General features: G+C 73.4%; 57 protein-coding genes and 1 pseudogene (2 of these 58 running past the window's edge). 42 read left to right on the top strand and 16 right to left on the bottom strand.

The window, feature by feature from the left end:
- The 4 genes and pseudogenes from ACVUH9_RS01785 to rlmN form a co-directional block, all read right to left on the bottom strand.
- Positions 1-325, bottom strand: a pseudogene (locus ACVUH9_RS01785) (SDR family NAD(P)-dependent oxidoreductase); it reaches 439 nt to the left of the window's first position.
- 73 nt (positions 326-398) lie between these two features.
- Entirely contained in the window at positions 399-779 is a 381-nt protein-coding gene (locus ACVUH9_RS01780) for a twitching motility protein PilT (RefSeq protein WP_475753348.1), read from the bottom strand.
- Entirely contained in the window at positions 776-1021 is a 246-nt protein-coding gene (locus tag ACVUH9_RS01775) for a hypothetical protein (RefSeq protein WP_475753346.1), read from the bottom strand. The genes ACVUH9_RS01780 and ACVUH9_RS01775 overlap by 4 nt, the downstream gene beginning before the upstream one ends.
- Before the next feature lie 226 nt (positions 1022-1247).
- Positions 1248-2234, bottom strand: coding sequence for a dual-specificity RNA methyltransferase RlmN (rlmN, locus tag ACVUH9_RS01770; protein ID WP_475753344.1), 987 nt, complete (start codon positions 2232-2234; stop codon positions 1248-1250).
- Positions 2235-2368: 134 nt separating this feature from the next.
- On the opposite strand from rlmN, the gene ACVUH9_RS01765 reads away from it, so the two are divergent.
- The gene (locus tag ACVUH9_RS01765) at positions 2369-3262 is read left to right on the top strand and encodes a LysR family transcriptional regulator (protein WP_475753342.1); all 894 of its coding nucleotides are present in this window, start codon (positions 2369-2371) and stop codon (positions 3260-3262) included.
- A 321-nt stretch (positions 3263-3583) separates the two neighbouring features.
- On the opposite strand, the gene ACVUH9_RS01760 is transcribed toward ACVUH9_RS01765, so the two are convergent.
- Positions 3584-3958: a thioredoxin family protein gene (locus tag ACVUH9_RS01760; RefSeq protein ID WP_475753340.1), complete on the bottom strand. Its 375-nt coding sequence runs from the start codon at positions 3956-3958 to the stop codon at positions 3584-3586.
- Positions 3959-4092: 134 nt separating this feature from the next.
- Here ACVUH9_RS01760 and ACVUH9_RS01755 point away from each other — a divergent pair, with 134 nt between their 5' ends.
- The 5 genes from ACVUH9_RS01755 (at position 4093) to ACVUH9_RS01735 (ending at position 7731) form a co-directional block, all read left to right on the top strand.
- Positions 4093-4881: a class I SAM-dependent methyltransferase gene (locus ACVUH9_RS01755; RefSeq protein WP_475753338.1), complete on the top strand. Its 789-nt coding sequence runs from the start codon at positions 4093-4095 to the stop codon at positions 4879-4881.
- Between the two features lies 1 nt (position 4882).
- The gene (locus ACVUH9_RS01750; RefSeq protein WP_475753336.1) at positions 4883-5599 is read left to right on the top strand and encodes a pseudouridine synthase; all 717 of its coding nucleotides are present in this window, start codon (positions 4883-4885) and stop codon (positions 5597-5599) included.
- Between the two features lie 136 nt (positions 5600-5735).
- Positions 5736-6104 (top strand): chorismate mutase, encoded by a 369-nt coding sequence (gene aroH / locus ACVUH9_RS01745; RefSeq protein ID WP_475753334.1) that lies wholly within the window; start codon positions 5736-5738, stop codon positions 6102-6104.
- 22 nt (positions 6105-6126) lie between these two features.
- Positions 6127-7239 (top strand): histidinol-phosphate transaminase, encoded by a 1113-nt coding sequence (hisC, locus tag ACVUH9_RS01740; RefSeq protein ID WP_475753332.1) that lies wholly within the window; start codon positions 6127-6129, stop codon positions 7237-7239.
- Between the two features lie 87 nt (positions 7240-7326).
- Positions 7327-7731, top strand: coding sequence for a hypothetical protein (locus ACVUH9_RS01735; RefSeq protein WP_475753330.1), 405 nt, complete (start codon positions 7327-7329; stop codon positions 7729-7731).
- A gap of 18 nt (positions 7732-7749) precedes the next feature.
- Here the strand turns inward: ACVUH9_RS01735 and ACVUH9_RS01730 are convergent, their stop codons facing one another.
- Genes ACVUH9_RS01730 through ACVUH9_RS01720 form a run of 3 tightly spaced genes read right to left on the bottom strand, consistent with a single transcriptional unit; the run spans position 7750 to position 10404 of the window.
- Positions 7750-8265: a PepSY domain-containing protein gene (locus tag ACVUH9_RS01730; protein ID WP_475753329.1), complete on the bottom strand. Its 516-nt coding sequence runs from the start codon at positions 8263-8265 to the stop codon at positions 7750-7752.
- A 13-nt stretch (positions 8266-8278) separates the two neighbouring features.
- On the bottom strand, positions 8279-9727 hold the full coding sequence (locus tag ACVUH9_RS01725; RefSeq protein ID WP_475753327.1) for an ATP-binding protein: 1449 nt from the start codon (positions 9725-9727) through the stop codon (positions 8279-8281).
- Positions 9724-10404: a response regulator transcription factor gene (locus tag ACVUH9_RS01720; RefSeq protein WP_475753325.1), complete on the bottom strand. Its 681-nt coding sequence runs from the start codon at positions 10402-10404 to the stop codon at positions 9724-9726. The genes ACVUH9_RS01725 and ACVUH9_RS01720 overlap by 4 nt, the downstream gene beginning before the upstream one ends.
- A gap of 481 nt (positions 10405-10885) precedes the next feature.
- Between ACVUH9_RS01720 and aroF the strand changes: the two genes are divergently transcribed.
- Complete coding sequence (gene aroF, locus ACVUH9_RS01715) at positions 10886-11929, top strand: 3-deoxy-7-phosphoheptulonate synthase (protein ID WP_475753323.1); 1044 nt, start codon at positions 10886-10888, stop codon at positions 11927-11929.
- Positions 11930-11936: 7 nt separating this feature from the next.
- Positions 11937-13238 (top strand): 3-phosphoshikimate 1-carboxyvinyltransferase, encoded by a 1302-nt coding sequence (aroA, locus tag ACVUH9_RS01710; protein ID WP_475753321.1) that lies wholly within the window; start codon positions 11937-11939, stop codon positions 13236-13238.
- A 27-nt stretch (positions 13239-13265) separates the two neighbouring features.
- On the opposite strand, the gene ACVUH9_RS01705 is transcribed toward aroA, so the two are convergent.
- Positions 13266-13856 (bottom strand): P-loop NTPase family protein, encoded by a 591-nt coding sequence (locus ACVUH9_RS01705; RefSeq protein ID WP_475753319.1) that lies wholly within the window; start codon positions 13854-13856, stop codon positions 13266-13268.
- Between the two features lie 64 nt (positions 13857-13920).
- Between ACVUH9_RS01705 and cmk the strand changes: the two genes are divergently transcribed.
- Genes cmk through metK form a run of 4 tightly spaced genes read left to right on the top strand, consistent with a single transcriptional unit; the run spans position 13921 to position 18775 of the window.
- Positions 13921-14574, top strand: coding sequence for a (d)CMP kinase (cmk, locus tag ACVUH9_RS01700; protein ID WP_475753317.1), 654 nt, complete (start codon positions 13921-13923; stop codon positions 14572-14574).
- Positions 14571-15995 carry a ribosome biogenesis GTPase Der gene (gene der / locus ACVUH9_RS01695; protein WP_475753315.1) on the top strand — a complete coding sequence of 475 codons (1425 nt, stop codon included), beginning with the start codon at positions 14571-14573 and terminating at the stop codon, positions 15993-15995. Before cmk ends, der begins: the two co-directional genes overlap by 4 nt.
- Positions 15996-16031: 36 nt before the next feature.
- Positions 16032-17558: a hypothetical protein gene (locus tag ACVUH9_RS01690; protein ID WP_475753313.1), complete on the top strand. Its 1527-nt coding sequence runs from the start codon at positions 16032-16034 to the stop codon at positions 17556-17558.
- The gene (gene metK, locus ACVUH9_RS01685) at positions 17555-18775 is read left to right on the top strand and encodes a methionine adenosyltransferase (protein WP_475753311.1); all 1221 of its coding nucleotides are present in this window, start codon (positions 17555-17557) and stop codon (positions 18773-18775) included. The genes ACVUH9_RS01690 and metK overlap by 4 nt, the downstream gene beginning before the upstream one ends.
- Positions 18776-19014: 239 nt before the next feature.
- Here metK and ACVUH9_RS01680 read toward each other — a convergent pair whose 3' ends face one another.
- A complete protein-coding gene (locus ACVUH9_RS01680; protein ID WP_475753309.1) occupies positions 19015-19668 on the bottom strand; it encodes a PH domain-containing protein in 654 nt (217 codons plus the stop codon).
- Positions 19669-19809: 141 nt separating this feature from the next.
- Here ACVUH9_RS01680 and priA point away from each other — a divergent pair, with 141 nt between their 5' ends.
- The 5 genes from priA (at position 19810) to ACVUH9_RS01655 (ending at position 25136) form a co-directional block, all read left to right on the top strand.
- Complete coding sequence (gene priA / locus ACVUH9_RS01675) at positions 19810-22026, top strand: replication restart helicase PriA (protein ID WP_475753307.1); 2217 nt, start codon at positions 19810-19812, stop codon at positions 22024-22026.
- 141 nt (positions 22027-22167) lie between these two features.
- A complete protein-coding gene (locus ACVUH9_RS01670) occupies positions 22168-22302 on the top strand; it encodes a hypothetical protein (protein ID WP_475753305.1) in 135 nt (44 codons plus the stop codon).
- 7 nt (positions 22303-22309) lie between these two features.
- Positions 22310-22882 carry a peptide deformylase gene (def, locus tag ACVUH9_RS01665; RefSeq protein ID WP_475753303.1) on the top strand — a complete coding sequence of 191 codons (573 nt, stop codon included), beginning with the start codon at positions 22310-22312 and terminating at the stop codon, positions 22880-22882.
- Positions 22879-23733, top strand: a complete 855-nt coding sequence (fmt, locus tag ACVUH9_RS01660; protein WP_475753301.1) for a methionyl-tRNA formyltransferase — start codon at positions 22879-22881, stop codon at positions 23731-23733. Before def ends, fmt begins: the two co-directional genes overlap by 4 nt.
- On the top strand, positions 23730-25136 hold the full coding sequence (locus tag ACVUH9_RS01655; RefSeq protein ID WP_475753299.1) for a transcription antitermination factor NusB: 1407 nt from the start codon (positions 23730-23732) through the stop codon (positions 25134-25136). Before fmt ends, ACVUH9_RS01655 begins: the two co-directional genes overlap by 4 nt.
- On the opposite strand, the gene ACVUH9_RS01650 is transcribed toward ACVUH9_RS01655, so the two are convergent.
- Complete coding sequence (locus ACVUH9_RS01650) at positions 25112-25627, bottom strand: GbsR/MarR family transcriptional regulator (RefSeq protein ID WP_475753297.1); 516 nt, start codon at positions 25625-25627, stop codon at positions 25112-25114. The genes ACVUH9_RS01655 and ACVUH9_RS01650 overlap by 25 nt on opposite strands.
- A 63-nt stretch (positions 25628-25690) precedes the next feature.
- Between ACVUH9_RS01650 and ACVUH9_RS01645 the strand changes: the two genes are divergently transcribed.
- The 6 genes from ACVUH9_RS01645 (at position 25691) to ACVUH9_RS01620 (ending at position 33110) form a co-directional block, all read left to right on the top strand.
- Positions 25691-26704, top strand: coding sequence for an ABC transporter ATP-binding protein (locus ACVUH9_RS01645; RefSeq protein ID WP_475753295.1), 1014 nt, complete (start codon positions 25691-25693; stop codon positions 26702-26704).
- Positions 26704-28299: an ABC transporter permease gene (locus tag ACVUH9_RS01640; RefSeq protein ID WP_475753293.1), complete on the top strand. Its 1596-nt coding sequence runs from the start codon at positions 26704-26706 to the stop codon at positions 28297-28299. Before ACVUH9_RS01645 ends, ACVUH9_RS01640 begins: the two co-directional genes overlap by 1 nt.
- A 58-nt stretch (positions 28300-28357) precedes the next feature.
- Entirely contained in the window at positions 28358-28576 is a 219-nt protein-coding gene (locus ACVUH9_RS01635; protein ID WP_475753291.1) for a YfgJ family double zinc ribbon protein, read from the top strand.
- 276 nt (positions 28577-28852) lie between these two features.
- The gene (gene rpe / locus ACVUH9_RS01630) at positions 28853-29545 is read left to right on the top strand and encodes a ribulose-phosphate 3-epimerase (RefSeq protein ID WP_475753289.1); all 693 of its coding nucleotides are present in this window, start codon (positions 28853-28855) and stop codon (positions 29543-29545) included.
- A gap of 263 nt (positions 29546-29808) precedes the next feature.
- Positions 29809-30552 (top strand): ABC transporter ATP-binding protein, encoded by a 744-nt coding sequence (locus tag ACVUH9_RS01625; protein ID WP_475753287.1) that lies wholly within the window; start codon positions 29809-29811, stop codon positions 30550-30552.
- A 50-nt stretch (positions 30553-30602) separates the two neighbouring features.
- Positions 30603-33110 (top strand): ABC transporter permease, encoded by a 2508-nt coding sequence (locus tag ACVUH9_RS01620; RefSeq protein WP_475753285.1) that lies wholly within the window; start codon positions 30603-30605, stop codon positions 33108-33110.
- Positions 33111-33220: 110 nt separating this feature from the next.
- On the opposite strand, the gene ACVUH9_RS01615 is transcribed toward ACVUH9_RS01620, so the two are convergent.
- Genes ACVUH9_RS01615 through ACVUH9_RS01605 form a run of 3 tightly spaced genes read right to left on the bottom strand, consistent with a single transcriptional unit; the run spans position 33221 to position 36453 of the window.
- Complete coding sequence (locus tag ACVUH9_RS01615) at positions 33221-34702, bottom strand: lipopolysaccharide biosynthesis protein (RefSeq protein ID WP_475753283.1); 1482 nt, start codon at positions 34700-34702, stop codon at positions 33221-33223.
- Positions 34703-34737: 35 nt separating this feature from the next.
- The gene (locus ACVUH9_RS01610; RefSeq protein WP_475753281.1) at positions 34738-35394 is read right to left on the bottom strand and encodes a class I SAM-dependent methyltransferase; all 657 of its coding nucleotides are present in this window, start codon (positions 35392-35394) and stop codon (positions 34738-34740) included.
- Complete coding sequence (locus ACVUH9_RS01605; protein WP_475753279.1) at positions 35395-36453, bottom strand: glycosyltransferase family 2 protein; 1059 nt, start codon at positions 36451-36453, stop codon at positions 35395-35397.
- A gap of 388 nt (positions 36454-36841) precedes the next feature.
- Here ACVUH9_RS01605 and ACVUH9_RS01600 point away from each other — a divergent pair, with 388 nt between their 5' ends.
- The 5 genes from ACVUH9_RS01600 (at position 36842) to ribH (ending at position 42069) form a co-directional block, all read left to right on the top strand.
- Positions 36842-38374: a hypothetical protein gene (locus tag ACVUH9_RS01600; RefSeq protein ID WP_475753277.1), complete on the top strand. Its 1533-nt coding sequence runs from the start codon at positions 36842-36844 to the stop codon at positions 38372-38374.
- A 117-nt stretch (positions 38375-38491) separates the two neighbouring features.
- Positions 38492-39619, top strand: coding sequence for a bifunctional diaminohydroxyphosphoribosylaminopyrimidine deaminase/5-amino-6-(5-phosphoribosylamino)uracil reductase RibD (ribD, locus tag ACVUH9_RS01595; protein WP_475753275.1), 1128 nt, complete (start codon positions 38492-38494; stop codon positions 39617-39619).
- Position 39620: 1 nt separating this feature from the next.
- On the top strand, positions 39621-40256 hold the full coding sequence (locus ACVUH9_RS01590) for a riboflavin synthase (RefSeq protein WP_475753273.1): 636 nt from the start codon (positions 39621-39623) through the stop codon (positions 40254-40256).
- The gene (locus ACVUH9_RS01585) at positions 40253-41584 is read left to right on the top strand and encodes a bifunctional 3,4-dihydroxy-2-butanone-4-phosphate synthase/GTP cyclohydrolase II (RefSeq protein WP_475753272.1); all 1332 of its coding nucleotides are present in this window, start codon (positions 40253-40255) and stop codon (positions 41582-41584) included. Before ACVUH9_RS01590 ends, ACVUH9_RS01585 begins: the two co-directional genes overlap by 4 nt.
- On the top strand, positions 41581-42069 hold the full coding sequence (gene ribH / locus ACVUH9_RS01580; RefSeq protein ID WP_475753270.1) for a 6,7-dimethyl-8-ribityllumazine synthase: 489 nt from the start codon (positions 41581-41583) through the stop codon (positions 42067-42069). Before ACVUH9_RS01585 ends, ribH begins: the two co-directional genes overlap by 4 nt.
- A 90-nt stretch (positions 42070-42159) precedes the next feature.
- Here the strand turns inward: ribH and ACVUH9_RS01575 are convergent, their stop codons facing one another.
- Positions 42160-42573: a hypothetical protein gene (locus tag ACVUH9_RS01575; RefSeq protein ID WP_475753268.1), complete on the bottom strand. Its 414-nt coding sequence runs from the start codon at positions 42571-42573 to the stop codon at positions 42160-42162.
- Positions 42574-42684: 111 nt separating this feature from the next.
- Here ACVUH9_RS01575 and ACVUH9_RS01570 point away from each other — a divergent pair, with 111 nt between their 5' ends.
- The 8 genes from ACVUH9_RS01570 (at position 42685) to ACVUH9_RS01535 (ending at position 49493) form a co-directional block, all read left to right on the top strand.
- Positions 42685-43032: an ArsR/SmtB family transcription factor gene (locus ACVUH9_RS01570; protein WP_475753266.1), complete on the top strand. Its 348-nt coding sequence runs from the start codon at positions 42685-42687 to the stop codon at positions 43030-43032.
- Between the two features lie 96 nt (positions 43033-43128).
- On the top strand, positions 43129-43452 hold the full coding sequence (locus ACVUH9_RS01565) for a hypothetical protein (protein ID WP_475753264.1): 324 nt from the start codon (positions 43129-43131) through the stop codon (positions 43450-43452).
- Positions 43453-43523: 71 nt separating this feature from the next.
- Positions 43524-43715, top strand: a complete 192-nt coding sequence (gene rpmB / locus ACVUH9_RS01560; protein WP_475753262.1) for a 50S ribosomal protein L28 — start codon at positions 43524-43526, stop codon at positions 43713-43715.
- A 46-nt stretch (positions 43716-43761) separates the two neighbouring features.
- Complete coding sequence (locus ACVUH9_RS01555; protein ID WP_475753260.1) at positions 43762-45432, top strand: DAK2 domain-containing protein; 1671 nt, start codon at positions 43762-43764, stop codon at positions 45430-45432.
- 47 nt (positions 45433-45479) lie between these two features.
- Complete coding sequence (locus tag ACVUH9_RS01550) at positions 45480-47723, top strand: ATP-dependent DNA helicase RecG (RefSeq protein WP_475753258.1); 2244 nt, start codon at positions 45480-45482, stop codon at positions 47721-47723.
- The gene (gene rsmD / locus ACVUH9_RS01545) at positions 47720-48259 is read left to right on the top strand and encodes a 16S rRNA (guanine(966)-N(2))-methyltransferase RsmD (RefSeq protein WP_475753256.1); all 540 of its coding nucleotides are present in this window, start codon (positions 47720-47722) and stop codon (positions 48257-48259) included. The genes ACVUH9_RS01550 and rsmD overlap by 4 nt, the downstream gene beginning before the upstream one ends.
- Complete coding sequence (gene coaD, locus ACVUH9_RS01540) at positions 48256-48774, top strand: pantetheine-phosphate adenylyltransferase (protein WP_475753254.1); 519 nt, start codon at positions 48256-48258, stop codon at positions 48772-48774. Before rsmD ends, coaD begins: the two co-directional genes overlap by 4 nt.
- A 245-nt stretch (positions 48775-49019) precedes the next feature.
- Positions 49020-49493: an ATPase gene (locus ACVUH9_RS01535; protein WP_475753252.1), complete on the top strand. Its 474-nt coding sequence runs from the start codon at positions 49020-49022 to the stop codon at positions 49491-49493.
- A gap of 25 nt (positions 49494-49518) precedes the next feature.
- Here the strand turns inward: ACVUH9_RS01535 and ACVUH9_RS01530 are convergent, their stop codons facing one another.
- The gene (locus ACVUH9_RS01530) at positions 49519-50004 is read right to left on the bottom strand and encodes a protein-tyrosine phosphatase family protein (protein WP_475753250.1); all 486 of its coding nucleotides are present in this window, start codon (positions 50002-50004) and stop codon (positions 49519-49521) included.
- A 96-nt stretch (positions 50005-50100) separates the two neighbouring features.
- Here ACVUH9_RS01530 and ACVUH9_RS01525 point away from each other — a divergent pair, with 96 nt between their 5' ends.
- The 6 genes from ACVUH9_RS01525 to ACVUH9_RS01500 form a co-directional block, all read left to right on the top strand.
- Complete coding sequence (locus tag ACVUH9_RS01525) at positions 50101-51762, top strand: AMP-binding protein (protein WP_475753248.1); 1662 nt, start codon at positions 50101-50103, stop codon at positions 51760-51762.
- Between the two features lie 75 nt (positions 51763-51837).
- A complete protein-coding gene (locus ACVUH9_RS01520) occupies positions 51838-53073 on the top strand; it encodes a polysaccharide deacetylase family protein (RefSeq protein ID WP_475753246.1) in 1236 nt (411 codons plus the stop codon).
- Positions 53074-53129: 56 nt separating this feature from the next.
- On the top strand, positions 53130-53675 hold the full coding sequence (locus ACVUH9_RS01515; RefSeq protein ID WP_475753244.1) for a YceD family protein: 546 nt from the start codon (positions 53130-53132) through the stop codon (positions 53673-53675).
- A gap of 63 nt (positions 53676-53738) precedes the next feature.
- A complete protein-coding gene (rpmF, locus tag ACVUH9_RS01510; protein WP_475753243.1) occupies positions 53739-53930 on the top strand; it encodes a 50S ribosomal protein L32 in 192 nt (63 codons plus the stop codon).
- Positions 53931-53964: 34 nt separating this feature from the next.
- Positions 53965-55023, top strand: coding sequence for a phosphate acyltransferase (locus ACVUH9_RS01505; RefSeq protein ID WP_475753241.1), 1059 nt, complete (start codon positions 53965-53967; stop codon positions 55021-55023).
- Positions 55024-55035: 12 nt separating this feature from the next.
- On the top strand, positions 55036-55060 hold the start of the coding sequence (locus ACVUH9_RS01500) for an acyl carrier protein (RefSeq protein WP_475753239.1). The gene runs 227 nt beyond the window's last position; 25 of the gene's 252 nt are visible here — the first part of the coding sequence; its start codon is at positions 55036-55038; its stop codon lies beyond the right edge, outside the window.

The raw sequence follows: 55060 nt of genomic DNA, 5'->3' as shown, positions 1-55060 counted from the left end.
CCCACTCCTCGATCGGGGCGTCGACGACCGGACCGAGCAGCATCACGCCAGCGTTGTTGACCACCGTGTCGAGGCGCCCGAGCCGATCGACCGTCTCGGCGACCGCGGCGAACGCGACCTCCCGCTCGGTCACGTCGGCCTCGATCACGTGGGCGGTGCCGCCGTCGCCGCGGATTTGGGCGGCCAGCTCCTCGAGCCGGTCACGGCGGCGCGCGACGAGGCTGATGGCGGCACCCTCGGCGGCGAGCGACAGGGCGGTCGCCGCACCGATGCCCGAGCTCGCTCCCGTCACGAGAGCGGTCGTTCCGGTCAGTCGCTGGCTCATGTGACGAGCCTAGTGCGCGGTCGGCAGCCCTTGGAGCCGGTGGGCGACGCGGCCGGCTCGGCTCGCCGGCCGCTCAGACCACGAGCAGCCGCAGCCGGGAGCCGATGCCCTCGGCGATCCGGGCCAGGTCGTCGGGGTCGCTGGTCACCACGAGGTCATGCCGCGGGGCGGCGCTGACCACGACCGCCGCGTCGACCACGTCGCTGGCGCCGCTGCGGGCCAGTGCGGAGCCGACCGCGCGGGCGCCATCCTCGGTCAGCTCCTCGATCCGGCAGCCCCGCAGCAGGCGGGAGAGACGTGGCTGGGGTCCGCCCCGCCAGACCTGAGCGAGCACGCCCGCCGGGACCGTCGGCCGGATGCCTCGCTCCAGCGCCAGCCGGTGGGTCGCCCACAGCACCTCGTCGTCTCGTTCGGCACCGATCAGGGCCCCGGCGTCGTAGCTGAGACCGGTCACGGGCGGGTGCCGACGCCGTGTGCGTCGAGGATCGCCTCGGCACGGGCGAGGGCCTCCGCGCTCAACGGGCCGTTCTCCGCCTCCCACTCGGCGACGGCCGCGAGCCCGTCGGCGATCGCCAGCCGCTCGACGAGCGCCTCGTTGATCAGTGCGGAGACGCTGATCCCGCGCTCGGCGGCGAGCCGTGCGGCGTCGGCAGCGACCTGTTCGTCCAGGGCGATGGAGATCTTGCGAACGGGCATGGGCGCACGGTAGCACTGCGGTCGTACCATGTCGAGGGGCGGCGGTCCGCCGGGGGCGACGGGCGCGATTCGGGAGGCGAGGACGGGCATGTCCTCACCGTAGTCCGGCCGCCGTGCCGTGTCTGTTCCGGGCGGCACCGATTCTGTGTCCGACGGGTGCCAACTTCAGGCCAGCTGCGGCCGCAGCCGCTCCGCCGGAGGGCCGGCGGACGGCCGGAGGGCGCGGCTAGGCCGCGGCCTTGGCGGCCAGCTGGCCGCAGGCAGCGTCGATGTCGCGGCCGCGGATCAGCCGGATCGTGGCGTTGAAGCCCTCGTCCTCCAGCGTCTGCCGGAAGGCCTCCATCGCCCCGCGCTCGGAGGCGTCGTAGACGGAGTCGGTCGGGTTGTACGGGATCAGGTTGATCTTGTACTTCCACGGCTCGAGCAGGTCGGCGAGCTGCTTGGCCTGGGCGACCGAGTCGTTGACCCCGCCGAGCATGATGTATTCGACGAAGATCATCTTGCGACGCTTCTCGTAGAAGCGGTCGCAGGCGGCCTTCACGTCCGCCAGCGAGTAGCGGTCGTTGACCGGCATGATGTCGCTGCGCAGCGTGTCCTCGGCCGAGTGCAGCGACCAGGCGAGGCGGACCGGTACGTCGCTCTCGGTCAGCTTGTCGATGCCAGGCACCCAGCCGACGGTCGAGATCCCGGTCCGGCGGTTGGTGATCCCGATGTCGGGGAGCAGGCGGCAGACCTCGAGCACGTTGTCGAGGTTCATCATCGGCTCGCCCATGCCCATGAAGACGCAGTGGTCGAGCTCGTCGATCCGGCGCAGGGCGAGCGCCTGGTCGAGGATCTCCCAGGCGGTCAGGTTGCGCCCGAACTTCATCGCGCCGGTCGCGCAGAAGGTGCAGGTCAGCGGGCAGCCGGACTGCGACGAGACGCAGATCGAGCGACGGCCGTCCTTGTAGCGCATCAGAACGGTCTCGATCGGCCGTCCGTCCTGCGTGTTCAGGAGCAGCTTGACCGTGCCGTCGGAGGCCTCCGCGCGGGTCACCTCGTGGAGCGTCGAGAACGGCACCTTGGCCGTCAGCTCGTCCCGCAGCCCGGCGGGGAGGTTGGTCATCTCGTGGTAGCCGGCGGCTCCGCCGGCCGTCCACTTCCAGATCTGCCCGAACCGGAAGCGCGGCTGACCGAGCTCATCGAGCGTACTGCGCAACAGGTCGAGGTCCACTCCCCGATGATGGCAGGTGACGGCGTGACATCGGTCCGGCCGGACGCGGGCGCTGCCCCGAACGGGGGAGGCCGATCGCGTGTCGGCGCCCGGCATGCCCCGTGATCGTCTTGGGGGTGCGCCACGATGTGCCGATGGAGCTGCGCCAGCTGCGGTACTTCGTCGCCGCGGCGCGCCACCGCCACGTGACCCGCGCGGCCGAGGCGCTGCACGTGACCCAACCCGCGCTGTCCCAGCAGATCCGGCGGTTGGAGACGGAGCTGGGCGTGGCGCTCCTGCACCGCACCCCGCGCGGCGTCGAGCCGACCGCGGCGGGCGAGGAGCTGCTCGGCCGGGCCGAGGCGATCCTGGCCGAGGTCGACGGACTGGTGGCCGGGATGGACGCCCACGCCGGGGCGGCCCGCGGGATGGCGCGGGTCGGGGCGCCGATCGGCGATCCGGTCGGGCTGCCGGCGGCCCTCGCCGGCTTCGGTGCCGAGCACCCGGGGATCGGCCTGACGTTGCGGCACACGCGAGCGGGGGAGGCCGCCGAGCTGCTCCGCCACGGCACCATCGACCTCGCGGTGGTCGCCGACGGGCCGGGCCGGGAGACGCGCCTTGCCGGCATCACCGAGACCCCGCTGCGGGCGGAGCCGCTGCGGCTGATGCTGCCGGCCGACGACCCCCTCGCCAGCGCCGGCGAGCCGCTGGCGCTGTGGGCCCTGCGCGAGCGGGCGTTCGTGCTGGCGGAAGAGGGGACGGCACTGCGGGCGGCGGCGGTCGAGGCCTGTGCCCGCGCCGGGTTCGGGCCGGTCCCGCGGTTCGCGATCGGCGATCCGGCGACCGTCCGCCATCTCGTCGGGGCGGGCCTCGGGGTCGCGCTGGTCCCGGCCTCGTGGGCGGGCTCCGGCGTCTCCTGCCTGGCGTCCGGCGACGAGCTGGGCGTCCACCGGCCGGTCCTGCTCGCCCCGGCCGAGCCGTCACCCGCCGCGCGGATGCTGCACGACTGGCTGAGCGACGCGCTCGGTCCGCCGCCGGACGAGGGCTGAGCGGGCGGCCGCGCGTCGTGCGGCGCGGTCGGCCTACCGCCAGCGTCGGTGCACCTGCCGGCCGTCGGCGTCGAACCAGCGGACGTTGTTCGGGTTGTAGCGGCCGACGGGCGCCGCGGTCTCGACGTAGAAGCCGTTGTCGACGACCGGGATACGGATCGTCGGTCCGCCGGTGAGGGGGATCTCGACGCGGGTGACCCCGTCGGGGACCAGGCCGCTGGCGCCCAGGCGCCCCGCCCCATCTGGCAGGTGCTCCGGACCGGCCGCCGGGTGGGACCGACGGCGACGGGCATCCCACGCCGCCGGACGCTCGCCCGGCGACTAGAGCACCCCGTCGAGCTCCGCCACGAGGCGCCCGTACGGCCGGTTGCCGACCAGCCGCAGGACCGGCGCGCCGTCGCGGAAGAGGATCAGGGTCGGGGCGGAGAGGATCTGGTGCTGGGCGGCGGTGCGGGGGTGGGCGTCGGTGTCGAGGTGGACGATCCGGAGGTCGTCGCGTTCGCCGGCGATCCGCTCCAGGACCGGGCGCAGGACCCGGCACGGCGGGCACCAGGCGGCGCCGAAGTCGACCAGCACCGGCACGGGGCTCTCCAGCACGTCGGCGACGAACGAGTCGTCGCCGACGTCGGCCAAGGGCGCCGGGGTGACAGGCGCGACGGTCGAGGAGGGGAAGCCGGAGGAGGAGCGGTTGGGCATGCCCTCGACTCTCCGCCGATTCGCGCGCCAGGTCCAAGAGGACCTGCTGATCGGGTCGATAAGCGGCGAGCGTCGGTCGCCTCGATCGCCGTCGGCGGGAGCACGGCTGCGGTTCGTGGCATGCTCCGCAGGCGATGGACGAGCACGACCACCAGATCGGGCTGCACGGGTTGGCGCTGCTGCGCGCCGGGGTCAAGGGTGACGCGCTCGGCGTGCACCGGCACCGGAGCGCGATCGCCGAGCTGATCGGCGACCCGGAGGAAGCAGCCTCGCGGCGACTGCCCGAGGTCAGCGTCCAGGAGGGCTACGCCGCCTGGGCGACCTCCTACGACCACCGGCGCAACCCGACGATCCGGGCCGAGGGGCCGGTCGTGCACGAGCTGCTCGCCGGCCGCCCCGCCGGGGTCGCGATCGACGTCGGCACCGGAACCGGTCGCCACGCGACCTGGCTCGCCGAGCAGGGCCACGAGGTGATCGGCGTCGACGCGTCGCGGGCGATGCTCGAGGTCGCGCGGTCGAGGGCCCCGGACCTGCAGTGGGTCGAGGCCGACCTCCGTCACCTCCCGTTCGACGACGCCAGCGCCGACATCGTCGTCTGCGCGCTGACGCTCTCGCACCTGCCGACCCTCGAGCCGATCGCGGAGCTGGCCCGGCTGCTGCGGCCCGGCGGCCGCCTGGTGATCTCCAACCCGCACCCGCTGGCGACCGAGGTCCTGCACGCCCGGGCCTGGACGACCACCGCCGACGGGATCCGCGTCCAGGTGCCGGAGTGGGCGCACGGGCTCGGGGAGTACGTCAGCCGCTTCGTCGCCGCCGGCCTGATCCCGACCGAGCTCCACGAGCCCGCCCACGACGGCGAGGACCCGACGATCCAGGGGATGCCGGCGGCCGTCGTCTGGGCCGCCGATCGGCCGGGGGCCTGACGTGCGCCTGCAGAAGTTCCTCGCGCACGGGGGCGTCGCCTCGCGCCGTGCGTCCGAGCAGATCATCGCCGACGGTCGCGTGACCGTCGGCGGCGAGCTCGTCACCGACCCGGCGCGTGACGTCGGCGAGGCGGACGACGTGCGGGTCGACGGCAAGCCGGTCACGCCGGTCTCCGACACGATCGTCTTCGTGGTCAACAAGCCCGCCGGGGTCGTCTCGACCGCGAGCGACACCCACGACCGGCCGACGGTCGTCGGGCTGGTCCCGTCGCGCGGACGCCGGCTGTATCCGGTCGGGCGGCTCGATGCCGACACCACCGGCCTGATCCTGCTGACCGACGACGGCGAGCTGGCGGACCTCCTGACCCATCCGCGCTACGAGGTCCAGAAGACCTACGAGGCGATCGTCGCCGGTGGCGAGGTCGGCGAGCAGGGGCTGCGGGCGTTGCGGTCCGGGGTGATGCTCGAGGACGGTCCGACCCTGCCCGCCGGCGTCGAGCAGCACGAGCCGGGCGCGCTCCGGATCACGATCCGGGAAGGCCGCAAGCGGCAGGTCCGACGGATGTGCGAGGCGATCGACCATCCGGTCCTGCTGCTGCGGCGGGTCAAGCTCGGCCCGCTCGAGCTGGGCGATCTCCGCGAGGGCCAGTGGCGGGTGCTCGACCCGCGCGAGGTCGACGCGCTGCGCGCCGCACCCGTGAGGCAGGAGGGGGCCTAGGCCCCGCGGACCCCGGCAGCGTCGCGGAGCGGGAGGCGAGCCGTTCCGTGGACCCCTCGAGGTCGACGGCGTCCGCCCCGTGGAGGCCGGGCCGGGCGCTGCGCGCCGTGGTCGGCGCGCTGCGATCATCCGCCGAATGCGGCTGCACGCACTGCGCGGCGCGATCTCGGTGGAGCAGGACGACGCCGCCGAGATCCGCACCCGAACGATCGAGCTGATGGACGAGCTGCTGCGCCGCAATGCGCTGCGCCCCGACGACGTCGTCAGCTGCATCTTCACGGCGACCCCAGACCTGAAGGCCGCCTTCCCAGCCGCCGCCGCCCGCGAGATGGGCTTCGAGCACGTGCCGCTGATGTGCGCGGTCGAGATCGACGTGCCCGGGGCGATGCCGAAGGTCGTCCGGGTGATGGCGCACTACTACGCCGCGGACGAGGAACACCGCGCCCAGCACGTCTACCTGGGCCGGGCCAAGGCCCTCCGCGCCGACCTCGACAGCGCCCAGTAGCGCGATTTGGGACGATCAACCGGTGCCGCTGAAGCTGACCGCCACCGCGTCGAAGATCCCGTACTACCCCGCGGCCGGGGGCTACAACCTGCCGGACGGGGTGGCGCTGCTGGCCTCGAACGAGTGCCCGGACCCGCCGCTGCCCGAGGTCGTCGCCGCGGCGACCCAGGCGCTGCTGGCGACCAACCGCTACCCGGATCCGTCGTACCTGCCGCTGCGTGAGGCGCTGGCCGCCCACACCGGCGTCGAGGCCGAGCGGATCACGGTCGGCAACGGCTCCTGCGATCTGCTGCTGGGGCTGGGCGAGGCACTGCTGGAGCCGGGCACCGAGCTGGTCCACGCCTGGCCGTCGTTCTCGGTCTACCCGCACCTCGAGGCCGCGACCGGCGCGACCGCCGTCCGCGTCCCGCTCGACGCCGACGACCGTCACGACCTCGACGGGCTGCTGGCCGCGATCACCGAGCGCACGCGGCTCGTGATCGTCTGCAACCCGAACAACCCGACCTCGACCGCGGTCGGGCTCGACGAGCTTCGCGAGTTCGTGCGGAAGGTCCCCGAGGACGTCGTCGTGCTGCTGGACGAGGCGTACATCGAGTTCGCCGATGTCTACCGGCCCGAGGACTCGGTCTCGCTGCTCGACGAGCACCCGCACCTGATCATCCTGCGAACCTTCTCCAAGCTGTTCGGGCTCGCGGGCCTGCGGGTCGGCTACGGGCTCTGCGCGACGCCGGAGCTGGTCGGTGCGGTCGCTCGCGTCCGTCAGCCGTTCTCGCTCAACGTCGCCGCCGCGGCCGCGGCGACCGAGGCGCTGCGACACCCGGGGGAGACGGCGGCGCGGATCGCGCAGACGCGCGAGTCGCGGGGCGCGGTCGACGCCGGGCTGCGCGCGCTCGGGATCGCGCCGGCCGCCTCGGAGGCGAACTTCTGCTGGTTCGACCTGCCGGTCGCGGACGGCGAGGACGCCGCCGAGGTCGAGCAGCGGGTGCTCGGCGGGCTGCGCGACGACAAGATCCTCGTGCGTTCCGGCGGGGCGCTGGGGCGCGACGGCGCGCTCCGCGTGACCTACGGGACCCCGGACGACAACCAGCGGTTCCTGGCCGCGCTGGGGCAGGCGCTGGCCCGCCCCAAGGCCTGACCGGCGGCCCCGCGGGAGGCCGCTTCGGCGGCCTCCTTCACACAAGATTCCCAACGGGCGCCCCGATTCGGTCTACGGTCGGAGGCCATGGACGCCTGGGAAGCCGGCATCTTCGACGACGATCTCGCGGCCGACGTTCGCGGTGACTGGGAGGAGGCGCTGGCCCGCGGAGCGACCCCGCCCGAGGCCACAGCGCTCCTGGTCGGCGACTACGCCGACGAGATCGAGGACGATCGCGCGCTGACCGCGTCGTTCTGGATCGCGCTCGCCGCGCTGCAGCTGGGGGCGGACGCGGTCGACTCCGCCGTCCGCGACCGGGCGATGCTGGCGATCCTTCGCGGCGACGACCTCGCCCGCTGGGCGATGACCCCGTTCGACGAGCTCGATCCGGTCGACGACGCGGACGACCGCGACGAGCTCGCCGACCGCCGTCACGCGACGGCGGCCCTGCGAGCGCTGTTGCTGCGGACGTCGCTCTCCGACGCGGCCTGAGCCGACCGCGGCCCGGGCTCAGTCGTCGTCGCTGCCGGCGGCGGCGACGCCGAGCACCCGGAACCCGGAGGAGAGCCGCACCGTCTGCTCGCGGCCGGAGCTGGGCAGGACCTCGACCTCGTAGCGAGCGCGGCCCTCGTCCTCGACGTCGATCCCGGTCACGATCCCGCTGACCCGGCCGAGGGCGGCGCGCGAGGCGCGACCGGCGGTGGCGTAGCTCAGGCCGTCGCGGTCCTCGGCCGTGGTGCGGAGCACGCGGTAGCGGCCGTCGAGATGGACCTCGCGGGCCGTGTTGGCGCGGGTCAGGACGGTGACGTCGTAGCTCACCGCACCGCGGTCGTGGTCGCGGTCGATCGAGACGGCGCGGCCGGCGACCCGCTTCAGGGCGGCGGAACGGGCCTTGGTCGCCTCGACCCGGGTCAGACCGTCGTCACCCGCGGCGACGGCCGGGCCGGCGGTCGCGATCGCGACGCCGCCGACGGCGAGCGCGACGGCCACGGCGGTCAGGGGCAGGGCGGTACGGGGACGGATCATCGGGGAACGCTGCTCATGCGGATTCGTCATCGGAGCTGACGCTACGCCCCGCCGCATGAGAGGACGATGAGACGGTCAGCCACGCGTCGGTGCCGCCGCCCGGACGCGCGTCGATCCCGGCGCGGCCGCCGTGGGCCGCGGCGATCGCGGCCACGATCGGCAGGCCGAGTCCGGTCCCGCGCCGTTCGCTGCGGGTGCCGCCGCCGGTCACGAAGCGGTCGAAGGCGCGGTCGCGGAGGGCGGCGGGGACCCCCGGTCCGCGATCGAGCACGTGCAGGGCGACCCGCCCGTCGTCGGTCGCGGCGACGGCGAGCTGGGTCTCCCCGCCGCCGTGGCGGAGGGCGTTCTCGACCAGGCCGCCGAGGGCGCGAGCGAGGTCGTCGGCGTCGGCCTCGACGGTGCTCGGCCCGCCCGGCTGGACCGTCAACGTCCGGCCCTCGGCCGCGAAGAGGGGCGCGTAGCGGTCACGGACCGCGGCGAGCAGGGCCGGCAACGCGACGCGGCGGTGGTCGGCCGCACGACCCGCGTCGGAGCGGGCGAGGGTCAGCAGAGCCTCGGCCAGCCGCTCGAGCCGGCGGGTCTCGTCCGAGGCGGAGGCGAGCGCCGCCCGCAGCTCGTCGGCGCTGCGCTCGTCGGCGCTGCGCTCGCCGCGCGCGGCGAGGTCGAGCTCGGTCCGCAGGATCGTCAGCGGGGTGCGCAGCTCGTGGCTGGCGTCGGCGGCGAACGCCCGCTCGCGCCGGAAGCCCTCGGCCTGGCGGTCGAGCATCGCGTTGAGGGTGTGGCCGAGGCGGGCGATCTCGTCCCGCGAGCCGGGGACGGGCAGCCGCTCGTCCGAGGGCGCGTCGATCGCGGCAGCGCGGCGCCGCATCGCCTCGACCGGGCGCAGCGCACCGGCCGCGAGCGCGTACCCGAGCAGCGCGGAGAGCAGGACGGCGATCGGCAGGCCGACGAGCAGCGCGGTGTCGAACGACCGCAGCGTGGCGTCGCGGTCCTCGAGCGAGACGGCGGCGACCACGATCGGCAGGTCCGGGCGGTCGTCGTCGACCGGCTGGGCCCGGAGGCGGGCCTCGAAGTCGTCGCTGTCGCCGTCGTCCCGCACGACGACCCGCTGGCGGTCGACGGTCACGTCGTCGTCCGCCGCCTCGGCGAGGGCGGCCCCGCTCAGCAGCGGCGCACCGCCGAGCCCGGGGCTGGAGGCGAGCACGCGACCCGCGCGATCGACGACCTGGACGGCGACGGCGTCCTCGTCGGCCTCCGCCGCCGGGACCGCCGTGGTGGCGGCCTGACCCGCCTGCAGCGGCCCGGTCACGTCGGCGATCCGTCCGGCCAGGGCACGGTCGAGCGAGGTGTCGAGCCCCCGCTCGACCTGGGTCCGCAGGAACCCGGCGAGTCCCGCGAGGACCACGGCCATCGCGAGCGTGGACGCGACGACGACACGCAGGCGAACCGAGATCCGGCTCACGTCGGGACCTCGCCGTCGAGCCGGTAGCCGACCCCGCGGACGGTCCCGATCAGCGCGGTGCCGAACGGCCGGTCGAGCTTCTGGCGGAGGTAGCCGACGTAGACGTCGACCACGTTCGAGCGCTGCTCGTAGGAGTCGTCCCAGGCGGCCTCCAGCAGCGCCCGACGGTCGAGCACCAGGCCGGGGGCCCGCATCAGCGCTTCGAGCAGGGCGAACTCCTTCGCGGAGAGGTCGAGCTCGGCGTCGCCGTGCCACGCCCGGCGGGCCGCCGGGTCGAGCCGCAGCGGCCCGGCCTCCAGGACCGTCGGAAGCGGTGCCGCGCCGCGCCGGGTCAGCGCGCGCAGGCGGGCCTCGAGCTCCCCGAAGTCGAACGGCTTGACCAGGTAGTCGTCGCCGCCGCCGTCGAGTCCGGCGATCCGGTCCTCGACGCCGTCGCGGGCGGTCAGGAACAGCACCGGGACCCGTTGGCCGTCGGCGCGCAGCCGCCGGCAGGTCTCGAAGCCGTCGATCGTCGGCAGCCCCACGTCGAGCACGACGACGTCGTAGGCGGTCGAGCCGGCCCGCCAGAGCGCCTCCTCGCCGGTCTCGGCCAGGTCCACGGCGTGCCCGGACTCGCGGAGGCCACGGGCGAGCAACGCCGCGAGCTTTGGCTCGTCCTCGACGATCAGCAGGCGCACCGCCCCGAGGCTAGCGACCGGCGGGACGGCGCCCGGGGGCGGGAGCCGGGGGGCGACGAGGGCATCGCGGGCCCGCGCGGCGGCCGCGGTGCCGACTGCGGCCTGCGCCGGACGTTCGGCCAGCGCCGTTGGTCGGTCGCGGAGCGGTGCGCTAGGCTGACTGCGTCGATGTCGACGACCGCCCCTCGAGCCCTGCCTTTCGCAGCCGAGTATTCCCCGGTCGTCGCTCCGCGCCCTGACGCGACGTTTACGTACGCGTGGCGCACCTGGCGATTTCGCTAGGCATCCGGTCGTCGTTCCCTGACCCACCTTCGTGGGACCCGCGGGACGAACGTCGTCTCTCCCGCGAGGCGAAGCGATCGGGTGTCGGTAGCTCTTCACCCGCGCCGTCGGGACGGTGCACGTGCATGTCCATAGCCTTTCCGAACGACGTCGGGTGGCCCGGAACGACAGTCCCCGGGCGCCCGTGAGGAGTACGAACATGATGATTGTGATGCAGGCGGGAGCCACCGAGGAGCAGATCCGGGCGGCGGTCGCGCGAGTCGAGCAGGTCGGGGCGCGTCCCCACGTCAGCACCGGTGACGAGATCACCCTGATCGGCGTGATCGGGGATCGAACCCACATCGAGCAGCTCGAGGAGCTGGCGGCGGAGCCGGGGGTCGAGAAGCTCGTCCCGATCTCGAAGCCGTACAAGCTCGCCTCGCGCCAGATCGCCCACGGCAACGAGTCGACGCTCGAGATCGCCGGCCGCCGGATCGGGGGCGGGGCGTTCGCCACGATCGCCGGCCCGTGCACGGTCGAGAGTCGCGAGCAGACGCTCTCGACGGCCGACACGATGCTGGCCGACGGGGTCCAGTTCTTCCGCGGCGGGGCGTACAAGCCGCGCTCGTCCCCGTACAGCTTCCAGGGGCTGGGCCAGGAGGGCCTGGACATCCTCAAGGAGGCCAAGGAGCGGACCGGCCTGCCGATCGTCACCGAGCTGATGGACGTCCGTGACGTCGAGGCGGTCTGCGAGGTCGCCGACATCATCCAGGTCGGCGCGCGCAACATGCAGAACTACCCGCTGCTGACCGAGATCGGCAAGAGCGGCGTGGCGGCGCTGATCAAGCGTGGGCTCTCGGCGACGCTCGAGGAGCTGCTGATGGCGGCGGAGTACGTCCTCAAGGAGGGCAACAAGAACGTGCTGCTCTGCGAGCGCGGCATCCGCACCTACGAGACCGCGACCCGCTTCACGCTCGACATCGCGGCGGTCCCGGTCCTCAAGGAGCTGACCCACCTGCCGGTCGTCGTCGACCCGTCGCACGCCGCCGGGCGCCGCGATCTGGTGCTGCCGCTCTCGATGGCCGCGGCGGCCGCGGGGGCCGACGGGATCATCGTCGAGACCCACCCCGAGCCGGAGAAGGCGGTCTGCGACGGACCGCAGCAGATCCGGGCCGCGGAGTTCGGTGCGTACCTCCGTCAGGTCGAGGCCGTGGCCGCCCTCGCCGGACGGGTGCCCGCACCGGTCGCCACGGTTGCGATTTGATCGTCCGGTGAACGTCCGCTTCGCCCCTTCGGGCCCCCTCAAGGGGCGGCTGACCCCGCCCGCCGACAAGTCGATCAGCCATCGCGCCGCGATCGTCGGTGCGATGGCGACCGAGCCGGTGACCATCACCGGCTACCTCGCGGCGGAGGACACCCTGTCCACGCTCGAGGCGACCCGGACGATCGGCGCGCTGGTGCAGCGCGACGGCGACCGGGTCGTCGTGCGGGGGACGGGCCTGCGGGCGGCCGACGCGCACGGCGCCACGATCGACGTCGGCAACGCCGGCACGTTGATGCGCCTGCTGCCCGGCTGGCTGGCCGGGCAGGAGGGGCGGTCGTTTCGCTTCGACGGCGACAGCTCGATCCGGCGCCGGCCCGTCGACCGGATCGCGGTTCCGCTGCGGCAGATGGGCGCGAACATCGAGGCGACCGACGAGCGGCTGCCGCCGTTCACGGTCCACGGGACCCAGCTGCACGGGATCACCTACGAGCTGCCGGTGGCGTCCGCCCAGGTCAAGAGCTGCGTGCTGCTGGCCGGGATGATGGCCGACGGCGACACGACCGTGATCGAGCCGGTCGCCAGCCGCGACCACACCGAGCGGCTGCTCTCGCGGCTCGGGGTCCCGCTCTGGCGCGACGGCGACGCGATCACCGTCGGCCACGTCGACGAGCTGACCGTCGAGGACATCCACGTCCCCGGCGATCTCTCGTCCGCCGCCTTCCCGATCGTGGCCGGGGTCCTGGTCAAGGGCTCGCGGCTGCTGATCGAGGGCGTCAGCGTCAACTGGACCCGGGCCGGGATCCTCGACGTGCTCGAGCGGATGGGCGCGATCGTGATCGGCGAGCGCGAGCAGCGTCGCGACGGCGAGGTCCCCGGCGACGAGCCGGTGGCCGACCTCGACATCGCCCACGGGCCGCTCAAGGGCACCGTCGTCGAGGGCGCCGAGATCCCGCTGGTGATCGACGAGCTGCCGCTGGTCGCGCTGCTCGGCTGCTTCGCCGAGGGCGAGACGATCGTCCGTGGCGCCGAGGAGCTGAAGCACAAGGAGTCCGACCGGATCGCGACCGTCGTCAACGGCCTGCGCGGGCTCGGGGCCGAGATCGAGGCGACCGACGACGGCTTCGTCGTCCAGGGCGGGACGGGCATCCGCGGCGGCACGATCGAGGCCCACGGCGACCACCGCCTGGCGATGCTCGGCGCGGTCGCCGGGCTGGCGTCGCGCGAGGGCGTCGAGGTGATCGGGATGGAGGCTGCCGAGGTCTCCTACCCGGGCTTCGCCGAGCACATCGGGCGGCTGCAGCGGGCCTGAGCGGCGGCCTCGGCGGGGCGGTCGGTCCTAGCGGACCGACCGGGCCGACCCGGACCGGACCGCGCCCGCCAGCGGTCCGGCGAGCCAGGCCTCGACCTCGCGCGGCCGACACAGCCGGATGACGGCCAGCTCCGGGTACGGGCGGACGGCCGCCGCCAGCTTGTCGGCGAGCTGCGGATGGCTGTCCCAGGCGGGGCGGAACAGCTGGTCGTCGGTCAGGAGCGTGTGCAGCGGCGGCTCGCGGTTGCCGTTCCAGAGCAGCTCGCGACGGAACCGGCGACGGAGGGTCCGGCGGACCAGCCGCCGCATCACCAGCGCCCGCGGGAAGTCGAGCCAGACGACGGCGTCCGCGTGCGCGACCAGCAGCGGCCGGGCGCTGTCGTACTGCCACTCGGTGACCCACGCGGGAGCGGAGACGAGCCGCTCGACGTCGTCGAGGAAGCTCGCCCGCGGCGTCCAGTTCGGGCCGTGGAAGAGCGCGTCGATCTCGCAGTGCGGGGCGCCGAGGACGGCCGAGATCCGTCGCGCGAGCGTGGTCTTGCCGGCGCCGGACGTGCCGGCGACGAGGATCCGGGCGGGAGGCCGGGGGAGTCGGTCGTGGGGGCCGAGTGACGGCATCGGCCGCAGGCTAGCGATCGACGGCGGTCGTCCTCGGCGCCCCCAGCGCTCTATCCTGGGTCGGATGCTCGTTGCGATCGACGGTCCTGTAGGGGCCGGGAAGTCCACCGTCGCGCGGGCCGTAGCGGTCCGCCTCGGCTTCACCTATCTCGATACCGGGGCCATGTACCGGTGCGTCGCGCTGGCCGCGATCCAGGACGTGCACTCGCTGCTCGCCCGGACGGTCTCCGACCTCCGGATCGAGTTCGTCGGCGACCAGGTCTGGCTCGACAACGCCGACGCGACCGAGGCGATCCGGACCCCGGAGGTCAGTCAGCGGGCGTCGCAGGTCGCGACTGATCCCGAGATCCGCGCGGCCCTGGTCGAGCGTCAGCGGGCGATGACCCAACGCGGCGACTGGGTCGCCGAGGGCCGCGACATCGGCACCGTCGTCCGCCCGGACGCGGAGCTGAAGGTCTTCCTGACCGCCAGCGACGAGGAGCGCGCCCGCCGCCGCGCCGCCCAGACCGGGCGGACCGTGGAGGAGGAGCTGACCGACCTCCGCGAGCGCGACGAGCGCGACCGGACCCGCGAGGCGTCGCCGCTGCGACAGGCGGACGACGCGGTCGAGCTGGACACCACCGGGCTGAGCTTCGAAGAGGTGGTCGAGCGGATCGCTCTGCTCGCCACCGACACCCGTGAACGAGCCGCGAACGCGACTCCAGAGGACCGTGCATGAGACAGGTTGCGATCGTCGGCTTCCCGAACGTCGGGAAGTCCTCCCTGGTCAACCGGCTCACCGGCCGGCGCGAGGCGGTGGTCCACGAGCGGGCCGGCGTCACGCGCGACCGCAAGCACATGGACGCCGAGTGGAACGGCCGGCAGTTCCAGCTGGTCGACACCGGCGGGGTCGACGCGCTCGATCCCGACCCGATGGCAGCCGCGATCCTGGACCAGGTCCGCTCGGCGCTTTCGACGGCCGACGTCGCGGTGCTGGTCGTCGACGCCAAGACGGGCGTCCGGCCGGGCGACGAGGAGCTGGCCGACATCCTGCGCAAGTGGGACGGCCCGGTGCTCGTCGCCGCCAACAAGATCGACGTCGCGCACGACATGCCGAGCGCGGCCGAGTTCCACCGGCTCGGGCTCGGCGAGCCGATGCCCGTCTCGGCCAACCAGGGCCTGGGCACCGGCGACCTGCTCGACCGGATCGTCGAGGCGCTGCCCGAGGGCGACGACAACCCCGAGCTCTCCGACGTCCTGCGGCTGGCGATCATCGGCCGGCCGAACGTCGGCAAGTCGACGATGTTCAACAAGCTGGTCGGCGACGAGCGCACGATCGTCTCGGACGTCGCGGGCACGACCCGTGATGCGATCGACCTGCCGATCGAGATCGACGGGCGCAAGCTGGTGATCGTCGACACCGCCGGGATGCGACGGCAGTCGAAGGTCAGCGAGTCGGTCGAGTACTACACCGTCCTGCGTTCGCAGCGGGCGGTCGACCGCGCCGACGTGGCGATCGTCGTCTGCGACGCCGCCGACGGCGTCACCAGCCAGGACTTCCGGATCGCCGAGCTGGCGATGAAGGCCGGCTGCTCGACCCTGCTCGTGCTCAACAAGTGGGACGAGCACAACCTGACCGACGACGACCTCGCCCACGAGCGCGGCAAGGTCCAGAACAAGCTCCGCCTGCGCCCGCGGGTGCTGACCGCCAGCGCCCTCACCGGGCGCAACATCCATCGCGTGATCGCCGAGGCGATCGCGCTCGGCGACAAGCGCAAGGGCCGGATCCCGACCTCGCAGCTGAACCGCTTCCTGGCCGAGGTGCTCGAAGCGAAGCAGCCGCCGGCGGTTCGCGGCAGCCGCCTGAAGATGCTCTACATCACGCAGGTCGGCGAGGAGCCGCCGCGGTTCGCGATCTCGGTCAACGACCGCAACCGCGTCGTCCGCTCGTACGCGTACTTCGTGGAGAACCGCCTGCGGGCCCGCTTCGGGCTCGACGGCGTGCCGGTGATCATCGACTTCAACGAGCGCAAGACGCGCCGCAGCGAGGTCAGCATGAGCCCGGCGCGGCTCCGCCGCGAGTCGGAGTCCGGCGTCGAGATCGGCGACGGCGACGACGACGTCGAGGGCCCGCCGACCGGACGCCGCAGCTTCCACTAGATGATCGAATCCGTGGAATCGACCATCTAGCCGACGATGGACGCCGCGCGGTCGCCCTCGCGTCGGCGGATCGTCTTCGCGGTCGCGCTGGCGGTCGCCCTGGTGACGGTCGCGCTGCTGCTGCTGGTCTTCGGCCGCGGGGCGGGCGAGGACGAGCGCGGGCCGGCACGGGCGACCCTGCGGGTGATCCCGGACGACACCCTGATCGCCGTCCACGTCTCGACCGACGGTCGCCGCGATCCGGTCACCGAGGCGTCGCGGCGGCTGGCCCGGTTGCCCGGCTGGAACCGGCTTCGCGAGCGACTGCTGCGGGATCTGTCGCCGGCGGCCTGCCGCGCGTTCGACGGGATCGGTGGCCGCGAGGTGACCGTCGCGATCGTCCCGACCGGGAACGGCCGTGCCGCCTCGCTGGCGGTCGTCGACACCGGCCAGGACCACGAGCGCGCCCGGTCGCGGCGCTGCGGCGACCGGCAGGCGGTCTACCTGGGACGGCTGTACGTGGTCGGGACGCCGGAGGTGGTGCGGATCGCGCAGCGCCTCCACGACGGAACCGGCGAGGGCCGCTCGCTGGCTCGGCAGCCGCTCTACCGGCGGCTGGCGGCGGGGCTGCCGGACGATCGCGTCGCCGACGCCTGGCTCTCGCCGGACGGGGTGCGGCGGGTGCTGGCGCCGCGCCGCGGGGTCGGCGGTGGGCTGGCGGCGCTGCTCGACCGGCCGGGCCTCCAGGGCCTGGTCGTCGCGGCGACCCCGACCGATTCCGGCCTCCGGCTGACGCTGCACTCGCGCGCCCCGCGCGGGGCCGGGCAGCCGTTCGACAGCCAGACGGCGACCACCGCTCCCGCCTCGGCGATCGGCAGCCTGCTGACCAACGATCCCGCCGGGGCAGCCTCGCGGTTCCTGACGGTGACCGGGGACGGTGGGCTCTCGTCCGACCTCGGGCCGCTGCTCGCGCGGCTGACGACGGAGGCCGACCGGGCCGGCGGGGGCCGCCTCCAGCGCGACCTGCTCGGCGCGGTCCGGGGGCCGTCGGAGGTGATCCTGATGCCGCCGAGCGGGCGGGAGGCGACGGCCGCGCTGGTGATCGTCGTCCCGGTCACCGACGGGCGTCGGGCCGGGAGCGCGTTGGCCAGCGTCCGCAGCCGCGCTGCGGCGGCCCTGACCCCTCCCGGGCAGCGCCGCCGCTTCCGCCGGACGATGGTGGCGGGGCGCACGGCCTGGACCCTGCGGATCGCCGGGCGGGGAACGATCGGCTATCTGATCGACGACAACCGGGTGTTCGGATTCAGCTCGAGCCGAGCTGTCGCGGCCGTGCTCGCTCCCGGAACCCGTCTCTCCGCAGGGCGATCGTGGCGTCAGGTCGCTGGAGAGCGCTCCAAACGTGTCATGTCGATAGGGTTTCTGGACTTCTCCCAGCTCCTGCGGGTAGCGGAGCAGACCGGAATCGGCACGCTTGCCGAGTACCGCGCCGTGCGGCAGGACCTCCAACGTGTCCGCTCGGTCGGTCTGCAGACGCGGACGCAGGGCGATGAGACCATCGCTGACGTCGATCTCAGGATCCCATGACCCAGTACGCCGATAACGAGTACCTGTTCACCTCCGAGTCCGTCTCCGAGGGTCACCCCGACAAGGTCGCCGACCAGATCTCGGACGGTGTCCTCGACGCGGTGCTTGCCGCCGACAGCAACCCCGAGAAGGCGCGCGTCGCCTGCGAGGTGCTCGTCAACACGGGTCTCGTCGTGGTCTCGGGCGAGATCCGCACCGACGCCTACATCGACGTCCAGCAGGTCGCCCGCGACACGATCAAGAAGATCGGCTACACGCACGGCGACCTCGGCTTCTCGTTCGACTCCTGCGCCGTCCTCAACGCGATCGACCCGCAGTCGGCCGACATCGCCCAGGGCGTCGACGACGCGACCGAGGCCAAGGGCGGCTCGGCCGACGAGTTCGACCTCGAGGGTGCCGGCGACCAGGGCATCATCTTCGGCTACGCGACCAACGAGACGCCGGAGTACATGCCGGTCGCGATCCAGAACGCGCACCGCCTGGCCGAGCGCCTCGCCCAGGTCCGCAAGTCCGGCGAGCTCGACTACCTGCGCCCCGACGCGAAGACCCAGGTCTCCGTCCGCTACCGCGACGGCAAGCCGGTCTCGATCGACAAGCTGCTGATCTCGACCCAGCACACCGAGGACGTGCTGGACCAGAAGCAGATCAAGTCGGACCTCTGGGAGCACGTCGTCAAGCACGTCCTCCCGGGCGAGCTCTACGACGAGAGCACGCTGCTCGACGAGTTCCTGGTCAACCCGACCGGTCGCTTCGTCATCGGCGGCCCCGTCGGCGACACCGGCCTGACCGGCCGCAAGATCATCGTCGACACCTACGGTGGGTCCGCCCGCCACGGCGGCGGCGCGTTCTCCGGCAAGGACAGCTCGAAGGTCGACCGCTCGGCCGCCTACGCGACCCGCTGGGTGGCGAAGAACGTCGTCGCCGCCGGCCTCGCCGACCGCGCCGAGATCCAGGTCTCGTACGCCATCGGCGTCGCCCAGCCGATCTCGATCCTGGTCGAGACCTTCGGCACCGAGAAGATCGAGCGCGCCCGGATCGAGAAGGCCGTCCGTTCGGTCTTCGACCTCCGTCCGCTGGCGTACCGTCGCCACCTGAACCTGTTCCGCCCGATCTTCCAGCAGACGGCGGCCTACGGCCACTTCGGTCGCGAGCTCGCCGACTTCACGTGGGAGAAGCTCGACAAGGTCGACGAGCTGAAGCAGGCCGCCGGCCTCTAGCGGTTGGTCTGAGGCGGCCGTGGACGCGGCGCATCTCGGCACGCACGGGGCTCGGCAGGGCTGGCGCCCAGCTCTCGCCCCGCGCGCACCGACCTGCTTGGTCCACGACCACCTCAGACGCAACCGCGCGGCTTCGCGGTTCGCCGCCTAGTCGCGGCGACTACGGGCGTCGGATCTTCGGATCCGGCGCCCGTAGTCGTTGCGCGGCAGGACCCGCCGCGGGACCCGCCTTCCGCCGGCTACGCCGGGCGGTCGTCGTTCGTGGGCGGCACGTCGTCGCCGTTGACCGGCCGCGGGGCGGGCGACTCGAAGTCGTCGCGGGGGCGGGGCGCCGGCGGGCGGACGTCCTGGGCCGGTCGCGACGCGGCCTCACGCCGGGCGCGGACCTCCGCGTCGGCCTCGGCCTCGGCCAGCGCGGCCTGGGCACGCTCGCTCTCGAGCGAGGCACGGTGAGCGCGGTCGACCAGCCGGACCAGCTTCTCGGGCTCGGGCACGCCCGCCATCTGGAAGCGCGAGCCGTCGTCGCCGGCGGTGTCGTAGTCGACGGTGCCGATCCGCAGCATCCGGTCCAGCACCGACTGGTTGACGGTGACGTTCTGGATCCGGTCGAGCCGCGTCTCCTGGACCTCCTTGGCGAGGAAGCCCTCCTGGACCCGCAGGCGGTGGGTCGTGATCACGTACTTGGTGCGGGTCCGCTCGCCCCACAGCAGGATGGTGCCGACCAGTGCGATCGCGATCCCGACCGCGATCCCGATCCAGTCCGGATCGACGGCCAGCAGGACGACGGCGCCGATCAGGATCGCCCCGACCAGGATCAGCGTGTGGCGGCCGAATTGACTCTTCCACGAGGGGGTCGTGGAGTAGAGGATGCTCTCGTCGTCGTGTAGGTCCATGGCGCGACGATACTGCGCCGGCGGGTCACCGGTGGGCGGCAGCGGAGGTGCTCCGGCGGACGCCGTCCCCCGGCTCCGAGCGCGGCCGCTCGCGAGGGTGGCCCGGCTCCGGCGCCGTCGCTCCTGACACCATCAAGGGCGGTGGGCGGTCAACAGGTCATCCAGGTCGAGCCGCTCGTGACGGCCCGTGGCGTCCGCGGGCCGTTCGACTACGCGCGGCCGGAGGGCTGCGACGTCGGCAGCGTCGTCGAGGTGCCCTTCGGGCGCCAACGTCTGCGCGGGGTCGTGACCGGTCTGGTCGACAGCTCCGAGCACAAGCTGAAGGCGCCGCTCCAGGTCTTCGACGTCTCGCTGCCGCCCGACCTGGTGCGGCTGGCGCTGTGGATGGCCGACGACATCGTCTCGACCCGCGCCCGCTGCCTGGAGCTGCTGCTCCCGCCGGAGGGGGTCGGCGAGCGCAAGCGGATGTGGGCCGATCCGGTCCTCCCGGTGCCGACCGCGGACGGGGACGGGCCGACGCCCGCGGCGCCCGCTGACGGCGAGCGGTCGCCGGCGGACGGGGAGAGGGACGACGAGCCGGTGCCGCCGGCCGATCCCTACGCCGGGATCCGGCTGACCGACGGCCAGCGCGCCGCGCTCGAACGGCTGCCCGACTGGGCCGGCGACGACCTGCCGGTCCTGCGGCGGCTCGAGGGCCGTGGCCTGGTGACGATCTCGTCGCGCTCGCAGCCGCGGCGCCCCGATCACGTCGACATCGGCGCCCACCAGGGCGACGGGTCGATCCCACCCCCGCTGAACCCCGACCAGGGCCTGGCCGTCGAGCGGATCGCGGCGGTCCTCGACGGCAGCAACGAGGACCCCCGCGACCAGCGGCTGCTGCTGCACGGCGTGACCGGCTCGGGCAAGACCGAGGTCTACCTCCAGGCCGCCCAGCGGGTGATCGACGCCGGGCAGACGGTGCTGGTGCTGGTGCCCGAGATCGCGCTCACGCCGCAGACGGTCGCGCGCTTCCGGCGGCGGCTGGGGGAGACGGTCGCCGTCCTCCACTCCGGGCTCTCGAAGGGCGAGCGTCGCGACGAGTGGTGGCGACTGCGGTCGGGCGAGGCGCGGATCTGTGTCGGCCCGATGTCGACCGTCTTCGCGCCGGTCTCCGACCTCGGGCTGATCATCGTCGACGAGGAGCACGACCCCGCCTACAAGCACGACGGCGACCCCCGCTACGACGCGCGGCGGGTCGCGGCCTGGCGGGCGCAGGCGGCGGGGGCGGTGCTGCTGGTCGGCTCGGCGACCCCGCGGCCGGAGTCGTGGGCGGCGCTGCGCCGGATCGGCCTGCCGCGCCGGGCGGACGGCGGGGCGATGCCGGAGGTCCGGCTCGTCGACGTACGCGGCACCCGCGGGATCCTGCACCCCGACGTCCACCGTGCCCTGGCGGACACCCGCAAGGCGATCGTGCTGCTGAACCGGCGGGGGTGGGCGACCTGGATGGAGTGCGCTGACTGCGGCCACACCTGGGAGTGCCCCAACTGCGACGTCTCGCTGGTGCTGCACGGGGCCCGTCCCGGCGCGTCCGGCGGCGGCGTCCTGCGCTGCCACCACTGCGGCCACCAGGAGCAGCCGCCGAGCGTCTGCCCGAGCTGTGCCTCGGTCTCGGTCGGCCAGCACGGGCTCGGCACCGAGCAGCTCGCCGACCAGCTTCCCGGCCACGTCTACCGGCTCGACGCCGACGTCCGCGACCGCAGCGGGGTGCTGGAGCGGTTCGGGGCCGCCGACCACGGGATCCTGGTCGGGACCCAGATGATCGCCAAGGGCCACGACTTCCCGGGGGTCGGCCTGGGCGTCGTCGTCGACGCCGACGCGACCCTCCGCTTCCCCGACTTCCGCAGCCAGGAGCGGACCTTCCAGCTCGTCGCCCAGCTCGCCGGACGGGCAGGACGGGGCGACGGCGCGACCGCCGACGGGAACGGCCCGGCACGGGTGCTGGTCCAGACCCGCGCGCCGGACGAGCCGGCGCTGCTGCTCGCCGCCCGCCACGACGCCCACGGCTTCCTCGTCGAGGAGCTGGAGCGTCGCCGCGCGCTCTCCTACCCGCCCTTCTCCACGATCGTGCGGGTGATGTGCGAGCACGAGGACGAGTCCCGGGTCGAAGCGGCCGGTGAGGTCCTGCGCCAGCGGATGCCGCCGGAGACGCTCGGCCCGGTCCCGATCTTCCGGCGCCAGGGGCGGTTCCGGCGTCAGCTGCTGCTGAAGGCCCCGCGGCGGGCTCCGGCGGTCGCGGCGGTACGGGCCGCCGTCGACAGCATCGTCGGGGCGCCCGCCGCCCGCGGGCTGGTGCTGGCGATCGAGGTCGACCCCCGCTGAGTCGGTGACGTCGACGGGCCGCGGGCGCGACGGGACGATGACCTCCCGGGTCATCGTCGCCGCGCGGCGGAACGGTCAGGGTCGTGACGACGGCGGCGGACGAGAGCCGTCGCGCACGACCAGGACCGACAGGAGACCGACATGAGCCCTACCCCAGCCCAGACCGACCGGGACGAGCAGGTCGCGGCCGGCACCCGCGTGACCGTCGAGGAGCTCGACATCAGCGTCGTGGCCGCCGGCCGTCCGGCCGGGGAGGGCCAGCGACGGCTACCCTGAAGGGTCGATGGCGGACGTTGAGACGACCGAAGAGTCCGCGCAGGCGGCGGCAGAGATCACGGCCCGGCGGCAGGCGGCGCTGCAGGCGATCCGGCAGTGGGGCGACCCGGTGCTGAAGGCCCACGCCCGCGACGTGACGGTCTTCGACGACCGGCTCCGCGAGGAGCTCGACGTGATGGGCCAGCTGATGCACGACGCCCGCGGTGTCGGCCTCGCGGCCAACCAGGTCGGGACGCTGCACCGCGTGCTCGTCTACGCCGTCGATGGGGGCGAGGGTCCGGTCCGGGCGCTCGTCAACCCGGAGATCGTGTGGCGGGGCGGCGAGGTCGAGGTCGCGGGCGAGGGCTGCCTGTCGCTGCCCGGCGTGCACGTCGACGTCGAGCGCTCGGTCTTCCTGCGGCTGACCGCCCAGGACGGCCACGGCCAGCCGATCAGCGTCGAGGCCTCGGGCTTCGAGGCGCGGATCATCCAGCACGAGATCGACCACCTCGACGGCGTCCTGATCCTCGACCGGACCGCCCGCGACCAGCGCAAGCAGGCCCTGCGCGAGCTGCGCGGCAAGCTCGGCGACCCGTCGTGACGACCGCCGCGCCCGTCCGGACCGTCTTCCTCGGCACCAGCTGGTTCGCCGCCGACGTGCTCCGGCGGCTGGTCGACGCCGGTCACGCCCCGCAGCTCGTCCTGACCCGCCCCGACCGGCCCGCCGGTCGCGGCCGCAAGCTGACCCCGCCCGCCGTGGCCGACGCCGCGGTCGAGCTCGGCCTGCCCCTGATCCAGCCCGACCGCCTCGACGACGAGGTGGTCGCCCGGATCACCGCCGAGCGTCCGGACGCGCTGATCGTCTGCGCCTACGGCGCCCTGATCAAGGAACCCCTGCTGTCCGCCTTCCCGCTCCTCAACGTCCATCCCTCGCTGCTGCCCCGCTGGCGCGGCGCCGCGCCGATCGAGCGCGCGCTGATGGCGGGCGACAGCGAGACCGGCGTCACGATCATGGAGCTGGTCGAGGAGCTCGACGCCGGGCCGATCCTGGCCCAGGAACGTGAGCCGATCGGGCCGGACGACAGCTACGGCACGCTCGCGCCGCGGCTGGTCGAGCTCGGCTCGCGCCTGCTCGTCGCCACGCTCGAGCAGCTGGCCGAGGGTCCCCTGACCGCGACGCCGCAGCCGGAGGCCGGCGTGACCTACGCGGACAAGATCGTGGCCGCCGACCGCGACCTCGATCCCTCCGCCTCGGGCCAGCAGCAGCACGACCACGTGCGGGCGCTGACGCCCCACATCGGTGCGCGGCTGCGGCGCGACGACGACAGCCTGCTCGGCGTGCGACGCACCCGGGTCGGCGAGGACGGCAGCCTCGAGCTGCTCGAGGTCCAGCCCCCCGGCGGGCGGCCGATGGCCTACGCCGACTACCTCCGCGGACGGGGCGAACGATGAGCGACAACGAGCTGCCCAAGCGCGGATCGGGACGACCGGACCGCTGGGAGCGGCGTCCGAACCGCGGGCCGGCGCGGACCGGCGCGGCCGGCGACGGCGCCAAGGCCCCGGGCTCCGGCCCCGGTTCGAAGCCGGCGTCCGGCGCGAGTCGGAGCACGCGTCCGGTCCGCAAGAACGACAAGGCCGGGGCCGCGCGTCGCGTCGCCCACGAGGTGATCGTCCGCGTCCTCCGCGACGGTGCCTTCGCCGACCGGGCGCTGCACGGGGTCGCCGCCGACCTCGACCCACGCGAGCGCGGCCAGGCGAAGCGGATCGTCTTCGGCGCGGTCCAGCGTCAGCTGACCCTCGACTACGTGATCGGCCAGCACGTCGACCGCGAGCTCGACGTCGAGGTTCGGGCGGCGTTGCACGTCGGGCTCTACGAGCTGCTCTTCAGCGACGGGACGCCGGACCGTGCCGCGGTCGCCTCGGCGGTCGAGCTGGCGAAGCCGAACCTCGGCTTCAAGCTCGTCAATGCGGTCCTCCGCCGGGTCGCCGACGAGGGTCCTGCGGCGACCAAGATCCCGTCCGACGAGACGCCCGAGGGCGCCGCGGTCCGGCACAGCCACCCGCTCTGGCTGGTCCGCCGGTGGTGGAACTGGCTGGGACCGAACCCGACCCGGGCCCTGCTCGCGGCCGGCAACCGTCCGACCGACCTGGTCCTGCGGGACAACAGCCTGCGCGCGGAAGCCCGCGGCGAGGACGGCGAGCTGTTCGTGGTTCCCGGGGAGGCGTTCGACCCGGCGATCCCCGAGGCACGACGGGTCGACGGCCCGTTCGACGTGCTGGCCGATCCGGCCTGGCACGCGGGCCGCTACGTGGCGATGTCCTACGGCTCGATGGTCGCGGCCCGTGCGGTCGCGCCCGAGCCGGGCGAGCGGGTCCTCGACCTCTGCGCGGCGCCGGGCGGCAAGACCACCCACATGGCCGCGCTGATGGGCGGCGAGGGCTCGATCCTGGCGATCGAGAAGCACGGTGGCCGGGCGCGCGCCCTCCGCCGGACCTGCGAGCGGGTCGGGGCGACCAACGTCGAGGTGGTCCACGCCGACGCGCTCGAGCTCGAGCTGGAACGCGGCAGCTTCGACCGGGTCCTGCTCGACGCACCCTGCTCCGGACTCGGCACGTTGGCCTCGCACCCCGATCTGCGCTGGCGGGTCAAGGAGGGCGACCTGCTCGACCTCGCCAAGCTCCAGCGGCAGCTGCTCGACGTCGCCGAGCGGGTGGTCAAGCCCGGCGGCCGGATCGTCTACAGCGTGTGCACGCTGAACCCGGGCGAGGAGCAGCTGCCCGAGGGCGAGATCCGGCGGCTGTACCCGCACCGCGACCACACCGACGGCTTCTACATCTCGTCGGTCGACGACTGAGCGGCGTCGCGCTGGGCCTGCCACTCGCGGGCCAGCGCGGGCAGCCGCTCGCGGAGGAACGCGAAGTAGTCGACCATGTCGGCCAGCCGGACGCCGGCCGGCGTGCCGAGGCCGAGCGCGTTGACGCCGTCGCCGAGGACCTGCTGCCAGCGGGCGAGCAGCTGGTCGCGGCCGGCGATGCTCTGGGCCCAGACATCCTCGTAGACGTGGTAGTGGTCGCGGCGGGCGCCGGGCTCGCGGATCCGCTCGATCAGGCCGACCTGGGTCAGGTAGCGGACTGCTCCGGAGATCGCCGCCGGGCTGACCTGGAGGACGGCGGCCAGCTCCGCCGCCGTCATCCGCGCGTCGTCGGTGGCCAGCAGCGCAGCGAAGACCCGCGAGGGCATGCGGGGGATGCCGGAGTCGGCGAGCACCCCGGCGAACCGCTCGACGAAGCGACGGGCAGCTTCGCAATCGGGGCCGGCCGGGGGCGTGGCGTCCACGTCGGGCATCTCTAGAATCTACTCTCTTCAGAAGATTCACGAATTCGTGAATTAGAGAGTATGGTGTCCGCCATGATCTCCGCGATCGACGTCTCCGGCCTGCGCAAGTCGTTTGGCGACACCCAGGCGCTCGACGGGCTCGACCTCGAGGTCCACACGGGGGAGGTCCACGGCTTCCTCGGTCCGAACGGCGCGGGCAAGTCGACGACGATCCGGGTCCTGCTCGGTCTGCTGCGGGCCGACGGCGGACGCGCCTCGCTGCTCGGCGGCGACCCGTGGCGCGACGCGACGAAGCTCCACCGGCGGATCGCCTACGTCCCCGGCGACGTGGTCCTGTGGCCGAACCTCTCGGGGGGCGAGACGATCGACCTGCTCGGCCGGCTCCGGGGCGGCCTCGATCCCGCCCGGCGGGAGGCCCTGATCGAACGGTTCGCGCTCGACCCGACCAAGCGCGGCGGGGCCTACTCGAAGGGCAACCGCCAGAAGGTCGCGCTCGTCTCCGCGCTCGCCGCCGACGTCGAGCTGCTGATCCTCGACGAGCCGACCTCCGGCCTCGACCCGCTGATGGAGGAGACCTTCCAGGAGTGCGTGCGCGAGGAGCGCGAGCGGGGCCGCACCGTCCTGCTCTCCAGCCACATCCTGGCCGAGGTCGAGGCGCTCTGCGACCGCGTGAGCATCATCCGCGAGGGGCGGACGGTCGAGAGCGGGACCCTCGGCGAGCTCCGCCACCTGACCCGGACCGCGGTCGTCGCCGAACTGGCCGGCCCGTCCGAGGGACTCGAGCGGCTCGCGGGCGTCCACGACCTCGCCGTCGACGGCGACACGGTCCGCTGCCAGGTCGACACGACGGCGCTCGACGAGTTGCTGCGGCGGCTGACCCGGATCGGCGTCCGCAACCTCGACTGCCGGCCGCCGACGCTCGAGCAGCTGTTCCTCCGCCACTACGACGACGGGGCGGGCGCGGCGGACGGCCGCAGCGATCCATCCGTGGGCACCGCGGACGCCGGCGGTGTCCCGCGCGCCGGCGAGACCGACGACGGCCGCGTAGGGTCGGCCGCTCCGTCGACCCCGAGCGAGCAGTGCTGATGGAGCGCCTGACCGGGACCCGCACGCTGCTGCGGCTCGCGCTCCGCCGCGACCGGATCCTGCTGCCCGCCTGGATCTACGTCGTCGCCGCGATGGTGATCGCGACCGGCGCCTCGATCGGCAGCATCTACCCGACCGCGGCCTCGCGCGAGAAGCTCGCCAGCGGGATCGGCAGCAACCCGGCCACCCTCGGGCTCTACGGCCCCGTCTACGACAGCTCGCTCGGCAGCCTGGTCGCCTGGCGGACGGGCACCGTCGCGCTCGTCGCCGCGGCGCTGATGAGCATCGTCATCGTCGTCCGTCACACCCGCGGAGACGAGGAGGTCGGTCGGACCGAGCTGATCGGGTCGGCGGTCGTCGGGCGCTACGCCCCGTTGGCGACGGCGCTGATCGTGGCCGTGCTCGCGAACCTGGCGGCGGCCGCGCTGCTGGCCGTCGGCCTGGTCGTGATCGGCCGGCCGGTCGCGGGCACGATCCTGTTCGCCGCCGGGATCGCCGCGACCGGACTGGTCTTCACCGCCGTGGCGGCGCTGACCGCCCAGCTGGCGCCGACGGCCCGGGGGGCGACGGGTCTGGCCAGCGGCGTCCTCGGGCTCGGCTTCCTGCTGCGGGCCGTCGCCGACGCGGGCGGGTCGAGCGGGCCGACCTGGCTCGGCTGGGCAAGCCCGCTCGGCTGGGCCAGCCGGACCCGCGCCTTCGCCGACGCCCGCTGGTGGCCGCTGGCGATCTCGCTGGTCGCTGCGGTCGCGCTGGTGGCCGCCGCGGCCGCGACCCTCGCCCGCCGCGACCTCGGTGCCGGGCTGCTCCCGCAGCGCCCCGGGCCGGCCGGCGCGAGCCGCCGCCTGGCCACGCCGCTCGCGCTCGCCTGGCGGCTGCAGCGGACCGCGCTGCTCGGGTGGACGGCGGGCTTCGCCCTGACCGGCGTCCTCGTCGGCTCGATCGCCCGCGACATCGGCGAGTTCACCGGGACGAAGCAGGTCCAGGACCTGCTCGAGGCGCTTGGTGGATCGCAAGGGGTGACCGACGCCTACTACGCGACGACGTTCAGCATCATGGCGCTGCTGGCGGGCGCCTACGCGGTCCAGGCGACCCTGCGGCTGCGCGCCGAGGAGCAGGCCGGCCGGGTCGAGCCGTTGCTGGCGACGGCCGTCGGCCGCGGGCGCTGGGCGGCCGGGCACCTGCTGATCGCGGTGGGCGGTGCGGCCGTCCTGCTGCTCGTGCTCGGCCTCGGGGCGGGCCTCGCCGACGGGATCCGCGGCGGCGACGTCTCCGGCCGGATCGTCGAGCTGCTCGGGGCCGCCGCGGTCCAGATCCCGGCCGCCTGGATCCTGGCCGGTGCGACCTTCCTGCTGTTCGGGACCGCTCCGCGGGCCGCGGTCGGGGGCTGGGCGGCGCTGGTCGTCTTCCTGCTGCTCGGGCAGATCGGCGCGATCCTGAAGCTGCCCGGGTGGCTGCTCGACGCCTCCCCCTTCAGCCACGTCCCGCAGCTCCCCGGCGGCGCGTTCTCGGTCGCGCCGCTGCTCGGCCTGCTCGCGGTCGGCGCCGCGCTGCTGGCGGCGGGCTTCGCCCGTTTCCGGCTGAGGGACGTGGGATGAGCGTCGGCGGCGGGAGGCGTACGGGGGTTGCGGGCTGGGACTTCCTATAGTGGCTGGCATGGAGGTCGATCTCGGTCTGAGCTGCCCCGGCTGTCGTGAGCCGTGGCTGCGCCCGACGAATCTCCCGGGCCGGTACCGCTGCGTGAACTGCCTGCTGCGGTACGAGCTGCGGTCGGTCTGCCCGAACTGCGGCGAGCACTCCACGATCGTGCGGATGTCGAAGACCGCGACGCTGGCGTGCAACCACTGCGGCAGTTCGATGCTCGTCCAGGTCTAGGCGGTCACGTCTGAGGCGGCCGTGGACGCGCGGCGCATCTCGGGCCGGTTGGCACTCGGCAGGCCTGGCGGCCAGCTCTCGCACCACCCGCCCCGACCTGCTTGGTCCACGACCACCTCAGACGTGACCGCCGCGGTTGGTCTGCGGACATGTGCCGTCGCACGTCGCACCTGGTTCGTGGCGGCGACCTCCGGGGGCGGAACGGACGGAGGGTGGAACGCGCGTCGTCAGGGACGGGACCGGGGGCGCCGAGCCGTTGCTCGCTACCCTGACCTGGTGACCGGTTCCGATCCCCGCCTCCAGCGTCTGACGGGCATCGCGCCCTCGATCCTCGCCAGCGACTTCGGCAAGCTCCGGAGTCAGGTCGAGGAGGTCGTCGCCGCCGGCGCGACCGTCATCCACATCGACGTGATGGACGGCCACTTCGTCCCGCCGATCACGATGGGGCCGATCGTCGTCGACGCGCTCAAGGGCATCGACGCGGTGCTCGACGTGCACCTGATGATCGAGCGGCCGGAACGTCAGCTCGCTGACTTCGCCAAGGCCGGCGCCGACGTCCTGACCGTCCACGCCGAGGCGACCCCGCAGCTCCACTTCGCGCTCCAGCAGGCCCGTGAGCTCGGTGCCCTCGCCGGCCTCGCCCTCTGCCCGGGCACGGGGATCGACCCCCTGCAGGAGACGACCACGCTCGTCGACCTGGCCCTCTGCATGACGGTCAACCCCGGCTGGGGCGGCCAGCGGTTCATCCCGACCTCGTTCGACAAGATCGAGCGGATGACCGGCCTGCTGGCCGACGACGCCGTGCTCCAGGTCGACGGTGGCGTCGACCTCGCGACGATCGGCGGCTGCGCGGCGGCGGGGGCGACCAGCTTCGTCGCCGGCTCCGCCGTCTTCGGGCAGGCCGATCCGGGCGAGGCCGTCCGCGCGCTGGCCGCGGCCGCCGCCGCGGGTCGCGGGGTCGCGGTCTAGCTCCCGCGCGGCACCGACGCGCCGCGCGCCGGGGCGCCTTCCCGATGGGTTGTCCACCGTAGGGGTGGAGAAGACATCGGGAAGCCGGGCGGCCGCCCGGCCTTCGACCTCCGACGGGTCGCCCACCGCACGGCCGGCGCAGACCGCGAGGCCGCCGGCGACCGGGCCGCCCCGTACCGCGCCGCCCCGCGGATGGGGGATCCCCCCGGGGTTGCGGGGGATTGCCCCAGAATCCCGGGTACCGGTCACGCCGCCCTGCTTGGATGGTGGATGTGACCACCCCCATCGTGCAGGCGAGCGACCTGCGGAAGACCTACGGCAGCGGCGAGGCCGCGGTGACCGCCCTCGACGGCGTCTCCGTCGACTTCCAAGCGGGCCAGCTGACGGCGATCATGGGGCCATCGGGCTCCGGCAAGTCGACGCTGATGCACTGCATCGCCGGCCTCGACCACGTCGACGCCGGCACCGTGACGATCGACGGGATCGAGATCACCGACCTCGACGACCGTGGCCTGACCGAGCTGCGGCGCGACCGGATCGGCTTCGTCTTCCAGGCCTTCAACCTGCTGCCGGTCCTGACGGCCGAGGAGAACATCCTGCTGCCGCTGACGATCGCCGGCCGCGCCGGCCGCAGCGTCGACCGCGAGTGGATCGACCAGCTCGTCCACACCGTCGGGCTCCACGACCGGCGCGACCACCGCCCGAGCGAGCTGTCCGGCGGCCAGCAGCAGCGGGTCGCGGTCGCCCGCGCGCTCGCCAGCCGGCCCGCGGTGATCTTCGCCGACGAACCGACCGGCAACCTCGACTCGCGCTCGTCGGAGGAGGTGCTCGGCCTGCTGCGGCGCTCGGTCGACGCCTTCGGGCAGACGGTCGTGATGGTCACCCACGATCCCCACGCCGCGTCGTTCGCCGACCGGCTGGTGGTGCTCAAGGACGGGCAGGTCGTCCATGACGGCGAAGCCGGCGGCCGCGACCAGGTCCACTCGCGCCTGCGGGAGCTCGGCTGATGGTCCGGCTGCTGCTGCGAACGCTGCGTTCGCGAGCCAGACGGACGCTGATGACCTCGTTCGCGGTCGTGATCGGCGTCGCGCTGATCGCCGGCACGCTGATCTTCACCGACACGATCAACACGAGCTTCGACGCGATCGGCTCCGAGAGCTACCGCGGGGTCGGCGCGGTCGTCACGCCGGCCACGCCACCCGGCGCGCCGAGCGACCCGCAGGGTGACGCGGGACGGCAGCTGCCGCGGGACCTGGTCGCCCGGGTCGCCGACGCCGACGGCGTCCAGGCGGCCGAAGGCTCGATCGCCGCCGAGGCGATCGTCTTCAAGCGCGACGGCCGGACGCGGATCGGCGGCCAGGGACCGCCGTCGCTGCTGTTCTCGGTGATGCCGCCGGGCTTCGGTGGGACCTCCTACGTCGAGGGGCGCCCCCCGGCGCACCCGGACGAGGTCGCCTTCGACCGCAGCACCGCCGAGAAGGCCGGAGCGACGCTCGGCGACGTCGTCTCGATCCAGGGCGAGGGACCCCGCCGCCGGATGCGGCTCGTCGGCCTGTTGCAGCTCGGCAGCGGGTCGGCCTCGTTCGGGGGCGCGACCGTCGCGGTCACCACGGCCCCGACCGCCGCTGCGCTCGCCGACCGCAAGCCCGACGCCTACTACGACGAGATCCGCGTCCAGGGCGACCCGGGCGTCAGCGGCGAGGCATTGGTGGACGACGTCCGCCGGGCCGTCGGGACGACCGCGGTGGTCCGGACCGGCGAGGCCCAGGGGGCCAAGCAAGCGACCGACATCAAGGACGCGATCTCGTTCCTGCCGACCGTGCTGCTGGTCTTCGCGGGGATCGCGACCTTCGTCGGGGCGTTCCTGATCTTCAACACCTTCTCGATCACGGTCGCCCAGCGCCAGCGCGAGTTCGCGCTGCTGCGGGCGCTCGGGGCCGGCCGCCGCCAGGTCCGGCTGATGGTCACGGGGGAGGCGCTGGCGGTCGGCCTCGTCGGTGCGGTCCTCGGGATGCTGCTCGGGTTCGCGGTGGCCCCCGGTCTGCGGGCGCTGCTGAAGGCGTTCGGGGCCGACATGCCGTCGACGGCGACGGTCTTCAGCGGCCGGACGGTCCTCGTGAGCCTGATCGTCGGCGTCGTGGTCACGCTGGTGGCGAGCTTCCTGCCCGCCCGCCGCGCGACCCGGGTCGCGCCGGTCGAGGCCCTGCGCGAGGCGGCAGCGCCGCCCGGCAAGGGGGCGGTCCGCCGTGGGCCGGTGCTCGTCGGGATCGCCTTCGCGGTTGCCGGCGTCACCGGACTCCTGCTCGGCGCACTCGGAGCGGCCTCCGGTGACACGGCCACGATCCTCGCGGGCGGTGGCGCCGGCCTGCTGTTCGTCGCCGCGACGCTGGTCTCCCCGGCGCTGGTCGGGCCGCTCGCCCGGTTGCTCGGGCGGCCGTTGCGGCTGATCTTCGGGCTGCCCGGTCGACTCGCGCAGGACAACGCCGCCCGTCAGCCTGGCCGCACGGCGGTGACCTCCGGCGCACTGATGATCGGCCTTGCGCTGGTCGTCTTCGCGACGGTCTTCGCGGCCGGCCTGCGAGAGACGCTGCAGGGCGACATCGAGCAGGTCGTGGCCGCTCCCGTCGTCGTCCAGTCGTCGGGCGGCGGCGGGGGCGGGGCGAGCGGCCTCTCGCGATCGCTGGTCGAGACGCTCCGGCGGACCCCCGGCGTCGAGGCCGCGGGCGGGGTCGCCTTCGGCCGGGTCCAGGTCCGCGGTCACGACACGACGACGACCGTGATCGACGGGCAGCTGCTCGACGACGGGTTGATCCGGGTGCGCCAGCTCGGGGACGGCGGGATCAGCGTCCGCGACCCCGGCCGCGGGCGGGTCTACGTCGCCGACGACACGGCCAAGACCCTCGGTCTCGGCGGCGGCGAGACGATCGTGGCGACCGGGACCAACGGCAAGCGCCAGCGGCTCCAGGTCGCGGGGATCGTGAAGGGCAACGCCTCGACGATCAACGGGATCGTGATGAGCACCGAGACGGCGGCCGGGTTCGGCGAGACCACCCCGTTCTTCGTGCTCGCCGCCGGAACCACGACCGAGGTGGCGCGGGCGCTGAAGGCCGACTACCCCGCCACCGAGACCCTGACGCGGTCGGCCTGGGTCGACAAGCAGACCGCCCAGGTCAACCAGCTGCTGGGCCTGATCTACGCGCTGCTGGCGCTGTCGGTGGTGGTCGCGCTGTTCGGGATCGTCAACACGCTGACGCTCTCGATCCAGGAGCGGGTCCGGGAGCTCGGCCTGCTGCGAGCGGTCGGGGCGACCCGTCGTCAGGTCCGCCAGATGATCCTGCTGGAAGCGGTGATCACGGCCTTGCTCGGGGCGCTGCTGGGCGCCCTGCTCGGCTTCGTGCTGGCGATCGCCGTCGGTACGACCCTCGACGGGTTCGCGATCAGCGTGCCGATCGGCCAGATCCTGGGGCTGGTGGCCCTGACCGGCGCGCTCGGCGTGCTGGCGGCGATCCGGCCCGCCCGGCGAGCCGCCGCGACCGAGGTCCTGGTGGCGATCGCCGACGAGTGACCGCGACGGAGCCGGCCGGTCGGCGGGCGGAACGTCCGCCCCGGCGTCGGCTCCGGGAGGCGACGCGCGCGGACCTCGAGCGGCCCGCCCCGTGAGCGGCCCGCCGCGCGTCAGCCCGCGGCGGGCGAAGCGGTGGAGGCCGGAGCCGGGCGCCGGTAGACGACGGCCAGCAGCAGGCAGAGGACCGCGGCCCCGGCGGTGTAGCCGACCTCGGCCAGCAGCAGCGGGTCGTCGATCGGGCGGGCCAGCATCCAGATCACGAACAGCAGTCCGGATGCGACCCAGGCCGCGGCCGCCGACCAGGCGTGGCCACGGGCGAGGGCGGCCTGGTTGAGGGTTCCGGCCGTCAGGTGCATGCCCATCCCGACGGCGACGATCGCGAGGCCGAGCACGGGCGGCTTCTGGCCGTCGAACAGCAGCGGCATCACCCAGCTGCCCAGCACCAGCAGGCCGACGACCACCAGCGCGGCGAACGCCGCGATGTAGCCGACGGCCTTGCGGATCGCGACGGCGATCTCGTGCGGGGAACCGGTCGCGATCAGCCGTGCGAAGTGCGGGAGCAGCGTCGTCTGGACCGCCTGGAACAGCTGGAGCGGGGCGCGCGTCACCAGCAACGCGCTGAAGATCAGACCCGCGGCGGCCTTGTCGGCGGTCAGCAGCGTGCCGGCGTTGACCAGCGTCTGCTCGCCGAGCTGGATCAGCGCGACGGCGACCGCGAACGAGCCGCCGGCCTTGAGTCCGGCGGCGGCGACCGGCCGGGCCTCGACCGTCGCCATCCGCTTGGTCGCCCGCCGGATCGCCCACGGCACCACTAGCAGCGAGGCCAGCGGCGCGGCGAGGATGCCGGCGGCGACGGCGATCTGGCCGGAGCTGATCCCGATCAGGGCCGCGATCGGGAACAGGATCCGGGCCACCGACTCGAACAGCACGAGCCCGCCGTAGAGCCCGAACCAGCCGTGCCCGGCGACGAAGCCACGGGCGAAGTAGCTCGCCCCGTAGGCCACGCCGGCCCCGACCAGCAGCCAGAACATCGAGGACGAGCCGATGTTGTCCTGCAGCGGACCACGGGCGACCAGCGCCGCGACGACCAGCAGGGCGGCGAAGCCGGCCTGGATCAGCAGCGGCTCGCGCAGCGACGGGTGCGCGTCGCCCTTGGCCCGGGCGATCGCGATCGTGCGTGACAGCAGCTGCTCGACGGGCCGGTAGAAGACCGACATCGCCGTGAACAGGATCGCCCACATCGTGGCGATCTGGCCGTACTGCTCCTGGCCGGTCGCGGACGACCCGAGCGCGTGCGAGGCGACCGAGAAGAAGAGGAAGGTCAGCAGCCCGGTCGAGGCGATCCCGATCGAGAGCAGCCGGGCGCCGCCGCCGTACCCACTGCCGCTGCCCTGGGGCTCGGCGGGGGCGGCGACCATCTCGTCGGAGACCGCGCCGTCCGGATCGAAGTTCGGATCCGGGGGGACGGAGCCGACCGCGGGGAGCTCACCGGTCCCGGCGGTCCCGTCGGCGGGTCGGGCGCCGCGCGGCGGGGCGGACCCCGCCGGCCGGGGCGCCGTCGCCGGCTCCTCTTCGGGCGGCGTGGCGCTCACCGGCGACCGACCATCTCAGCGGGGTGCAGCAGGGCTCAGTCGCCGACGCGAACGAGTAGCTGCGTCCACGGGAACGGCTGACGGGTCTCGACGACCTCGCCGTGCTGCCCGAGCAGCTGCTTGAACGACCGCGTCGACCAGTGGTTGAGGTGGCCCGGGGTGTTGCCCAGGTCCTTCAGGTACGAGCCGCGGGCGATGTTGACCGCGCGCCAGATCGGCTCGCGGGGGACCGAGACCAGCAGCCAGCGCTTGGCGACGCGGGCCATCTCGGCGACGGTGTGCTCCGGGTCCGGGACGTGCTCGAGGACCTCGATCGCGGTCGCGACGTCGAACTCGTCGTCGGCGAACGGGAGGTTCTCCGCGCGCATGATCTTGTACTCGAGGTTCGGCGCCTGGCGCTGGGCCCAGCCGGCCTGGATCGACGGCTCCTCGAGGTCGAGGCCGACGACGCGCTTGTCGCCGAGCCGCTGCGCCCACGGGTGGACGAGGACGCCCTCGCCGCAGCCGACGTCGAGCAGCGACTGGGGGTCGGCCCGCACGAACAGCTCCTCCAGCTGCCGCTCGAAGCCGGCCTGCAGGCGCTTGGCGACGGGGTTGGTGGTGTTGTACTTGTCGTACGTGTTGCCGGTGATGATCCCGTCGTCACTCGTCGTGATCGTGACAGGACCGGACTTCGTGCTCTCGGTGCTCACTCAGGACCTCAGTGCGTCTTGTTCATCGGTGGACTGGACGGTCGGCGCGGCCTTTGCGCCGGTGGTCGCCTCCTGGCCGGTCGGGCGAGCGCCCGGCTCGTAGTGGCTCGGCGGCACGCCGAGCTGCAACTCGATCCGCCGCACGCGCTCGAAGACGCGCTGGAGCAGGATCCGCTGGCCGTGCAGCAGGTCGCCGATCACCGCGAGCGCGGCGACCATCACCGCGGCGGTGAACAGCACCCCGCCGAAGATCAGCGACTGGACGTGACCGGCGCCCTCGCCCTGGACCCACGAGACGAAGAACCGCAGCCACGGGATGCAGGCGAGGAAGAAGAGCACGAAGGCCATGCTCATGAAGACGCGGACCGGCTCGTACTGGGCGTAGATCCGGAAGATCGACACCGAGTTGCGGCGGACGTACGCCCACATCGAGGGGAACAGCCGCGACTCGCGCAGCTTCTCGTTGGTGCCGACCGGCACGTGCTTGGTCGCGACCAGCAGCTTGCCGGCCTGGATCAGCGACTCGAGCGTGTAGGTGAAGCGGGAGACGACCGCCAGCTGGATCGCGGCCTCGCGGTTGTAGGCGCGGAAGCCGGAGGTCGCGTCGGCGATGTCCGTCTCGGACGCCCGACGGACGACCGCCGAGCCGAGCTTCTGGAGCCGGACCTTCAGCGGCGAGAAGTGCTCGATCGTGTGGACCTGGCGGTCGCCGACGACCATGTCGGCCTCGCCGGCCAGGACCGGGGCGACGAGGTCGGGGATGTACGACGCGTCGTACTGGTTGTCGGCGTCGGTGTTGACGATCACGTCGGCGCCGAGCTTGAGGCAGGCGTCCAGCCCGGCCTGGAAGCCCGCCGCAAGGCCCTTGTTGTTCGTCAGCTTGACGATGTGGTCGACGCCCTTCTCACGGGCGACCTCGAGCGTACGGTCGACCGAGCCGTCGTCGATCACCAGCCACTCGACGGTGTCGAACCCGGGAACCGAGCGCGGCAGGTCGTCGAGGGTGGTCGGGAGCGTCTGCTCCTCGTTGAAACAGGGGATCTGGATGATCAGCTTCATGGGGCTCAGCGAGGGTTGGGCGGGTGGGGCCCGGCAACGTGACGTAGCGAGCACGGCGACGTTCCGGTGGGGTCCGTCGTTCGCCCGGGCGGCGGAGTCACGGCATGGGCACGCGCAACGAAGCGATGGCGTGGAACCGGAGGAGTATTCCAGAGCCGCCGCCGGTCCCGCCCCGCGCCACGGCCGTCCGGAGGCGCGGAGCCGCGCCCGGGAGCCCGGACCGGCCGAGCGGGACGGACCCCGCGCGGAGGCTCGTGCGGACGACGGGCGGGGCGGTCGTCGGAGCGGGCCGGTGGGGGCAGCACGGCTCGGCGGCGACGTCCCGTAGACTCGCCGACGCATCTTGGACGGCCGAAACGACACGACCCGTGCACGCATCGCCGGCCGGTTGCCACTGATCGCGTTCCTGCTGCTCTGCGCGGGTCTGCTGGCGATCTTCATCGCCTATCCGACGTACCCGAACTACGACAGCTATTACACGCTGCTCTGGGCCCGGGAGCTGTGGGACGGGCAGAAGCCGGTCTTCGACGCGTTCCGCGCTCCGACCGAGCACCCGCTCTCGATCCTCTTCTCGATGGGGCTGACGCCCTTCGGGCGCGGGGTCGACCGCTTCCTCGTGCTCTGCGCGATGGTCTCGGTCGCCGCGCTCGCTGCCGGGCTCTACCAGCTCGGCAAGGAGACCTTCAACCGCTGGGTCGGCCTCGTCGCCGGCATGCTGCTGGTGGTCAACTGGAACCTGATCATGCTGGCCGTTCGCGGCTACCTCGACGTCACGTACATGGCGCTGGTGGTCTGGGCGGCGGTGCTCGAGCTGCGGCGCCCGCGCCGCGGCTGGCCGGTCCTGCTGATGCTCTCGCTGGCGGGGCTGCTGCGCCCGGAGGCGTGGGTCCTCGGCGGCCTCTACGCGCTCTGGATGGCCTGGCAGCCGAGCTTCCGCCACATCTTCAGCGTCCGCGGGATCAGCTGGCTCTTCGCCGGGATCGTCGCCCCCCTGATCTGGGTCACCGTCGACTACGTCGTGACCGGGGAGCCGCTCTTCTCGCTGACGCACACCTCGGATCTCGCGGAGTCGCTGGGCCGGACCCGCGGTCCGCTGGAGATGCCGCACGCGACGTTCGCCTACCTCAAGGGGATCGACGGGGCGGCGCTGTTCTTCTCCGGGGCGGTTGGCGTGGTCGCCGCGCTGGTGATCGTGCCGCGGCGGATCGGGATCCTGCTCGTGCTGCTGCTGGCCGGCATCGGGACCTTCCTGATGATCGGCGTCGGCGGCTTCTCGGTGATCGACCGCTACCTCCTGGTCCCGGCCGTGCTGCTGCTGATCTTCGCGGCGTTCGTGCTGATGGGCTGGACGATGTTGCCGGCCGGCCGCCTCCGCCGCTGGTGGTCGCGGGCGGCGATCCTGGCCGCGATCGGGGTCGCGGTCGTCGCCGTCGACCGCGTCCAGCCGGGCTCGATCGACAACGACCTGACCTTCCGCGGGACCGCCCACCGCAACCTCGTCGCCGTGCTCGACCAGCCGCAGGTCCGCGAGGCGCTCCGCTGCGGCCCGCTCTGGACGCCGAACCACAAGCTGGTCCCGGACTCGCGCTGGATCCTCGACGCCGGGGTCACGAAGGTCCTGCCGCGCTCGATGCTGCGGCCCGAGCAGTTCCAGTACACGAAGGGCCCGAAGACGGGCAAGCCGCTGCCGTTCTCCGAGCTGACGCTCGACCGGCAGGCGGCGCTGCGAGCGGTGCCCGACGTCCGTAGCGGCGGTCTGCCGCGGCGCGGCGTCCTGATCGTGCCGGCGACCCGCCAGGCGCTGATCCGCCAGGCCTACGTGACGGTCGGCGACGACGTGGCCTTCGACGCGATCCCGCTGCCGGGCTTCCGGCGGATCGCCACCAGCACGAACTACGCCGTCTACGCGAACTGCGGCTGAGGCCGCCGACCGCGGCCCCGAGGGGGCACTGGCGGCGGTCGTACGGTGAACGCAACGGCCGCCGATCGACGGCGGGGCCGGGGCCGGAGCGCCGGCACCCTATCCTGGGATGTCCGGATGACGATCGATGCGCGTGACGAGGCTCTGCTGAGCCGGACGGTGGAGTTGGCCGAGCGCGGCCGACGCTACGTGAGCCCCAACCCGATGGTCGGGGCGGTGGTCGCGCGGGACGGCCAGACGATCGGCGAGGGCTGGCACGCCGAGGCCGGTGGTCCCCACGCCGAGGTCGCCGCGATCGCGGCCTGCGGCGACGCCGACCTGACCGGGGCCACGATCTACGTCTCGCTCGAGCCGTGCTGCCATCAGGGCCGGACGCCGCCCTGCACCGACGCGATCGTCGCCGCCGGCCTCGGCCGGGTCGTGGTCGCGTCCGACGACCCCTCGGTCAAGGCCAGCGGCCGCGGCCTCGGGATCCTCCGCGACGACGGCGTCGAGGTCTCCGTCGCCGACCCCGCCTCCGACGTCGCGGTCCGCGCCCGCCGTCAGAACCAGCCCTTCCGCAAGCACGCCCGCACCGGCCTGCCGTGGGTGATGATGAAGACCGCGACCAGCCTCGACGGGCGGCTGGCGACGCACGCCGGCGACTCGCGCTGGATCAGCAGCGGCCCCTCGCGTGACCTGGCCCACCGCTGGCGGGCCGAGGTCGACGCGGTCGTCGTCGGGATCGGCACCGCGCTGGCCGACGATCCGCAGCTGACCGCCCGGCTTCCCGACGAGCAGCTCCGGCAGCCCCGGCGGGTCGTCTTCGACTCCGAGGCGCGGCTGCCGCTCGACGGGCGCCTGGTCGCCTCGGCCGACGGCGCGCCGGTCACGGTGATCACCAGCCGCGCCGCCTCGCGCTCGGCGACCGACGCGCTGCGGGCCTCCGGGGTCGAGGTGATCGTCGTCTCCGGCCAGAACGAGCACTCGCGGGTGCGGGCGGCGCTCGCCGAGCTCGGCCAGCGCGACGTGACCTCGTTGATGCTGGAGGGCGGCTCGCACCTCGCGGGCGCGTTCTTCGACGCCGGCGAGATCGACGAGCTGCGGCTGTTCGTCGCCCCGCTGATCCTCGGTGGTCGCCAGGCTCCGGGCCTGATCGGGGGCGAGGGCGTCGAGCGGATCGCGGACGCTGCGCGTCCGGTCGAGCTGCACCGCGAGCTGGTCGGCGACGACCTCCTGACCATCGCACGCCTCAAGGAGTGGTGAGTTGTTCACCGGCATCGTGCAGGACCTCGGCGCGGTCGAGGCGGTAGAGGGATTGAGCGGCGACGAGGGCGTGCGGCTGCGCGTCCGCACGCCGCTCGCCCGTGATCTGCGACCCGGCGACTCGATCGCCGTCAACGGCTGCTGCCTGACGGCCGTCGGCGAGTCGGCGGAGTCAACGGACCCCGCCCAGCCCGGGGCCAGCTTCGTCGCCGAGGTGATGAACGAGTCGCTGCGGCGGACGAGCCTCTCGGCGGCCGCCGTGGTCGGCGCCCGCGTCAACCTCGAGCTGGCGATGGCCGCAGGCGACCGCTTCGGCGGCCACATCGTGCAGGGGCACGTCGACGCGACCGGGACCGTCGAGTCGACCACCGCCGACGGCTTCTCGCGCGTGGTCCGGATCGCCCCGGACGACCCGTCGCTGCTCCGCTACGTGGTCGAGAAGGGCTCGATCACGATCGACGGCGTCTCGCTGACCGTCTCGGCGATCGACGACGCCGCGCTCGAGGTCTCCCTGATCCCTGAGACCCTCGAGCGGACGACGCTCGGGCGGGTCGGTCCGGGGGACCCCGTCAATCTCGAAGTCGACGTGCTGGCCAAGCACGTCGAGAAGCTGCTCTCCGCAAAGGACCGTTCGTGAGCGATACCTCCCCCCGCACTCTGGCGAAGCCCTTCGACCGCGTCGAGGACGCGATCGAGGACATCCGCCAGGGCAAGATGGTCATCGTCTGCGACGACGAGGACCGCGAGAACGAGGGCGACCTCGTCTGCGCCGCGCAGTTCGCCGACGCCGCCGCGATCAACTTCATGGCCAAGGAGGGGCGCGGGCTGATCTGCCTGACGCTGACCCCCGAGCGCTGCGAGGAGCTCGGCCTCGACCTGATGGCCGCCAAGAACGAGTCGCCGTTCGAGACCGCCTTCACCGTCTCGATCGAGGCCCGCGAGGGCGTCACGACCGGGATCAGCGCCGCCGACCGCGCCCAGACCGTCAAGGTCGCGATCGACCCGCTCTCCGGCCCCCGCGACGTGACCGTCCCCGGCCACGTCTTCCCGCTCAAGGCCAAGCCGGGCGGCGTGCTCGAGCGGACCGGGCAGACCGAGGCGTCGGTCGACCTCTCGCGGCTGGCCGGCCTGCACCCGTCGGGCGTGATCTGCGAGATCATGAACGAGGACGGGACGATGGCCCGTGTGCCGGACCTGATCCCGTACGCCGAGAAGCACGGCCTCAAGATGATCACGGTCGCCGACCTGATCGCCTACCGCCGCAAGAACGACCGGCTGATCGAGCGGGTCGTCGACATCAACCTGCCGACCGCGTTCGGGACCTTCACCGCCGTCGGCTACCGCTCGCTGGTCGACGACAAGCACCACGTCGCACTGGTCAAGGGCGACGTCTCGGGGACCGACGACGTGCTCGTCCGGGTCCACTCCGAGTGCCTGACCGGGGACGTCTTCCACTCGCTCCGCTGCGACTGCGGGGAGCAGCTGGAGTCGGCGCTGGCGATGATCGAGCAGGAGGGCGCCGGCGTGCTCCTGTACCTGTCGCAGGAGGGCCGCGGGATCGGCCTGCTCAACAAGCTGCGGGCCTACAAGCTGCAGGAGGAGGGCTACGACACCGTCGACGCCAACCTCAAGCTCGGTCTGCCCGCCGATCTGCGTGACTACGGGATCGGCGCCCAGATCCTGGTCGACCTCGGCCTCAGCTCGATCCGGATCCTGACCAACAACCCGAAGAAGATCCGGGGGCTCGAGGGCTACGGGCTCTCGGTCGCGGCCCAGGTCCCGATCGAGCACGCGTCCAACGAGCACAACGTGGACTACATGCGGACCAAGCGCGAGCGGATGGGGCACACGCTCCACCACCAGGGCCTGGCGCTCGACGAGGAGATGCTCCGCGAGGAGCACGCGCGGGACCACGTCGCCGACGGGACCGCCGCCGAGCACGTGGCCACGGAGGAGCAGGCATGAGCGACCAGCGCTTCGCGATCGTCGCCGCGACCTTCTACCGTGATCTCGCCGACCGGCTGATCGCCGGCGCCCAGGCGAGCTTCGCCGAGGCGGCCACGACGCGCTGGGAGGCGCAGTCGGCACCGACGAGCCCGCGGCCGACCGAGGCCGCTCCGGCCGACGTCTTCGAGGTCCCCGGGGCCTTCGAGCTGCCGTTGGCGGCCAAGTACCTGGCCGAGTCGGGCCGCTACACCGGGATCGCCTGCGTCGGGGCCGTGATCCGTGGGGAGACGGACCACTACGACTTCGTCTGCGGCGAGGCCGCTCGCGGGATCCAGGACGTCCAGCTGAGCACGGGCGTACCGACTGCGTTCGGGGTGCTGACGGTCAACGACATGGATCAGGCGCTGGCCCGTTCCGGCGGCGACAAGCGCGATTCCGGGCGCCACGCGGCCGACGCGGTGCTCCAGCTGGTGGCGCTCCGCCAGCAGCTGGCCGGCGCGTAGTGCGCTAGCGCCCCGCTCCCGCCTGTCGCGGGCGGGAACGGGGCGGCAGGGCGCGCCGACGTGTGCCGCCGGCGCGCCCGGCAACGCTGGTCAGTGGGCGGCAGGGGCCCGCCGCTCGGCCCGGTGCGTCACCTCGAGCTCGTGGACGACGCGCTCGGTGGTCATCTCGTGGACGATCAGGCCCGCGGCACCGAGGAGCGCGAAGCCAACGCCCTCCCAGAGCGCCAGGTCCAGGCGTGTCGTGCCGCTGTAGACGAACGAGGCGACGATCGTCCAGGCGCCGAGCAGTGCGGTCAGGCCATCGATGCCGCGCTCGATCATCCCGCGCGCGCCGCGCGCCGCCATCGCCAGGCCACCCAGCAGGGCGGCGGCACCGATCCCGGCTGCGACCCACTCGATCGTGCCGGTGGCCCAGATGCGGCTGACGATCGCGAGGAAGGACCCCGCGGCCGCGAGCATCAGAGCGCTGGCGAACCTGTAATGGATGGGCAGCTTGTTGGTCATTCGAAGGCTCCTTCGGTCGTTGCCGAACCTTGTGCTGCTCCACCCACGCTAGCGCGATATTGACTGGTGTCAATATAGATCTCGATCGATGTAGGTGCTACCGTTCGGGGGGTGGACCGCCCGTTCCTGCACCGCACCGCACCGCTCGCCGACCAGCCGCTGTCCGACGAGCACGCCGCCGAGCTGGAGTCGCTGCTGCACGCGCTGGCGGACAAGCAGCGGCTGAAGATCGTCAGCCTGCTGCTGCACAGTGGCGGCCTGGCGCTGTCGGTGGGTGACCTGCGTGGTGCGCTGCAGCTCAGTCAGCCGACGGTCAGCCACCACCTCAAGCGCCTGGTGCGGGCCGGCCTGCTCGTCCGCGAGCCCGACGGCAACTTCGTCCGGTTCCGCGTCGCGCCGACGGCGCTTGCGCAGCTGCGGCGGCTGTTCGCCGAGTCGGCGCTGGTCACCCCGGCCTAGGCCCGCTCGGTCCGGTCGTCGTCTGCCCCGGAACGGGTCGTCGACGAGACCTCGTCGGCGGTCGATGGCGGCCGGTCGAGGCGCTAAGCTGAACTCATGGACAGCGAGTCTCTCGCGCTCCTCGTGATCTTCCTCCCGCACGCGATCGGGGGGATCTTCCTGGGTTGGCGTCTGCTTCCGGCCGAAGCCCGTGGTGAGCTGCGCGGTTGGTGGCGGGACGACGACGGTGGCCCGCCGCCGTCACGTCCGCCGGTTCCGCAGTCGGGGGGCGGGGGCGACGAGCCGCCGCTGCCCGACGCCGTGCCGTCGCCCGTGCGCATGCGCGAGCCGGGGCGGCTGGCGGACCGGCTCCCGTCGCCGGCTCGTCGGCCCGAGCATCCGCCGGTCCCGGAGCGGAAGCCCGAGCCGCAGCGACGTTGACGCGGTAGACGGGGTTCGGGGGCCGACCCGGTCGACGGCCGGACCCCATCACCCGGTACCCTGCTTCGTCTATGGCTAAGGTTTGCATTTCGTGCGGGAAGGGCCCGGCCTTCGGCCAGAGCCGGAGTCATTCGATGCGGGCCACGAAGCGCCGGTTCGATGCCAACCTTCAGAAGGTTCGGATCGTCCAGAACGGTGCTCCGTCGCGCGCATACGTCTGCACCCGGTGCCTGAAGGCCGGCAAGGTCCAGAAGGCCGTCTAGCGCTTCCGGGCGCGTCATCTCCATGGGACGTCCGACGTTGACGTCGGTGGATCCCAGCATCGTCCGCTTCCGCCAGCTCGTGGCGGGAGCGCTGGCGCACCTCGAATCACGGCGCCAGGAGATCAACGACCTGAACGTCTTCCCGGTCGCCGACGGCGATACGGGCGACAACATGGCCCTCACGTTGCAGGCGGTCGTCGAGGAGCTCGACGACGCGCTTGCCGCTGGCCGCGATCAGGGCGACCTGGGACGCGAGGAGCTGGTCCGCCGGTTGGCGCGCGCCGCGCTGCTCGGCGCCCGCGGCAACAGCGGAGTCATCCTCTCGCAGCTGATCCGCGGCGCCGCCGAGGAGCTGGTCGCGCGTCCGGGAGAGCTGATCCGTCCGCCGCTGGTGGCGGCCGCACTCGCCGGGGCCGCGCGCCGCGGCTACGACTCCGTCCGCCAGCCGGTCGAAGGCACGATCCTCACCGTGATGCGCGAGATGGCCGGTGCGGCCTCGCACGCGGTCGCGCAGCTCGACCCGATCCAGCTCGGCGAGATGGCGGGGGAGGAGCAGCAGTCCACGGCTCTCGCTGCCGTCATCGGCGAGGCGATCGCCGCCGGTCAGCGGGCCCTCGACGAGGGTCCGGAGCTGTTGCCCGCGCTCAAGGAGGCCGGCGTCGTCGACGCCGGTGGCTTCGGGCTGCTGGTGATGTTCGCTGGCGTGATCCGCGAGCTGCGCGCCGGTCTTCCCGGAGGCGACTTCGACATCCAGCACTACGCGGCCGCGCGGCTCGAGGGCATCACCCACGCGTCGGAGACGTTCCGCTTCTGCACCAACTTCGCGGTCACCGGCGAGGGCCTGGACGTGTCGCGGGTGCGTCGCGAGCTGGCCGAGCTCGGGGACTCGATCATCGTCGTCGTCGGTGACGAGCAGACGCTGAAGGTCCACGTCCACACCGACGACCCCGACGCCGCGATGGGCCTGTTCGACGGCTCGGGCGAGATCTCGCGGGTCGACGTCGCCGACATGGACGAGCAGGTCGCCGCCCGGGCCGAGCGGTCCGCCGCAGCGGGCGCGGCCGGCGCGCAGGCGTCCGGCCCGCGGGTCCGGACGGCGCTGCTGGCGGTCGTCTCGGGGGCCGGGATCAGCGACGTCTTCCGGTCGCTCGGTGCGTCGGTGCTCGACGGCGGGCCGACGATGAACCCGTCGACCGCCGATCTGCTGGCGGCGATCGAGGCAGCGCCGTCCGACGAGGTCGTGCTGCTGCCGAACAACTCCAACGTCCGGATGGCGGCCGACCGCGCCGCCGAGCTGGCGGAGCGACCAGTCGTGGTGCTGCCGACCCGCTCGCAGCAGGCCGGCCTGGCGATCGCCGTCGGCCATCTGCCTGACGCGAGCGCCGACGAGAACGCCGCGGCCCTCCAGGAGCTGCTCGACGAGCTGGCGACCGGCGGCGTCGCGCCGTCCGCGCGCGAGGATCCGCAGGGGCGCTTCGGCGTCGGTGACGCGCTCGGCTACGTCGGCGAGGAGCTGGTCGCCTGGGGCGCACCCGAGGCGACGTTGCGGACGGTCATCGAGCGGCTGGCGGTCGATCGCGAGATCCTGACCGTCCTGACCGCCGACGACGTGCCGCTCGCCGACGCCCAGCTCGAGCAGCTGGCGCCGGACGGCGTCGAGGTCGAGGTCACGCCTGGCGGTCAGCCCGCCTGGTGGTGGCTCGTCGCGGCCGAGTGACGGGGCCGGCAGGTTCCCATCCGGGCGATCGGGGAGCATCGGAGATCGTGTCCGGTTCCGATCCCGCCTCGCCCCGCCCGGCCTTCGCCACCGGTGAGCTGCTGACGGTCGACGACCTGCGAGCGGCACCGGTCCGGCGTCCGCGTCCGTCGCGCTGGCTGCGCTCCAGCGGCTTCGGGGGCAAGAAGGCGCTGAAGGCGGCCGCGAACCTCGGGATCGACACCGTCGGCGGGCTGCTCGAGCACCTGCCGGTCGAGAGCGGCGAGGTCAGCACGATCGGGACCCTCCGTCCCGACGAGCGGATGACGTTGCTGGTCGAGATCCAGCGGATCGCCAGCCGCCCGGTTCGGCGTCGCGGGATGCGTCCGCTGGTCGAGGCGCTGGTCACCGACGGCACCGGCGTCCTGCGGGTCGCCTTCTTCAACCAGCCGTGGCTGCTCGAGCGCTACCCGCCGGGCACGCGTCTGCTGCTCAGCGGCACGCTCAAGGGGCCGGGGCGGTTCTCGGTCGCGGCCCACGCCCCGAGCAGCGATCCGGCTCCGGCCCCGCCGTCGCTCGACGACGCCGTCGCGTCCTCGGGCCTGGAGGGGGAGGAGACGCCGACCCCGTCGGAGGGGGAGCAGAGCGTGGTCGTGGCCCCGGCGGCGACCGTCGCCCGCTACCCGGCCAGCGACGGCCTGACCTCGATCGAGATCCTGGCTCGCGTCCGCGACGTCCAGGACGACCTCCACGAGGCGGTCGATCCGCTGCCGGCCCGCCTGCGGGCCCGCCACGGGCTGCCCGACCGCGTCGCCGCGCTCCACGCCGGGCACCTCGGCGACCACGAGCGCGGGCGCCGCCGGTTGGCCTTCGACGAGCTGCTGCTGACCCAGCTGGAGTACCTCCGCCGCCGGCGCCAGCACGGCCAGGGACGGCCGGCTCCGGCGCTGACCGGACCGAGCGACCTGACCGACCGCTGGGTCCGCGAGAGCCTGCCGTTCCCGCTGACCGGTGACCAGCAGCGCGCGATCGCGGCCAACGGCGACGCGCTCGGGACCGTCGAGCCGCTCCAGCGGCTGCTGATGGGGGAGGTCGGCTCCGGCAAGACGGTGGTCGCCCTCCACGCGATGCTGCGGGCGGTCGAGTGCGGGTACCAGGCGGCGCTGATGGCGCCGACCGAGACCCTCGCCGAGCAGCACTTCCGCACGATCCAGGCGCTGCTGCCCGACGCGATGGTGCCGGTCGGGCTGCTGACCGGATCGACCTCGGCCGCCCGCCGCCGGCCGTTGCTGGAGCGACTGGCCAGCGGCGAGCTGCCGCTGCTGGTCGGGACCCACGCGCTGATCGAGGATCCGGTCGTGTTCCGCTCGCTGGCGGTGGCGATCGTCGACGAGCAGCACCGCTTCGGCGTCCGCCAGCGCAGCGCGCTCGACCGCAAGGCCGCCCCCGACGCCGACGGCGAGCGGGCGGTCCACATGCTGCACATGACGGCGACCCCGATCCCGCGGACGATGGCGCTGCTGGCCTACGGCGACCTCGACGTCGTCGCGCTCCGCGAGCTGCCCAAGGGCCGCCAGCCGGTCGCGACCCACGTCTGCGCCAGCGACCGCGAGCGCGCCCGGGCCTACGACCGGATCCGCGAGGAGGTCGCCGCCGGCCACCAGGCGTTCGTCGTCTGCCCGCTGGTCGACGACAGCGACGCGCTCGAGGCGCGTTCGGCGATCGCCGAGCACGAGCGGCTCTCCTCCGGCGAGCTGCACGACCTCCGCGTCGAGCTGCTCCACGGCCAGATGAAGCCGGCCGACAAGCAGCGGGTGATGGAGCGGTTCGCGGCCGGCGAGGCCGACGTGCTGGTCGCGACCACCGTGATCGAGGTCGGGATCGACGTGCCCAACGCGACCGTGATGCTGATCGAGAACGCCGAGCGGTTCGGGATCTCCCAGCTCCACCAGCTACGTGGCCGGGTCGGCCGGGGAGCCGCCGCGTCGACCTGTCTGCTGTTCGGGCCCAAGAGCACCGCACGACTGCGGGCGCTGGCCTCGCACAGCGACGGCTTCGCGCTCTCGGAGGTCGACCTCAGCCTGCGCGGCGAGGGCGAGCTGCTCGGCACCCGCCAGTCCGGCACCGCCCGCTTCCGGGTTGCGCGGCTGCCCGACGACGGCGACCTGCTGCTGCGGGCCCGTGACGTCGCGGAGGAGCTGCACCGCGTCGACCCGGACCTCGCGGACCCGATCCACGTGCCGTTGCGCGATGCGCTCCAGGCGCGGCGGGCGGGGACCGACGAGCCGGTCGCCGAGGCGATCCCCGCATGAGGGTGATCGCCGGCCGGTTCGGCGGGCGACGGCTGACCGCTCCGAGCGGCCTCGACACCCGGCCGACCAGCGACCGGGTCCGCGAGGCGCTGTTCTCGATCCTCGGTCCGCTGCACGACCTGCGCGTCCTCGACCTCTTCGCGGGGACCGGGGCGCTCGGGATCGAGGCGCTCTCGCGCGGGGCCGCGCACGTCACCTTCGTCGAACGCGATCGCCAGGCCCTGACGGCACTTCGGAGCAATCTCACAGGAGTCGGGGCCGAGCCGGACGAGCACACCGTCGTCGCTCGTGACGCGCTCCGTCACCTGCGGGACGCAGCCGCGGGCGGCGATGCATACGATCTCGTCTTGCTCGACCCGCCTTATCGCGACGCGGACCGGCTTGGACCGGTGCTCGACGAGGGGATGCGGCCGCTCCTGCGGGAGGGGGCACGGGTGGTGACGGAATCTGACCGCCGCCAACCGCTTGTCCTCGCCCTGCAGCTTTCGGACGAGCGCCGCTACGGGGACACCCTGATCCGCATCTACGGAGCATGAGAACCGCGAATCGCATTGCCGTCGTCCCGGGGAGCTACGACCCGGTCACCAACGGCCACCTAGACATCATCAAGCGCGCCGCCGGGCTGTTCGACGAGGTCGTCGTGGCCGTCGTCAACCAGTCGGCCCGGAAGAACACCGCGCTGTTCACCATCGACGAGCGCCTAGGGTTCATCCGCGACGCGCTCGCCGCGGCCGGCGTCGACAACGTCCGGGTCGAGCCGTTCTACGAGCTGGTCGTCTCGTACGCGCGGCGGATCGGGGCCCAGGCGATCGTCAAGGGCCTTCGTCAGATCTCCGACTTCGAGTACGAGATGGAGATGGGCCACCTCAACCGTCAGCAGGCGCCGGACATCGAGTCAGTGTTCGTGATGGCCAGCCCGCAGTTCGCCTTCCTCTCGTCGAGCTGGGTCAAGGAGCTGGCGCGCTTCGAGGGCCGGATCGACGGCCTCGTTCCCGCACCCGTCGCCGCGGCCTTGGCCGAGCGGGTCCCGAGCCCGCGCGACGAGTCCTGAGCCGGCCTCCGCGGCGGGCCTGATCCCGTCGTTCCGTCCGCCGCGCGCCCTCCGCGCGGCGCACGGCCGCGGGCGCCGTCTTGCAGTCCGCGTCCCTGTTGTTGGTCCCCGCCGCCGCCATGCGGCAGGATGTAAGGGACCAACCCAACCCTCACCCACCCGGTTCCGCTCTTGCGGGCCGTGCGCGGGATCCGTCGGACCGAAAAGAAGGAATCGGCCCGGCAACCGCGAAACGGAAGTGTGCTATGGACGTTCTGGTCCTCATCGACAAACTCGACGACCTCGTACACAACGCGAAGCCGGTCCCGCTCACGGATCAGGTTCGGGTTGACCGCGAGGAGATCTTCGACATCCTCGACCAGATGCGAGCGACGATCCCTGAAGAGATCAAGCAAGCACGCTGGATCGTGAAGGAACGGCAGGAGATGCTGGCTGAGGCCAAGCGCGAAGCCGAGCGGATCATCAAGGAAGGCAAGGAGCAGCAGATCGAGCTGGTCTCCCAGCAGGAGGTCGTCAAGCTCGCCGAGCGCGAAGCGGACGACATCGTCGACGAGGCCCGCGCCCGCGAGCGCGAGATCCGCCTGGGGGCGGAGGACTACGCCGACGAGATCCTGAACACGCTCGAGGTCAACCTGATGAAGTTCATCGCGGCCGTGCGCCGTGGGCGCGAGCGCCTGCAGGGTAAGGACGACGCTGAGCTCGAGGGCGCCGAGCGCTAGCCGAGCGCCCGGTCGTCCCCGCCAGCTAGCGCGGGCGGGACGACCACCACCGCAGCAGATCGCCGATCTGGTGCGGAAGCGGATCGGCGCCCCGGCGCCGGGCCATCACGGCCCGGAGGGCGTCCAACGGTTCCCGGGCCTCGGCCCGGCTGAGGGTCGCCGCCGCCGCGACGACCGACCGCTGCCAGCCGGCCCGGCAGTGGAGGTAGACGACCGACCGCTGCTCGATCGCCGCTGCCGTCAGGCCACTGACCCGCTCCAGCTGTGCGGGCATCAGGTGGCCGTAGTCCTCGCTCGGAGCCCGCGACTCGCTGATGCCGTAAGAGTCGTAGGCCACCAGCACGGCCGCGTGCGCACCGTCGCGATACTCGTCGTCGGCGACCAGGCTGACCACGAGGGTGACGCCCCGCTCCGCCAGTTCGGCCACGTCCTCGCCGTCGCCCGGGAGCGCGCCGACGAGCAGCCCGTCGGCCACCGGATCGAACCCGTACTGCTGGAACCAACGGGACACGATGCCCACGCTAGAGCAGGATCGGAGCGCCTGTGCGGAGGGCGTACCGTGACGGCGCCGTCACCGATCCGCTACCGATGGGTAGGATCCGCGCCCATGGAGCTACCCGCGCCGCTCGAGAAGGTCGCCACGTCTGCTGGGGACAAGCTGTTCCTGTTGCGTGAGTTGGTCTCGGCCGGCGTGGTCGGTCCGATCTCGCCGAAGGCGATCCCGCCGATCCTCGGCGCGCTGCGCGGGTTCGGTCCGACGCCGGCCGCCGGCTACACGATGAACGCGATCCGCCGCCCGGACGCGACGGCGATCATCGACGACTACGGCAGCCTGACGTTCCGCGAGGTGCACGAGCGTTCCAACGCGCTCGCGGCCGAGCTGCGCAAGCTCGGCGTCCGCGAGGGCGACGCGCTGGCGATCATGTGCCGCAACCACCGCGGCTTCGTCGAGACGCTGGTCGCGGCGAGCAAGCTCGGCGTCCACCAGCTGCTGCTGAACACGATGTTCAGCGGGCCGCAGCTCGCCGACGTGCTCGCGCGGGAGAAGCCGGTCGCGGTCGTCTACGACCAGGAGTTCGAGGGGCTGCTGGCGACGGGGGCGGCCCACCTCACGCGGGTGGTCTGGGCCGACGACGAGGCCGGCCCGCGGACGGGCGACGCCCCGCTCGCCGAGGACCTGATCGCCGCCGGCGACCGCAGCGATCTGGTTCCGCCGAAGGAGCGGGGCCGGATGGTGATCCTGACCTCGGGGACGACCGGGACGCCGAAGGGCGCCGCTCGTCAGCAGCCGAAGTCGCTCGCCCCGGCCGCGCAGATCCTGTCGCGGATGCCGTTGAAGTCCGAGCAGCGGACGTTCCTCGCCGCGCCGATGTTCCACTCGTGGGGCTACCTGCACTTCACGATGGGCTTCGCGCTCGGCTCGACGCTGGTCCTGCGTCGGAAGTTCACGCCCGAGGGCACGCTCGAGATGATCCAGCAGTACCGCTGTCAGGTGCTGCCGGTGGTCCCGGTGATGCTCCAGCGGATCCTGGAGCTGCCGGACGAGACGCTGGCGAAGTACGACCTCTCGAGCCTCGAGATCATCGCCCTCTCGGGCTCGGCGCTCCCGGGCGAGCTGGCCACGCGGGCGATGGATCGCCTCGGCGACGTGCTCTACAACCTCTACGGCACGACCGAGGTCGGCTGGGCGACGATCGCGACCCCGGAGGACCTGCGCGCCGCGCCGAGCACGGCCGGCAAGCCGCCGCGCGGTACGGCCGTGCGGATCTACGACGAGCAGGGCAAGCGGCTGACCGCGCCCGGGCAGATCGGCCGGATCTTCGTCGGCAACGACATGAAGTTCGACGGCTACACCGGTGGGGGCGGCAAGGACGTGATCGACGGCCTGCTCTCGTCCGGTGACGTCGGCCACTTCGACGCCAACGGGCGCCTGTTCGTCGACGGTCGCGACGACGACATGATCGTCTCCGGGGGCGAGAACGTCTTCCCGCGCGAGGTCGAGGACCTGATCGCCAACCACGAGGCGGTCAAGGAGGTCGCCGTCTTCGGGATCCCGGACGAGCGCTGGGGTCAGGTCCTGAAGGCGGTCATCGTCCGCCACGAGGGGGCCGAGCTCGAGGCCGAGGCGGTCCGCGCCTACGTGAAGGCGAACCTCGCGAGCTTCAAGGTCCCGGCCCAGGTCGCGTTCATCGTCGAGCTGCCCCGCAACGCGACCGGCAAGGTGCTGGTGCGGGTGCTCAGGGACCAGCCGGTCGAGCAGCGCCCCTAGGGGCCTGTCCCCTGGAGGCCCGCGGTCGGCGGTGGCCGGAGCGAGGCCGCTCCGGCGCCTGATAGACCTCGCCGGGTGAGGGCCGCGCGGCGTACGACGATCACGGCGGGGCTCGCGCTGGTGGCGCTGACGGTGGGGTCGACGAGCGCCTCGGCCGCGCCGACGTTGCGCCCGGCTCCCGCGCCAACCTCGGTCGCCCGCGGGGAGCGGGGCGCCGCCGGGCCGGTCGCCCTGCGGCGGGTGACGGTCGTGCAGGACGGGTCGTCGCTGGTCTGGCGCCTGACCGTGGCCGGGGCCTGGGCCTCGTCCGACCTGCGCGGCGGCCGCGGACGCCGGATCTGCGTCAGCAGCCACCGGGCCGACGGCAGCGAGGGCTTCCGCTCGTGCGTCGGCTGGCGGGGCCGCCGGCTCGTCGTCCGCGGGGCGACGGTCGCGCCGGACGGGACGCTCGGGCCGTGGCGCTCGTCCGCGTCGAGCGTCGAGCGGCGAGGCGAGCGGACGCTGGTGGTCCGCGGGCCGATCGCGACGTTCGGGGTCGAGGGTCGTCGGCTCCGCTGGTCGGCCGCCTCGGCCTGGAGTCGCGGCGCGGACTGCCCGACCGCCGGCGGCTGCCACGACCGTGCCCCGTCGGGAACGGCGACGGCGGGCTACCTCGTGAGGACGCCGGTCGTCGTCGGCTGCACGCCGCCGCCGGCGGGGGCGATCCGCTCCGGACCGGCCGCGGCCGTCGCGGCCCGGGAGGTCGCCCTGACCTTCGACGACGGTCCCTGGACGCTGACCGGGCGCTTCCTCGACCTGCTGCGCCGCTACGACGTGCCGGCGACGTTCTTCCTGGTCGGCCAGAGCATCCCGCCGCACCACGCGCTGCTGCAGCGGATGGTCAACGAGGGCCACGCGATCGGCAACCACACCTGGAGCCACCTCGACGTGGCCGGTGGCAACCTCAAGCAGCTGCGGTCGACGAGCGACGCGATCCGCGCGGTCACCGGGGTCACGCCGTGCGTCTTCCGTCCGCCCGGCGGGGCGACCGGACCGGTGCTCCAGGCCGAGGCGCACGGGCTCGGGATGGCCGACGTGCTCTGGTCGGTCGACACCGACGACTGGCAGCTGCCGGGCACGGCGACGATCGTCTCCCGCGTGCTGCACGACGCGACCCCCGGCGGGATCGTCCTGATGCACGATGGCGGCGGCCCGCGCGAGGCGACCCTGGCCGCGCTGCCGCAGATCGTCACGGGCCTCCGTGCCCGCGGCTACCGGCTGGTCAGCGTCCCGCAGCTGCTGCGACTCCCGCAGCGCTACGGCTACCGCTGAGCCGGGTCGCCGTGCCCGGCGCGGCCGCCTCTGCGCGACCGGGGTACCCTGGGCTGATGGAGCCCGCTGACCTGATCGATCTCTCCGGGCTGCGGATGGGCGCGGGCGAGGGCCGGCGCCTCGACGTGCCCGTCACGCTCGACGCCGTTCGCCTGAGCGAGCAGGGGTACCGCCCCGAGCCCGCCCAACCCGAGGTGCGCCTCGACATCTCCCGGATGCTCGGCGGTGGCTTCGCGCTGCAGCTGCGGTTCGAGGGCAGCATCGCCGGGCCGTGCATGCGCTGCCTGAAGCCGACGGTGACGCCGGTCTCCGTCGACGTCCGCGAGCTGAAGCAGCCGGGGGCGACGAAGGAGGAGCAGCTCGACAGCGACTACGTCGACGGCGACGACCTCGACCTCGGACGCTGGGCCAACGACTCGTTCGTCTTCTCGCTGCCCGTCCGGGTGCTCTGCCAGGACGACTGCAAGGGCCTCTGCCCGGAGTGCGGGGCCGACCTCAACGAGGATCCCGACCACCGCCACGATCCGGGCCCCGATCCGCGGCTGTCGGCGCTCGGGCAGCTCCGCTTCGACGCCGACGGGAACCTCCGCCAGGACGGATAGCGAGAGGGCGGACGGGAGGCCGCACGTCGTTCGGCCCGGAAATTCCGTACTATCGTCCGCCTTATGGCCGTCCCGAAGCAGAAGCAGTCGCACGCCCGTACCGCCAAGCGGCGTGCCCAGCACAAGGCTGCGCGTCCGACGGTCAACGAGTGCCCTCAGTGCCACTCGCCGCGGATCCCGCACCGCGTCTGTGGCACCTGTGGGTACTACGACGGTCGCGTCGTGATCGCCCCGAAGAGCTCCACCGACTTCTAGGACCCGCGGGGGCCGCTAGGCCCCTGGAGGATCCATGCCCGTCACCGTCGCGGTCGACACGACCGGAGCCGACCTCGGCCCGGCCGAGGTTGCGGCCGGTGCCGTCATCGCTGCGGCCCAGGGGATCTCGATCCGCCTGTACGGCCCAGCGGAGGAGTTGGAGCCGGTGGTCGTCGGCGTCGCCGGGATCACCGTCGTCGACGCCCCGGTCTCGATCGCGAAGGCGGCCGATCCGGCGCTCGCCGTCCGGGGCAACCCGGACGCCTCGATCGTGCAGGTCGTCCGTGCGGTCGCCGCCGGTGAGGCCGACGCGTTCGTCGTCGCCGGAGCCACCGGTCCCGCGCTCGCCGCGGGCCTGATGCACGTCCGCCGCGCCCGTGGGATCCACCGTCCGGCGCTCGCGCTGCCGCTGCCGATCCCCGGCAAGCCGGTCACGCTGGTCGACGTCGGTGCCAACGTCGAGGCGCGGCCCGACCACCTCGTCCAGTTCGGCTTCATGGGCGCGGCCCTGGCCCGCACGGTGCTCGGCGTCGAGCGGCCGCGGGTCGCGCTGCTCTCCAACGGCGAGGAGCCGACGAAGGGCACGCCCGACGTCGTCGAGGTCCACGCGCTGCTGCGCGAGCGGTTGGCCGACCACCCGCAGATCGAGTGGGTCGGCAACATCGAGGGCACCGACCTCACGACCGGCGTCGCCGACGTCGTCGTCACCGACGGCTTCACCGGCAACGTCGCGCTCAAGCTGATCGAGGGCGTCTCGCAGACCGTCGTCGGCGGCATCCGCCAGGCGGCGATGTCGAGCCCGATGGCGATGCTCGGCGGGCTGCTGCTGAAGCCGGCGCTCGGGCGCTTCAAGGCCTCGATCGACCCGGAGGCCCCGGGCGGCGCCTACCTGCTCGGGCTCCGCTCGCTGGGCGTCGTGCCGCACGGCCGCTTCACCCGGGTCGGCTTCGCGCAGGCGATCATCCGCGCGGCGCAGGGCAGTGAGCGACAGCTCACCGAGCTGCTCCACCAGGACCTCGAGGCGGCCGGCGCGCTCCGCCGTCCGCCCTCGTCCGCAGGGGCCGATACGTCGGCCGGCCGGTCCACCAGCTAGCGTTCAGGGACGATGACGCGCGACGAGGTGCTCAACA

This window comes from Patulibacter ginsengiterrae (assembly GCF_056269115.1).
Note: the sequence above shows the minus strand (reverse complement) of the source record. Positions and strands in the feature narration are given on the sequence as shown.

What these genes read in the sequence shown, in the direction of transcription:
- ACVUH9_RS01775 (WP_475753346.1), bottom strand. Translation starts at nt 1,021, where the DNA reads ATGCCCGTTCGCAAGATCTCCATCGCCCTGGACGAACAGGTCGCTGCC.
- ACVUH9_RS01765 (WP_475753342.1), top strand. Translation starts at nt 2,369, where the DNA reads ATGGAGCTGCGCCAGCTGCGGTACTTCGTCGCCGCGGCGCGCCACCGC.
- ACVUH9_RS01760 (WP_475753340.1), bottom strand. Translation starts at nt 3,958, where the DNA reads ATGCCCAACCGCTCCTCCTCCGGCTTCCCCTCCTCGACCGTCGCGCCT.
- ACVUH9_RS01755 (WP_475753338.1), top strand. Translation starts at nt 4,093, where the DNA reads ATGGACGAGCACGACCACCAGATCGGGCTGCACGGGTTGGCGCTGCTG.
- aroH (WP_475753334.1), top strand. Translation starts at nt 5,736, where the DNA reads ATGCGGCTGCACGCACTGCGCGGCGCGATCTCGGTGGAGCAGGACGAC.
- ACVUH9_RS01735 (WP_475753330.1), top strand. Translation starts at nt 7,327, where the DNA reads ATGGACGCCTGGGAAGCCGGCATCTTCGACGACGATCTCGCGGCCGAC.
- ACVUH9_RS01730 (WP_475753329.1), bottom strand. Translation starts at nt 8,265, where the DNA reads ATGATCCGTCCCCGTACCGCCCTGCCCCTGACCGCCGTGGCCGTCGCG.
- aroF (WP_475753323.1), top strand. Translation starts at nt 10,886, where the DNA reads ATGATGATTGTGATGCAGGCGGGAGCCACCGAGGAGCAGATCCGGGCG.
- ACVUH9_RS01705 (WP_475753319.1), bottom strand. Translation starts at nt 13,856, where the DNA reads ATGCCGTCACTCGGCCCCCACGACCGACTCCCCCGGCCTCCCGCCCGG.
- cmk (WP_475753317.1), top strand. Translation starts at nt 13,921, where the DNA reads ATGCTCGTTGCGATCGACGGTCCTGTAGGGGCCGGGAAGTCCACCGTC.
- der (WP_475753315.1), top strand. Translation starts at nt 14,571, where the DNA reads ATGAGACAGGTTGCGATCGTCGGCTTCCCGAACGTCGGGAAGTCCTCC.
- ACVUH9_RS01690 (WP_475753313.1), top strand. Translation starts at nt 16,032, where the DNA reads ATGGACGCCGCGCGGTCGCCCTCGCGTCGGCGGATCGTCTTCGCGGTC.
- metK (WP_475753311.1), top strand. Translation starts at nt 17,555, where the DNA reads ATGACCCAGTACGCCGATAACGAGTACCTGTTCACCTCCGAGTCCGTC.
- ACVUH9_RS01680 (WP_475753309.1), bottom strand. Translation starts at nt 19,668, where the DNA reads ATGGACCTACACGACGACGAGAGCATCCTCTACTCCACGACCCCCTCG.
- ACVUH9_RS01670 (WP_475753305.1), top strand. Translation starts at nt 22,168, where the DNA reads ATGAGCCCTACCCCAGCCCAGACCGACCGGGACGAGCAGGTCGCGGCC.
- def (WP_475753303.1), top strand. Translation starts at nt 22,310, where the DNA reads ATGGCGGACGTTGAGACGACCGAAGAGTCCGCGCAGGCGGCGGCAGAG.
- ACVUH9_RS01655 (WP_475753299.1), top strand. Translation starts at nt 23,730, where the DNA reads ATGAGCGACAACGAGCTGCCCAAGCGCGGATCGGGACGACCGGACCGC.
- ACVUH9_RS01650 (WP_475753297.1), bottom strand. Translation starts at nt 25,627, where the DNA reads ATGCCCGACGTGGACGCCACGCCCCCGGCCGGCCCCGATTGCGAAGCT.
- ACVUH9_RS01645 (WP_475753295.1), top strand. Translation starts at nt 25,691, where the DNA reads ATGATCTCCGCGATCGACGTCTCCGGCCTGCGCAAGTCGTTTGGCGAC.
- ACVUH9_RS01640 (WP_475753293.1), top strand. Translation starts at nt 26,704, where the DNA reads ATGGAGCGCCTGACCGGGACCCGCACGCTGCTGCGGCTCGCGCTCCGC.
- ACVUH9_RS01635 (WP_475753291.1), top strand. Translation starts at nt 28,358, where the DNA reads ATGGAGGTCGATCTCGGTCTGAGCTGCCCCGGCTGTCGTGAGCCGTGG.
- ACVUH9_RS01625 (WP_475753287.1), top strand. Translation starts at nt 29,809, where the DNA reads ATGGTGGATGTGACCACCCCCATCGTGCAGGCGAGCGACCTGCGGAAG.
- ACVUH9_RS01620 (WP_475753285.1), top strand. Translation starts at nt 30,603, where the DNA reads ATGACCTCGTTCGCGGTCGTGATCGGCGTCGCGCTGATCGCCGGCACG.
- ACVUH9_RS01605 (WP_475753279.1), bottom strand. Translation starts at nt 36,453, where the DNA reads ATGAAGCTGATCATCCAGATCCCCTGTTTCAACGAGGAGCAGACGCTC.
- ribD (WP_475753275.1), top strand. Translation starts at nt 38,492, where the DNA reads ATGACGATCGATGCGCGTGACGAGGCTCTGCTGAGCCGGACGGTGGAG.
- ribH (WP_475753270.1), top strand. Translation starts at nt 41,581, where the DNA reads ATGAGCGACCAGCGCTTCGCGATCGTCGCCGCGACCTTCTACCGTGAT.
- ACVUH9_RS01575 (WP_475753268.1), bottom strand. Translation starts at nt 42,573, where the DNA reads ATGACCAACAAGCTGCCCATCCATTACAGGTTCGCCAGCGCTCTGATG.
- ACVUH9_RS01565 (WP_475753264.1), top strand. Translation starts at nt 43,129, where the DNA reads ATGGACAGCGAGTCTCTCGCGCTCCTCGTGATCTTCCTCCCGCACGCG.
- rpmB (WP_475753262.1), top strand. Translation starts at nt 43,524, where the DNA reads ATGGCTAAGGTTTGCATTTCGTGCGGGAAGGGCCCGGCCTTCGGCCAG.
- rsmD (WP_475753256.1), top strand. Translation starts at nt 47,720, where the DNA reads ATGAGGGTGATCGCCGGCCGGTTCGGCGGGCGACGGCTGACCGCTCCG.
- coaD (WP_475753254.1), top strand. Translation starts at nt 48,256, where the DNA reads ATGAGAACCGCGAATCGCATTGCCGTCGTCCCGGGGAGCTACGACCCG.
- ACVUH9_RS01535 (WP_475753252.1), top strand. Translation starts at nt 49,020, where the DNA reads ATGGACGTTCTGGTCCTCATCGACAAACTCGACGACCTCGTACACAAC.
- ACVUH9_RS01525 (WP_475753248.1), top strand. Translation starts at nt 50,101, where the DNA reads ATGGAGCTACCCGCGCCGCTCGAGAAGGTCGCCACGTCTGCTGGGGAC.
- ACVUH9_RS01515 (WP_475753244.1), top strand. Translation starts at nt 53,130, where the DNA reads ATGGAGCCCGCTGACCTGATCGATCTCTCCGGGCTGCGGATGGGCGCG.
- rpmF (WP_475753243.1), top strand. Translation starts at nt 53,739, where the DNA reads ATGGCCGTCCCGAAGCAGAAGCAGTCGCACGCCCGTACCGCCAAGCGG.
- ACVUH9_RS01505 (WP_475753241.1), top strand. Translation starts at nt 53,965, where the DNA reads ATGCCCGTCACCGTCGCGGTCGACACGACCGGAGCCGACCTCGGCCCG.